General features: G+C 42.3%; 49 protein-coding genes. 24 read left to right on the top strand and 25 right to left on the bottom strand.

The genetic code is table 11. The features are described from left to right. Positions 1–33: 33 nt before the first annotated feature. Together APA_RS17385 and APA_RS17380 are read right to left on the bottom strand one after the other, a co-directional pair. Positions 34–330, bottom strand: a complete 297-nt coding sequence (locus APA_RS17385; RefSeq protein WP_201323518.1) for a HigA family addiction module antitoxin — start codon at positions 328–330, stop codon at positions 34–36. Positions 331–339: 9 nt separating this feature from the next. Further along, positions 340–621 carry a type II toxin-antitoxin system RelE/ParE family toxin gene (locus tag APA_RS17380; RefSeq protein WP_175355877.1) on the bottom strand — a complete coding sequence of 94 codons (282 nt, stop codon included), beginning with the start codon at positions 619–621 and terminating at the stop codon, positions 340–342. A gap of 286 nt (positions 622–907) precedes the next feature. On the opposite strand from APA_RS17380, the gene APA_RS17375 reads away from it, so the two are divergent. Both APA_RS17375 and APA_RS17370 read left to right on the top strand, forming a co-directional pair. Continuing rightward, positions 908–1960 carry a DUF2806 domain-containing protein gene (locus tag APA_RS17375; RefSeq protein ID WP_201323517.1) on the top strand — a complete coding sequence of 351 codons (1053 nt, stop codon included), beginning with the start codon at positions 908–910 and terminating at the stop codon, positions 1958–1960. A 202-nt stretch (positions 1961–2162) separates the two neighbouring features. Then, complete coding sequence (locus APA_RS17370) at positions 2163–4394, top strand: NADP-dependent isocitrate dehydrogenase (protein ID WP_201323516.1); 2232 nt, start codon at positions 2163–2165, stop codon at positions 4392–4394. 256 nt (positions 4395–4650) lie between these two features. Here the strand turns inward: APA_RS17370 and APA_RS17365 are convergent, their stop codons facing one another. Both APA_RS17365 and APA_RS17360 read right to left on the bottom strand, forming a co-directional pair. Next, the gene (locus tag APA_RS17365; protein WP_201323515.1) at positions 4651–6387 is read right to left on the bottom strand and encodes an ATP-binding protein; all 1737 of its coding nucleotides are present in this window, start codon (positions 6385–6387) and stop codon (positions 4651–4653) included. Positions 6388–6514: 127 nt separating this feature from the next. After that, entirely contained in the window at positions 6515–7210 is a 696-nt protein-coding gene (locus tag APA_RS17360) for an SRPBCC family protein (protein WP_201323514.1), read from the bottom strand. 18 nt (positions 7211–7228) lie between these two features. Between APA_RS17360 and APA_RS17355 the strand changes: the two genes are divergently transcribed. After that, entirely contained in the window at positions 7229–7903 is a 675-nt protein-coding gene (locus tag APA_RS17355; protein ID WP_201323513.1) for a phosphoribosylanthranilate isomerase, read from the top strand. Positions 7904–8013: 110 nt separating this feature from the next. Here the strand turns inward: APA_RS17355 and APA_RS17350 are convergent, their stop codons facing one another. Then, entirely contained in the window at positions 8014–9486 is a 1473-nt protein-coding gene (locus tag APA_RS17350) for a deoxyribodipyrimidine photo-lyase (protein ID WP_201323512.1), read from the bottom strand. Positions 9487–9851: 365 nt separating this feature from the next. On the opposite strand from APA_RS17350, the gene APA_RS17345 reads away from it, so the two are divergent. Continuing rightward, a complete protein-coding gene (locus APA_RS17345; protein WP_201323511.1) occupies positions 9852–12386 on the top strand; it encodes a glycogen/starch/alpha-glucan phosphorylase in 2535 nt (844 codons plus the stop codon). A 74-nt stretch (positions 12387–12460) separates the two neighbouring features. Next, positions 12461–13474 (top strand): 2-hydroxyacid dehydrogenase, encoded by a 1014-nt coding sequence (locus tag APA_RS17340; protein ID WP_201323510.1) that lies wholly within the window; start codon positions 12461–12463, stop codon positions 13472–13474. A gap of 61 nt (positions 13475–13535) precedes the next feature. Here the strand turns inward: APA_RS17340 and APA_RS17335 are convergent, their stop codons facing one another. The 3 genes from APA_RS17335 to ureE all read right to left on the bottom strand — a co-directional run bounded on the left by APA_RS17335 (position 13536) and on the right by ureE (position 15781). Continuing rightward, entirely contained in the window at positions 13536–14381 is an 846-nt protein-coding gene (locus tag APA_RS17335; RefSeq protein WP_201323509.1) for a diguanylate cyclase, read from the bottom strand. A 208-nt stretch (positions 14382–14589) separates the two neighbouring features. After that, the gene (locus APA_RS17330; protein ID WP_201323508.1) at positions 14590–15321 is read right to left on the bottom strand and encodes an urease accessory protein UreF; all 732 of its coding nucleotides are present in this window, start codon (positions 15319–15321) and stop codon (positions 14590–14592) included. After that, positions 15311–15781 carry an urease accessory protein UreE gene (gene ureE, locus APA_RS17325; protein ID WP_201323507.1) on the bottom strand — a complete coding sequence of 157 codons (471 nt, stop codon included), beginning with the start codon at positions 15779–15781 and terminating at the stop codon, positions 15311–15313. Before ureE ends, APA_RS17330 begins: the two co-directional genes overlap by 11 nt. A 79-nt stretch (positions 15782–15860) precedes the next feature. Between ureE and ureG the strand changes: the two genes are divergently transcribed. Beyond that, the gene (gene ureG, locus APA_RS17320; RefSeq protein ID WP_201323506.1) at positions 15861–16454 is read left to right on the top strand and encodes an urease accessory protein UreG; all 594 of its coding nucleotides are present in this window, start codon (positions 15861–15863) and stop codon (positions 16452–16454) included. 171 nt (positions 16455–16625) lie between these two features. Further along, the gene (locus APA_RS17315) at positions 16626–20804 is read left to right on the top strand and encodes a PAS domain S-box protein (protein WP_201323505.1); all 4179 of its coding nucleotides are present in this window, start codon (positions 16626–16628) and stop codon (positions 20802–20804) included. A gap of 85 nt (positions 20805–20889) precedes the next feature. Here the strand turns inward: APA_RS17315 and APA_RS17310 are convergent, their stop codons facing one another. The 8 genes from APA_RS17310 to fmdA form a co-directional block, all read right to left on the bottom strand. Then, positions 20890–21708, bottom strand: coding sequence for an MOSC domain-containing protein (locus APA_RS17310; RefSeq protein ID WP_201323504.1), 819 nt, complete (start codon positions 21706–21708; stop codon positions 20890–20892). A 113-nt stretch (positions 21709–21821) separates the two neighbouring features. Beyond that, positions 21822–22520, bottom strand: coding sequence for an urea ABC transporter ATP-binding subunit UrtE (urtE, locus tag APA_RS17305; protein WP_201323503.1), 699 nt, complete (start codon positions 22518–22520; stop codon positions 21822–21824). After that, the gene (urtD, locus tag APA_RS17300; RefSeq protein WP_201323502.1) at positions 22510–23307 is read right to left on the bottom strand and encodes an urea ABC transporter ATP-binding protein UrtD; all 798 of its coding nucleotides are present in this window, start codon (positions 23305–23307) and stop codon (positions 22510–22512) included. Before urtD ends, urtE begins: the two co-directional genes overlap by 11 nt. Positions 23308–23408: 101 nt before the next feature. After that, the gene (urtC, locus tag APA_RS17295) at positions 23409–24497 is read right to left on the bottom strand and encodes an urea ABC transporter permease subunit UrtC (RefSeq protein WP_201323501.1); all 1089 of its coding nucleotides are present in this window, start codon (positions 24495–24497) and stop codon (positions 23409–23411) included. Positions 24498–24551: 54 nt separating this feature from the next. Next, the gene (urtB, locus tag APA_RS17290; protein WP_201323500.1) at positions 24552–25514 is read right to left on the bottom strand and encodes an urea ABC transporter permease subunit UrtB; all 963 of its coding nucleotides are present in this window, start codon (positions 25512–25514) and stop codon (positions 24552–24554) included. 201 nt (positions 25515–25715) lie between these two features. After that, positions 25716–27119: an ABC transporter substrate-binding protein gene (locus APA_RS17285; RefSeq protein WP_201323499.1), complete on the bottom strand. Its 1404-nt coding sequence runs from the start codon at positions 27117–27119 to the stop codon at positions 25716–25718. A 114-nt stretch (positions 27120–27233) separates the two neighbouring features. Further along, a complete protein-coding gene (locus tag APA_RS17280) occupies positions 27234–27494 on the bottom strand; it encodes an FmdB family zinc ribbon protein (RefSeq protein ID WP_201323498.1) in 261 nt (86 codons plus the stop codon). 6 nt (positions 27495–27500) lie between these two features. After that, positions 27501–28709: a formamidase gene (gene fmdA, locus APA_RS17275; RefSeq protein ID WP_201323497.1), complete on the bottom strand. Its 1209-nt coding sequence runs from the start codon at positions 28707–28709 to the stop codon at positions 27501–27503. Positions 28710–29047: 338 nt separating this feature from the next. Between fmdA and APA_RS17270 the strand changes: the two genes are divergently transcribed. The 7 genes from APA_RS17270 to ureC all read left to right on the top strand — a co-directional run bounded on the left by APA_RS17270 (position 29048) and on the right by ureC (position 34945). Then, positions 29048–29872 (top strand): urease accessory protein UreD, encoded by an 825-nt coding sequence (locus tag APA_RS17270; RefSeq protein WP_201323496.1) that lies wholly within the window; start codon positions 29048–29050, stop codon positions 29870–29872. Positions 29873–29940: 68 nt separating this feature from the next. After that, positions 29941–30243: an urease subunit gamma gene (ureA, locus tag APA_RS17265; protein WP_201323536.1), complete on the top strand. Its 303-nt coding sequence runs from the start codon at positions 29941–29943 to the stop codon at positions 30241–30243. A gap of 20 nt (positions 30244–30263) precedes the next feature. Further along, positions 30264–30908 (top strand): Uma2 family endonuclease, encoded by a 645-nt coding sequence (locus tag APA_RS17260; protein WP_201323495.1) that lies wholly within the window; start codon positions 30264–30266, stop codon positions 30906–30908. A 59-nt stretch (positions 30909–30967) separates the two neighbouring features. Next, a complete protein-coding gene (locus APA_RS17255) occupies positions 30968–31273 on the top strand; it encodes an urease subunit beta (protein ID WP_201323494.1) in 306 nt (101 codons plus the stop codon). A 42-nt stretch (positions 31274–31315) separates the two neighbouring features. Beyond that, positions 31316–32512, top strand: coding sequence for an AAA family ATPase (locus tag APA_RS17250; RefSeq protein WP_201323493.1), 1197 nt, complete (start codon positions 31316–31318; stop codon positions 32510–32512). 1 nt (position 32513) lies between these two features. Then, positions 32514–33233 (top strand): hypothetical protein, encoded by a 720-nt coding sequence (locus APA_RS17245; RefSeq protein WP_201323492.1) that lies wholly within the window; start codon positions 32514–32516, stop codon positions 33231–33233. Then, positions 33233–34945 carry an urease subunit alpha gene (gene ureC / locus APA_RS17240; protein WP_201323491.1) on the top strand — a complete coding sequence of 571 codons (1713 nt, stop codon included), beginning with the start codon at positions 33233–33235 and terminating at the stop codon, positions 34943–34945. The genes APA_RS17245 and ureC overlap by 1 nt, the downstream gene beginning before the upstream one ends. 59 nt (positions 34946–35004) lie before the next feature. Here the strand turns inward: ureC and APA_RS17235 are convergent, their stop codons facing one another. Beyond that, positions 35005–37209, bottom strand: a complete 2205-nt coding sequence (locus APA_RS17235; RefSeq protein ID WP_201323490.1) for a hypothetical protein — start codon at positions 37207–37209, stop codon at positions 35005–35007. A 337-nt stretch (positions 37210–37546) separates the two neighbouring features. Here APA_RS17235 and APA_RS17230 point away from each other — a divergent pair, with 337 nt between their 5' ends. The 3 genes from APA_RS17230 to APA_RS17220 all read left to right on the top strand — a co-directional run bounded on the left by APA_RS17230 (position 37547) and on the right by APA_RS17220 (position 40722). Further along, positions 37547–39196, top strand: a complete 1650-nt coding sequence (locus APA_RS17230; protein ID WP_201323489.1) for a 2-isopropylmalate synthase — start codon at positions 37547–37549, stop codon at positions 39194–39196. Between the two features lie 162 nt (positions 39197–39358). Then, the gene (gene ribD / locus APA_RS17225) at positions 39359–40474 is read left to right on the top strand and encodes a bifunctional diaminohydroxyphosphoribosylaminopyrimidine deaminase/5-amino-6-(5-phosphoribosylamino)uracil reductase RibD (RefSeq protein WP_201323488.1); all 1116 of its coding nucleotides are present in this window, start codon (positions 39359–39361) and stop codon (positions 40472–40474) included. Continuing rightward, complete coding sequence (locus APA_RS17220; protein ID WP_201323487.1) at positions 40471–40722, top strand: HNH endonuclease; 252 nt, start codon at positions 40471–40473, stop codon at positions 40720–40722. Before ribD ends, APA_RS17220 begins: the two co-directional genes overlap by 4 nt. 28 nt (positions 40723–40750) lie before the next feature. Here the strand turns inward: APA_RS17220 and cax are convergent, their stop codons facing one another. Next, positions 40751–41833: a calcium/proton exchanger gene (cax, locus tag APA_RS17215; protein WP_201323486.1), complete on the bottom strand. Its 1083-nt coding sequence runs from the start codon at positions 41831–41833 to the stop codon at positions 40751–40753. 172 nt (positions 41834–42005) lie between these two features. Here cax and cobO point away from each other — a divergent pair, with 172 nt between their 5' ends. The 3 genes from cobO to APA_RS17200 all read left to right on the top strand — a co-directional run bounded on the left by cobO (position 42006) and on the right by APA_RS17200 (position 44187). Next, a complete protein-coding gene (gene cobO / locus APA_RS17210) occupies positions 42006–42614 on the top strand; it encodes a cob(I)yrinic acid a,c-diamide adenosyltransferase (protein ID WP_201323485.1) in 609 nt (202 codons plus the stop codon). Between the two features lie 87 nt (positions 42615–42701). Next, complete coding sequence (locus APA_RS17205) at positions 42702–43790, top strand: Gfo/Idh/MocA family protein (RefSeq protein WP_201323484.1); 1089 nt, start codon at positions 42702–42704, stop codon at positions 43788–43790. Positions 43791–43815: 25 nt separating this feature from the next. Continuing rightward, on the top strand, positions 43816–44187 hold the full coding sequence (locus APA_RS17200; protein WP_201323483.1) for a VanZ family protein: 372 nt from the start codon (positions 43816–43818) through the stop codon (positions 44185–44187). Here the strand turns inward: APA_RS17200 and APA_RS17195 are convergent. The 4 genes from APA_RS17195 to APA_RS17180 form a co-directional block, all read right to left on the bottom strand. Next, entirely contained in the window at positions 44184–48347 is a 4164-nt protein-coding gene (locus APA_RS17195; protein ID WP_201323482.1) for an integrase repeat-containing protein, read from the bottom strand. The two genes, APA_RS17200 and APA_RS17195, sit on opposite strands and share 4 nt — an antisense overlap. Before the next feature lie 17 nt (positions 48348–48364). After that, positions 48365–49039, bottom strand: a complete 675-nt coding sequence (locus APA_RS17190) for a hypothetical protein (protein WP_201323481.1) — start codon at positions 49037–49039, stop codon at positions 48365–48367. 305 nt (positions 49040–49344) lie between these two features. After that, on the bottom strand, positions 49345–49605 hold the full coding sequence (locus APA_RS17185) for a DUF4926 domain-containing protein (protein WP_201323480.1): 261 nt from the start codon (positions 49603–49605) through the stop codon (positions 49345–49347). After that, positions 49605–49943: a DUF6883 domain-containing protein gene (locus tag APA_RS17180; protein WP_201323479.1), complete on the bottom strand. Its 339-nt coding sequence runs from the start codon at positions 49941–49943 to the stop codon at positions 49605–49607. The genes APA_RS17185 and APA_RS17180 overlap by 1 nt, the downstream gene beginning before the upstream one ends. Before the next feature lie 249 nt (positions 49944–50192). Here APA_RS17180 and APA_RS17175 point away from each other — a divergent pair, with 249 nt between their 5' ends. Both APA_RS17175 and APA_RS17170 read left to right on the top strand, forming a co-directional pair. Beyond that, positions 50193–50546 (top strand): type II toxin-antitoxin system Phd/YefM family antitoxin, encoded by a 354-nt coding sequence (locus APA_RS17175; RefSeq protein ID WP_201323478.1) that lies wholly within the window; start codon positions 50193–50195, stop codon positions 50544–50546. Continuing rightward, positions 50533–50823 carry a hypothetical protein gene (locus APA_RS17170; RefSeq protein WP_201323477.1) on the top strand — a complete coding sequence of 97 codons (291 nt, stop codon included), beginning with the start codon at positions 50533–50535 and terminating at the stop codon, positions 50821–50823. The genes APA_RS17175 and APA_RS17170 overlap by 14 nt, the downstream gene beginning before the upstream one ends. A gap of 159 nt (positions 50824–50982) precedes the next feature. Here APA_RS17170 and APA_RS17165 read toward each other — a convergent pair whose 3' ends face one another. Further along, the gene (locus APA_RS17165) at positions 50983–51585 is read right to left on the bottom strand and encodes a superoxide dismutase (protein ID WP_201323476.1); all 603 of its coding nucleotides are present in this window, start codon (positions 51583–51585) and stop codon (positions 50983–50985) included. A gap of 222 nt (positions 51586–51807) precedes the next feature. On the opposite strand from APA_RS17165, the gene msrB reads away from it, so the two are divergent. Further along, positions 51808–52332, top strand: coding sequence for a peptide-methionine (R)-S-oxide reductase MsrB (gene msrB / locus APA_RS17160; protein WP_201323475.1), 525 nt, complete (start codon positions 51808–51810; stop codon positions 52330–52332). 281 nt (positions 52333–52613) lie between these two features. On the opposite strand, the gene APA_RS17155 is transcribed toward msrB, so the two are convergent. Together APA_RS17155 and dnaN are read right to left on the bottom strand one after the other, a co-directional pair. Continuing rightward, the gene (locus APA_RS17155) at positions 52614–54641 is read right to left on the bottom strand and encodes a DUF3769 domain-containing protein (protein WP_201323474.1); all 2028 of its coding nucleotides are present in this window, start codon (positions 54639–54641) and stop codon (positions 52614–52616) included. A 116-nt stretch (positions 54642–54757) separates the two neighbouring features. Then, entirely contained in the window at positions 54758–55912 is a 1155-nt protein-coding gene (gene dnaN, locus APA_RS17150) for a DNA polymerase III subunit beta (protein ID WP_201323473.1), read from the bottom strand. Between the two features lie 1006 nt (positions 55913–56918). Here dnaN and psb32 point away from each other — a divergent pair. Next, a complete protein-coding gene (gene psb32 / locus APA_RS17145; protein WP_236579659.1) occupies positions 56919–57623 on the top strand; it encodes a photosystem II repair protein Psb32 in 705 nt (234 codons plus the stop codon). Positions 57624–57671: the final 48 nt, after the last annotated feature.

Genomic DNA, 57671 nt, shown 5'->3' with positions numbered 1-57671 from the left:
TCGCCACTCCACAAAAATCAAATAGCGATCGCTTTAGCTAAAAACTGCGACTTCCATTTTTAACTTTGCGCCAACTTCATCTTCAGCTATATCTAAATCGTAGTCCATTTGTAATCCGAGCCAAAATCTGGGGGACATATTAAAATAGAACGCCAAGCGAATTGCCGTATCTGCGGTAATTCGACGCTTCCCATGAATGATTTCGTTAATACGTCGGGCGGGAACTCGAAGAGCTAATGCTAGCTGATTTTGACTCAAGTTCATCGGCTTGAGAAACTCTTCTAAAAGAACTTCTCCTGGATGGATTGGGTTAAGTTTATCTTCGTTCATTTTGATTCCTCAATGATAATCAACAATTTCCACATTGAAAGCGTCATCATTTTGCCATTCAAAGCAAATACGCCATTGATTGTTAATCCGAATACTGTATTGACCTTCGCGATCGCCACTTAGTCGTTCTAATCGATTTGCTGGTGGAATACGAAGTTCTTGAAGGGTGGGTGACTGATTTAGCATACGCAATTTTCGCAGGGCTACTTGTTGAATTTCTGAGGGCAATTTACGCGATCGCTGCCTCTCAAAGATTTTTTGAGTTTCTTTATCCTTAAAGCTTCGGATCACGACCAAGGAATAGTAAGGTTATATTCGTATTGTATAACGCGGCACGTTAAATGCAAAGGGTTATATCAATGTAAATTTTGTAATCAGCGATCGCCCCCTCAATCCAAAAAAAATCATGATCACCTTGAGAAGATAGATTTTGATGCGCTCATCTTCGATTTAGGAGATTTAGGATGGAATATAGGATAAATTGGCATCATTAGGCTACTACATCAATCTACACGTCAATATTTAGCTATTATATTTTACTAATGTTTAGCAGCGTAAGCGTACTTGAATTAGTTCAATGAGTATACAAACCCCGTCAGAGAACAACACCTCAAAGATAGAACGTCAATCTGATGAGGAACTAACAAAAGCTGCCGATGCTATCGGCAACTTATGGTCACATGTTGCCGCTCCAGTTCTTAAGAACGCAATTAAAGCATTTAGTCAGCTCTGTTCATCAGCAACTAAAATTCCTGTTGCCTATATGGAAGGCTTTGAATCAGAGATAAGAGCGACATCCGAGGCACGAGTAAACATTATTTCCGCGAGCGGCAGACAAATAGAAGAACAAATAAACGTAGATCCTGAATTTGCAAGAGTTGCAATTCAGAAATATGGATCAAAAATTATTCGTGAGCAAATAAATCTTGACAAAGTTTGTAAAGTGGCTGCTACACAACTTCAATCTGAAGCAACGCTCCCCATTAATAACAGTCAAACTGCTAAAGAGATACCTCCGATTGATGATGATTGGTTAAACAGTTTTGAGAAAGAGGCTTCTCAGAAGAGTACGGAGGAGATGCAACTACTCTTCGGTAGAATTCTGGCGAGTGAGATTAATCAGCCATCATCTTTCTCAATCAAGACAGTAAAGCTAATTGGACAACTTGATAGTCGTACTGCAAATTTATTCCGTCTGCTATGTTCTCTTTCAATCTCTTTAAGATTGACGGATAACAACATAATTGATGCGCGTGTTTTGTCACTCGGTGGTAATGCAGCATCTAATTCACTGCAAAATTATGGGCTGAATTTTGATCAACTTAATGTTCTTCAAGAGTATGGGCTAATCATATCTGACTTCAACTCTTACATGAATTATATTATGTGTGTTGCAGTTGGACTTAATGTGCCATTTCCTTTAAAATACCAGAATCGCTCTTGGGGACTAGTTCCTTCCGCAGAGAGAACTATGGGGCAAGAATTGCGTTTAGATGGTGTTGCTTTATCACGTTCAGGTAAAGAACTTTTAAAAATCGTAGATATTGAAACAAATGATTTGTTTACAGCAGCGATTAAGGATTTTTTCCAAAAACAGAATTTATCAATGGTTGAAATTGCAAATCAGTAACTAGTGATCGACTAGAATTCATGACTCACAGTATTAGCGATCTCCTTTAGGAGATAGATTATTGATGTGATCGCCGATAATCTTCATTGTTTTGTGCTTTGTTACAAAGCTATTTTCTAGATAAAACCGATACGAATCGGGTTAACTAAGCCATGTATTATCTAAGCTGTATATTGATCCGCAAAAAATCCGCCCAATCGCTATGAGCAATCAAACCTCAAAAATCACCTATACCTTTACCGATGAAGCTCCAGCCCTAGCCACCTATTCCCTACTGCCCATAGTCCAAGCTTTTACGAGAGCCGCCGAAATCGAGGTTGAACTCAAAGATATTTCTCTGGCAGGGCGGATTATTGCGAATTTCCCTGAGTACTTAACCGAATCACAGCGTCAACCTGATGCCCTTACCGAACTGGGAGACTTGGCAAAATCTCCTAGCGCCTACATCATCAAGCTCCCAAATATTAGCGCATCTCTGCCGCAGTTAATTTCGGCGATCGCAGAGTTACAAGCCAAGGGTTACAACATCCCCAACTATCCTGCCAATCCTCAAACTGAAGAAGAGAAGGCGATTAAGGCGAAATATTCTAAGGTGTTGGGCAGTGCCGTTAATCCTGTGTTGCGTGAAGGAAATAGCGATCGCCGTGTCGCCGCCGCCGTCAAAGAATTTGCTCAAAAGCATCCCCATTCCGTAGGCTCATGGTCAAAGGATTCTAAAACCCATGTAGCGCATATGACTGAAGGCGATTTCTACGGTAGCGAGAAATCGGTGGTAATTCCCAAAGCAGGTGTAGTCAAGATTGAATTAACCAAAGCCGATGGTTCTACTCAAATTCTCAAGGAAAAAACTACTGTACTGGAAGGCGAAGTAATTGATGCTTCGGTGATGAGTGTCAAGGCTCTGCGTGCCTTTTATGCTCAGGAAATTGCTAAGGCGAAAGAGGAAGATATTTTGCTATCTCTCCATGTCAAAGCAACCATGATGAAGATCTCTGACCCGATTCTATTTGGTCATGCGGTGACGGTCTATTACCAAGATGTATTTGAGAAATATGCTGATACCTTCAAGCAATTGGGCATCAACCCGAATAATGGTTTAGGGGATGTTTACGCTAAGATTCAATCTTTACCTGATGAACAGAAGGAAGCGATCGCCGCAGATTTGCAAGCAGTTTATGAAAAGCAGCCTCGTCTGGCGATGGTCAACTCCGATAAGAGGATTACCAATCTGCACGTTCCTAGCGATGTGATTATTGACGCATCTATGGCGGCGACCATTCGGACTTCTGGCAAGATGTGGGGTGCGGATGGCAAGGCTTACGACACCAAGGCAATGATTCCCGATCGCTCCTATGCCACCATTTATCAAGCCTGTATCGAATTCTGCCAGAAAAATGGAGCCTTTGATGTCACCACAATGGGTAATGTCGCCAATGTGGGCTTGATGGCTCAGCAAGCTGAAGAATACGGCTCCCATGATAAGACCTTTGAGATTTCTGATGATGGCGTAGTGCGCGTCATTGATGAAACAGGGGCTATCCTTATCGAGCATCAAGTCGCTAAGGGTGACATCTGGCGGATGTGTCAAGCCAAGGATTTACCAATCCAAGATTGGGTAAAACTTGCCGTCAATCGGGCTAAAGCGACTGGAAATCCTACAGTTTTTTGGCTAGATGAAAATCGCGCCCATGATGCGAATCAAATCGCCAAGGTTAAAATCTATTTGCAAGACCATGACACCGCAGGGCTAGATATTCAGATCCTGTCACCTGTAGCGGCGATGAAATTTACCTGCGAACAGATTAAAATCGGTAAAAACGTGATTTCAGTAACTGGCAACGTATTGCGGGATTATCTCACGGATTTATTCCCAATCCTTGAACTCGGCACTAGTGCCAAAATGCTCTCGATTGTTCCATTGCTAGCGGGTGGTGGACTATTTGAAACGGGTGCAGGTGGCTCGGCTCCGAAACACGTTCAGCAGTTTCTCGAAGAAGGACATTTGCGTTGGGACTCCCTCGGAGAATTTTTAGCGATCGCAGTTACGCTCGAAGACCTCGGACGCAAAACTAACAATGAGAACGCGAAGATCTTGGCGGTCGCTTTAGACCAAGCCAACAGTCTCTATCTCAATAACGATAAATCGCCTTCCCGCAAGATTGGAGGTATTGATAATCGCGGCAGTCATTTCTATATCGCGCTTTACTGGGCGCAGGCTCTAGCGGAACAAAATCAGAACTTGGAACTAAAGTCAAAATTTGCTGAGTTAGCGAAGGTCTTGGCGGATAAGGAAAGCCAAATTATTCAAGAATTGAGCGCTGTTCAAGGTCAATCCGTCGATATTGGCGGCTATTATTTCGCCGATCCAGATAAAGCCAGTCAAACGATGCGACCTAGCCAGACTCTAAATGAGGCGATTAATTCACTCCATTGATACAAGTACTATTTCCAAAATAGGAATAACGATCTAAACGTAGGTCGGAATGATGTTGGGACGTTATTTTAGGGGCGGGTTTAGTTGATAATTCTTTGCTAAAAGCAGGATTTATCAACTAAACCCGCCCCTACAGCCTACATTCTCATAGCAAATATTTTTTTGCCCAGATTACCTGCTGAATGTACGCTCTCTTTATACCAAGTGTATTTTCCGCAATTTGTTGTCAAACAAAAAATATGATTTTTGCTAAAAATTAAAGACGCTTAACTTTACTTTTTAGAACCTTTTCTTCAACCTCATTAATTTGGACTTCTCGCAACCTCGTTGCATAGGCAGGGAAAGGAAATCCAACCAGCAAAGGTGATGGAACTTCGGGCTGATGGATAAACATACTGCCAGATTTTAATAATAGCGATCGCTTCCGACAAGCACCCGTCAAGAAATTATATTCAGGGCGTTCTACTTCGGCGGAGTCCAGACGACCAACTACCCGCACCGCCGCCTGTCCAACCACACGCCGCTCCACCTCTGAAGCAGTTTGTTGTGCGCCGATTAAGATAATGCCAAGCGATCGCCCTCGTTCTGCGATTTCGACTAGCAAATCCTTAATAGGACTGCGACCTTCCTTTGGTGCGTATTTATTTAACTCATCAAGAACGATAAAGACAACGGGATATTGACCGCGCTTTTCCTTTTCCATGAATAGCTTTTGGAGCAATACACCCACCACAAACTTTTGGGCTTTGCTGCCGAGCTTGTTAATATCTGCGATCGTTAGCTGATATTCGGCATCAAGGGGATCGAGTTTATATTTTTGTAATTCTTCCGCAGGTAGATCGCCGCGAATGAGATGTCCCATTTCATCAGCAATTCCCCATAAACGCCGCGTTAGAGCCTCCGCAGTGGCCGGAGCATTCCGTCCTAGCCATTTCTGATCGGGATTCTCGACTAACTTCTCTTCAAGAAATTCAATCAAATCTCGAAATGTTTCCACTTTATCCTTGTCTTCTTCCCCATAGGTATCATCTAAGTCCAGACTAGCTCTAGGCAAAAATCCTAGCTTCTTATCATATTTGTCATTGTCCATCGCCAATCGAGCAAGACGTTCTTCGACGATACTTGCCAAAAAGCCAATGTTCCCGCGCTCTAAATCATCTCCTGCAAATAGAAATCGAAAAAGGCGATCGCGACAAAATTCGCGCATCCCCCACACATAAGCGGAAATATTATCGGAACGTTGATCGAGATGTGGCTCTATCTCTTGAGTGTTTTTCTTTGGGGCAACACAAAATCGTACATCCCGAAATGGTTCTACAGGTAGATCGAGAGCATGATATGTATTGCGATCTTCTTCCCGCATTTTATTGTTTGCTTTATCTAGGAAAAACAAATCTTCACCTTTGACATTAAAAATCAACGCCTTAGTATTCGCTCTTTTAGAACCCAAAGCCGCCGAATTGAAAATGGAATGAAGTAAAAATAAAGCAAAAGAAGTCTTCGTTGCCACTCCCGAAATCCCCGAAATATTGACATGAGCGCCCTTCGTCCCATCGATAAATTCATAATTCAAATAGGCAGGACTCCCATTTCGCATAATTCCTGCGGAGATGCGCTGCTCCATGCCATCGAAATTCAACGCAAATCTCAGGTTCTCATCTTCGGCTAAATAAACAGCATCGCTCGGTTGTGGCGGTAAATATTCTTCAGGCTCAATGCGCGTGACTTGGATATGCGCGGCATAGGATACATTGACGGGCATACTGCCATTGGTAACGAGAAATGTATCTGTATCAAATTGCGTTCCCTCATGGATGGTTCGCACATGATCAACAACCCCATAAAAGTTGACAATCCCTTTTTTATCAGGGCGATCGGTTTTCACTTGCACGACATCATCGAGACGAAGGACTTTGCCGTCACTCACCGCCACCCAAAACTCAAGTGGGGTAGCATCTTTGGTTCCTAATATGTATCCAATCGGCTCGATCATGTCGTTAATTATTAAGTTTGAGAATTTGGGGGCAAGAGAGAACTTGCTATAATTCTCTCTTGTTTGAAATCACCGTATGGGCAATTCATGAATTGTCCATACGGTGAAGCGGAAGCACTGTTGTTTTTTAGTTTCTATTTGCAACTTCTCGTTTAATCGCCTGTAATGTATCACCTAAAGCTTCTTTGAAAATTCCATAGAACGCATCAGTAGGAGTACCACTCTTAGGCTGGGCATTGACAGTGTAAGTAATCAGAATTTGATTGGCAGGACGACGTGGTACTGAGGAGACAGGTTCAATTTTCCAGTAGCCTTCCATTTGGGCAAGATCGCCATCAATAAGTCGAAAATCGATTTGTTTGCGATCAGTTTCTTGAATAGCAAGCTTGGTGCGCGAAACAATCGAAACTAAGAAGACTTGACGCGAATCCACTTGCTCAATCACTTTACGATTGCCACGATTTTCGATGATCTTGCTGGAAGTCATGTTGGGAATAAACTTATAGAGATTGGCATAGTCAGTCAAAACTCGCCAAACTTCATCAGGTGAGGCAGTGAGTAGTACTCGCGCTACATATTTACCGCTGCTACCTGTGACCACTGTTTGCCCTTTGCGTAATGAATCACGCTGCACTGAGGGCAGACGATCAACTGGCCCATCAAAGAGTGCAGCACGGGCGGGAAGGGTTGGAGTACAGCAAGCGATCGCGATCGCCATAAACATTGCCGAGCCTGCGGAAATTTTTGTCACGATTTTCTTGCCTAATTTCTGATCTAGTTGTTGATGAGACTGCATAAACTTTGGATAGGATGAGTCTGTCATGGAATTAATTTATTGTGTATGTATATCAAAATTTGTGGCATTACGAAACTCGATCAAGCCCAAGCGATCGCGCAAATGGGTGTCGATGCGCTTGGTTTTATCTGTGTATCCTCTTCACCACGATATATCAGTGCAACTGCGATCGGGCAAATCACCTCTAGTCTACTCTCTGCCCAGCCTGAGATTGCCAGATTATCAGAGCTAGATTTGATTGGGGTATTTCTTAATTCCAGTATCAGTGAAATTAGTGAAACAGTTGCGCTAGCTGGACTAAACGCGGTGCAACTACATTGTGATGAATCTCCAGAATTTTGTGATCAACTGCGATCGCATCTAAGTGCTACTCACCCGAAAATAAAGCTAATTAAAGCGCTACGAGTTAAAGATCAATCAGGTTTAGAGAAAGCAAATCTTTTTAGCAATGTTGTAGATGCGATTTTACTTGATGCCTATGATCCTCATATGGCGGGAGGAACTGGTAAAACTCTGGATTGGCAAATGTTGCGCGATTTTCGTCCAGCTTGTGACTGGTGGTTAGCGGGAGGCTTATCACCTGAAAATGTTGCCGATGCGATCGCGCTAGTATGCCCAAATGGTTTAGATATATCGAGTGGTGTCGAACGTTCCGCAGGTGACAAGGATCTGGCTAAAGTTAAAAAATTTGTTCAGGGATGTATTTGCGATCGCATCTAAAAATAAAAAACCAATTTTTTGTGGCGTGGCTTCGCCGCGCCACAAAAAATTGGTTTTTTATTAAATCGCATGTGTCGCTCGCTATGCGGGCGACACATGCTTATCGGTTTTTAAATAATTTTGCAAGCTTGATAAATCTGCTTAAACTTTTGCTGCTGAATACTGTGATCGACAATCGGCAAAGGATAATCGCGTTTTTTGCACTGGGGCGGCGAAATATTGCCACTTAAAAGCTCGGCAGTCGTTAAGCCTTGCAACTCAGGCAACCAACGCAAAATATATTCACCTTCAGGATCGTATTTACGAGCTTGTGATGCAGGATTGAATATCCGTAGGGGCTTAGTATCCATACCACTAGAGGCACTCCATTGCCAACCTCCGTTATTTGCCGCAAGATCGCCATCCAGTAATTTCTGCATAAAATAGCGTTCACCCCATTGCCAATTAATAATTAAGTCCTTCGTTAAGAAACTTGCCACAATCATTCGACAACGGTTATGCATCCAGCCTGTTTGATTAAGCTGCCGCATTGCTGCATCGACAATCGGATAGCCTGTGCGCCCTTCACACCAAGCCACAAATTTCTCATCATCATCATCCCAAGGGAAATTTCGCATCTGCGGACGATATGCACCCGTTTCTAGTTCTGGGAAGTAAAACAACACATGTTGATAAAATTCGCGCCATGCTAATTCTTGTTTCCATGTGGTAATCCCTGTGGCTTCTTCTTCGCTACGGACAAGCTGCTCAGCCGCGATCGCCTTTTCCCAAACCCTTCTAATCCCCACAGTCCCAAAGCGCAAATGTGGACTTAATGTCGATGTACCCGCATGGGCAGGAAAATCACGTTCGGTTTGATAGCGCAAGATCCCATGACCATCGCAAAAGGTTTCTAATAATTGCAGAGCCACTGCTTCACCAGATTTCGGTAACTTTATGTCGTTAATAAATTTGAGTTCGCGTAAGCTTGGCAAAGGGATTATAGGCAGATTTTCATAACTAGCTAAACCCATTAATTTTTGAGGTGCATCAAATGGTTTTGGCTTGGGCTTGCTTTGCCAATTGCGCCAAAAAGGAGTGTAAACCTTGTAAGGCTCACCAGATTGGGTAGCGATCGCATCGGGAGCAATCAAACCAATATCAATAAAACTCTGAACGTTAATTCCTAATTCTTGCAGGGCGGCAGTTGCAGCGCGATCGCGTTTAATTGCAAAAGGCTCGACATCTTGATTAAAAAAGACATGACTAGCATTAACCGTCTTAGCTAATTCACAAATCGCAACAACAGGCTGACCAAGCATAAACAACAAATCACTACCCAACTGCCGATAGTTAGCTTGCAACTCCCGCAAACAACCCAGCATAAAGTCAACCTTGCTACCCTCGGTCACGCCATCATCAAGAATGTCAGGGTCAAAAATAAATAGCCCTAGCACAATCCCCCGATCCCCAACTTGGGCGATCGCCTTACTCAAAGCAGGGTTGTCATCAATTCGTAAATCGCGCCGATGCCAGACTAAAGCGATCGGTTGTCCCGATGATATTTCAGGGTTTCCCCCAGAGTTACTGGCTATTTGAGGCATAACTATTGACGGTTGTATACTAAAATCACATATATATTCTATACGGGTTAAAAACTCAGGAATATTTCTCTTGTTAGAAAAAAGTAAGGATCTTTCAACCAGTGCCTAGCGTCGCGAATTTCGGCAATGGCTCCAAGCTAAATCTTAAATTATCCACAAACAGAGTAGCTGCACTTCGTAACTCTATACTTTTTGTGGGTAATGTCAGGAAATCATAAATATTGCACTCCCCAAACATAAATTTTCAGTTAAATAAATGCCCAACATCCCATAGTTTATGCTTGGATAAGGAGAGTAGACTCACCCTCCGCCTTAGGGTCAGCAGAACGGCAATTAAGACAAAGTAACCATTCAGGAATAATTCTATGCAAACAAATGTTGCTAATCAAACCAGCAATATTACGGTAGAAGACGATCGCACAGGTTTAAGTATTGAAACCCTCAAGCGGGCCTTTGCCGATAACCTGTTCTACATACAAGGCAAACTCGGTTCTCAGGCAAACTTCACCGACTACTACATGGCGTTGTCTTACACAACACGCGATCGCCTCTTACAACGTTGGCTGCAAACCCTCAAGGTCTACCATGAGCAAGAGATCAAAACCGTTTATTACCTTTCCGCCGAATTTTTGATGGGGCGACACCTTGGTAATAGCTTGATCAATCTTGATCTATACGAAGCGATCGCCCAAGCCGTTAAAGAATCTGGACTAGACCTGACCGAATTGCTAGAGCAAGAACCAGATCCAGGGCTAGGTAATGGCGGTCTCGGACGTTTAGCCGCCTGTTTCCTTGACTCCCTTGCCACCCTAGAAATTCCTGCAATGGGCTATGGCATTCGCTACGAATTTGGCATTTTTAATCAAGCAATTCAACAAGGCTGGCAGGTCGAGATCCCTGACAAATGGCTGAAATGTGGCAACCCTTGGGAAGTCGTGCGTTATGAGTCCACCGTCCAAGTCAAATTTGGCGGACACACCGAAATCTATAACGATGATCGCGGTCGTCCTCATACCCGTTGGATTCCTAGCTTCACCGTTGAAGGTATTCCCCACGATACCCCAGTGCCTGGATATCAAACCAACACGGTTAACACGCTTCGTCTCTGGAAAGCCGAGGCAGGTGAAGACTTTAACTTCCAAGCCTTTAACTCTGGCGACTATGACGGTGCTGTTGCTACCAAGATTAAATCGGAAACCATTTCTAAAGTTCTTTACCCCAACGACAACACCCCTCAAGGTCGTCAGTTGCGTCTAGAGCAGCAATTCTTTTTCGTATCCTGCTCGCTCCAAGACATCATTCGTCGTCATCTCAAAAAATATAATCGTTTAGATAATCTGCCTGAACATGCGGCTGTCCAGCTAAACGACACCCACCCTGCAATTAGTATTGCCGAAATGATGCGTCTGCTTGTAGATGAGCATGAACTGTTTTGGGATGAAGCATGGCGGATTACTCAGCGCACTTTTGCCTACACTAACCATACGCTCATGCCTGAGGCGCTAGAAAAATGGGGCGTTCCCCTATTTGAAAGCCTATTGCCTCGTCATTTGGAAATTATTTACGAAATCAACCATCGGTTCTTGCAAGACGTTCAGACTTGGTTTCCTGACGACGATGAGTTGCTATTGCGCCTATCGATTATCGAAGAGGGCGGCGGCAAAAAAGTACGGATGGCAAACCTCGCTACAGTTGGTAGTCATGCGGTCAATGGTGTCGCAGCATTGCATACCGAACTGCTCAAAGCTGATGTGTTGAGAGATTTCTATAAGCTTTGGCCCGAGAAGTTTAACAACAAAACCAATGGAGTCACACCGCGCCGTTGGGTATTGCTTGCCAATCCTACGTTGTCAGCCTTGATCACTGACAAAATTGGTGATACATGGCTGAAGCATCTTGATGAACTTCGTAAACTTGAAGCTTTTGTTGATGACAAAGATTTTCGCGATCGCTGGAGACAGATTAAACAAGCCAACAAACAAGCGCTTGCCGACTACATCATGGCTCACAATTGTGTAGAAGTTGATGCCAACTCGATCTTCGACATTCAAGTAAAGCGCATTCATGAGTACAAGCGTCAACATCTTGACCTGTTGCACATCATCGGGCTTTATCTGCGGATCAAGCAAAATCCAAGTATCAACATTACTCCCCGCACCTTTATCTTTGGTGGTAAGGCAGCCCCTGGTTATTTCATGGCGAAGTTGATCATTAAAGCGATTAACGCGGTAGCCGATGTGGTCAATCGTGATCCTGATGTGCAAGGACGCATCAAAGTTGTCTTCCTTGCTAACTTTAGTGCATCTCTCGGTCAATTGATTTATCCTGCTGCTGACTTGTCAGAGCAAGTCTCGACCGCAGGTAAAGAAGCTTCGGGTACTGGCAACATGAAGTTCACCATGAATGGAGCTTTGACGATTGGTACTCTAGACGGTGCGAATATCGAAATCCGTGAAGAAGTTGGTAATGATAATTTCTTCCTTTTCGGATTGACAGCAGCGGAAGTCGAACAGAAGAAGTCTGAAGGTTACAATCCTCAAACTTATTACCAAAGCAATGAAGAACTTCGCAATATTCTTGATCGCTTAGGTATGGGATATTTCTCTCCTGGGGAGAAGGACTTGTTTAAGCCTTTAGTGGATTCGCTGATGTATCATGATGACTATATGTTGTTAGCAGATTATCAAGACTATTCAGATTGTCAAGCTAAAGTCAGTGCTGCTTATCAAGATGTTGAGAAATGGACAACTATGAGCATTCTCAACGTGGCAAGATCTGGCAAGTTCTCTTCCGATCGCACAATCAAAGAATATTGTGATGAGATTTGGAATGTGAAGCCAGTGAAAGTGGAGTTGGAGCCCTATGATCCTGCAAGGGCTACGCTCAATGTTGGCGGCTAATATCTAAATCAAAAATAATAAAGGCTCGCAAAGCGAGCCTTTATTATTTGTAGTAAAATTTCTACAAGTTATTTATGAAAATCGCCTTTTTCAATACCAAGCCCTATGATCGTCAATCGTTTAATGTTTCTAACGATCAACATCAGCACGAAATAGTTTTTTTTGAATGCCATCTTAGCCATGAAACTGTTTCTCTCGCCATGGGTTTTCCTTCTATCTGCATTTTCATTAATGACTACCTTGATGCAGAAATGTTGGAGAAGTTAGCCCAAGGTGGCACAAAATTAATTGCTCTAAGATCGGCTGGGTTTAATCACGTGGACTTAGCTGCTGCTACTCATTTAGGAATAGCGATTGTGCGAGTTCCAGCTTATTCTCCTTACGCAGTTGCCGAACATGCGATCGCCTTAATTTTATCGCTCAACCGTAAAGTCCATCGCGCCTATAACCGCGTTAGAGAAGGCAACTTCTCCATTGAAGGATTACTCGGGTTTGATCTACATGGTGCAACGGTTGGGGTAATTGGCACAGGTCGAATTGGCGCGATTTTTGCTCGGATTATGCGTGGATTTGGTTGTAAATTAATCGGCTATGATGCTTACCAAAATCCTGCTTGTTTGGAAATGGGATTAGAATATGTCTCAATGCCTGAACTCTTCGGCAAGTCAAATATCATTTCACTCCATTGTCCACTTACGCCCGATACGCATTATTTGATTAATGCTGAAGCGATCGCCCAAATGCAAACTGGGATGATGTTAATTAACACAAGTCGCGGTGCATTAATTGATACTCAGGCGGCGATCGATGGTCTGAAATCAGGTGCGATCGGCTATCTCGGTATAGATGTATATGAGCAAGAAGCAGATTTGTTTTTTGAAGACTTGTCCAATGAAGTTATTCAAGATGATACGTTTCAGCGATTACTAACGTTCCCAAATGTGATTGTTACAGGACATCAGGCTTTCTTTACTAGCCAAGCTTTAGCCAATATCGCTGATACTACGCTCTCAAATATTACAGAATTTGAGCAGGGTGAAAATTGTGTAAATGAGGTGAAGATCGAAAATGCGATCGCCACGAAATAACACCAACTAAAACCCAATATTAGTGGTGCGCGGCGAAGCCGCGCACCACTAATATTGGGTTTTAGTTACTGCTATATACAGCCCGATCGCGACCTTGATTTTTGGCTAGATATAAACCCTTGTCAGCAGATTCAATGAGACTTCTTGGATGTACGTTCTTCTCAGGCATAGTTGTGGATATGCCAATACTGAGAGAGACACAATCTTTGACAAAAGAAGCTTCGTGCGGGATATGGAGATTAGCAATAGTAATGCAAATTTCTTCAGCGATAAAAGTGGCTCCTTCTCTTAGAGTATTTGGCAAAATCACCGCAAACTCCTCACCACCATAACGAGCTACTAGATCGGCAGGACGACGAATACAAGACTCGATTGACTTTGCTACTGCCCGCAAACAATCATCGCCCATAGGATGTCCATAGCGATCGTTATAGCGCTTGAAAAAATCTACGTCACAGAGCAACAAAGAAAGTGGCAAATGTTCTCTAGCCAAGCGTTGCCATTCTCTTTCTAACCTTTGATCAAAGGCTCGACGATTAGCAATCTGGGTCAATCCGTCGATAGTTACTTCACGAGCAAGCGATAAAGCTCGGTCATAAAGCAAAGCTTCGATCGTATCACTGTGAGATGTGGTCGTGTCAAGAATGATCTCCAGATCCTCTTTTTCCCCTGAAAGTCTATCTAAAAGCAATCTCAGCGCAGTCTCTGTCTGTTGGCGATCAAGAATTTCAGTTTGCAGACGATGATTAACTTGCGACAGTTGTTCTCCTTGAGTAATTTTTGTGTCTAAGTACTCTCTTAAGATGATATTTTGCGATCGCAATGATTCTATTTCTTGTTCCAAACGCTCAACTTTAGCCAAGAAAAGCTGTTCATTAGTAACTAGTTGGGTGTTTTCAGTTTCCATACTTTTCTGATCTGTTGGCTTTAGCAATTTTAGAACAGCTTTAAGAAATTGCCAAATTTACAAACACAATATGTCAATTAACCACTTAAATTTTATTAAAAATGTTGCAAAACAACAGTTTTAATAAAATTGCGATCAGTTCAAACCCATATTTGGGTAAGAACCACGCTTTGCGTGGTTCTTACCCAAATATGGGTTTGATTATATTTTAGCTGCGAAATAATCGCGAATATTGAGTTTCGTGGTTAGCACAAGCTAAACTCGTTCCCCAACCACACCATTCCAATTCATTGTCTAAACGTTTTAAAGCTAATTGAGAACTACAAAGAATATCAGTATTGAGCTTGAAGATAACTTGCTGTCCAGTAGTTTGTCCAAATGGAACAGACCTCACAGCAGCACTGACTAAATTGGATAGCCAACTATAAATATAGCCAACTGTTGTATTACTAACATCAATTCCTAAGCTTGCAGCCACAATTCCAAAGGCGATCGCATAGTTGCAACCTTTCCCTTGAGCGTTCTCTTTGGCGGTTGGTAAAAGATCGCTGATTGATTTACGGATAGCTAATTGCTCGTTTTGACTAGCTGGAAGTTGCCACCATAACTTCATTAAGGACTGTCCCATTTGCCAACTGGCGAGACGGACTTCTTCAGACTCTCTAGTTGCCGATAGCCAGTTATTCCAATAGTTTAACGCGGTGATATCGTTAGATATCATTGCTTGATGAGAGCGAAGTGCGATCGCTGCTTCGTTAGTAATAAATCCGAAGCTCATCTCTCTTTTTAACCAATTGCAGAGATCAGACTCAGTTTGAATAGTACCATTACTACAAAGATACTCAATTCCTTCGGAATAGCTATAAGCGCCAACGGGCAGAGCAGGACTGGTGAGTTGTAGCAATCGCAATAATTGCCAAGAATCGGGATTAATGATCATGGTGATGATGGTAAGCCCCAGACTCAGGTTGAAAAGGTTGAGTTTCGTGATTTACGGTAAGTCCCATTTGCAAAACCATATCTTCTAGAACTGAATCAGGAGTTAATCTCAGATAGGTTTCGGTAATTTCCAAAGAAATATGGCGATTACCTAAATGATAGGCGGCTCTCAAAAATTCAAGAGGATGTTTAGCGGTGACGGTGACTACTGGCTCAGGCTTAGCGACAACGATTGCGATCGCCCAATCGTGCTCATCCGCAAGAATATCACCTTCTCTGAGAACGGTTCCTCTCTGAAGCTGTAAATTAATCTCTTCTCCTTCAACAGTCGTAAATCGGTGACGGCTGCGAGTTCTATCTTCAGCAATGAGCGCAAGTGTTAAGAGAGAGTTCTGATCGACTAATTTTTTTACTTCTGTCGATAAACCAGTTTTCGATAAACGTTTTGTAACAATGTGCATTAGCTAAAATTACAGTAAAGTAGAGACGACGCTTTGCGTCATCTCTACTTTACATCATATATAAGCAGGATAAATCCCAATGTCACCATTTCGAGTCGGAGTTGCTGGTCCTGTTGGTTCTGGAAAAACTGCCCTAGTTGATTCTCTTTGCAAATCCATGCGATCGCATTTCCAAATTGCGGTTGTCACCAATGATATTTATACCCAAGAGGATGCTCAGTTTTTAGTGCGCAGTGAAGCTCTTTCACGCGATCGCATTGTCGGTGTAGAAACAGGAGGCTGTCCGCATACGGCAATTCGCGAAGATGCATCGATGAACTTAGCAGCGATCGAGCAGTTAGAACTTCGCTTCACCGATTTAGATTTATTATTTGTAGAAAGCGGCGGCGATAATCTTGCTTCTACCTTTAGCCCAGAATTGGTTGATTTAACCCTATACGTAATTGATGTGGCTGCTGGCGACAAAATCCCCCGCAAGGGGGGACCAGGAATTACTAAATCTGATTTATTGGTAATTAATAAAATCGATCTTGCTCCCTATGTTGGGGCTGATCTGGGTGTAATGGATCACGATGCTCGAAAAATGCGTGGTGACAAACCGTTTGTTTTTAGTAATCTTAAAACTCAAGAAGGTTTAGATAAAATCACAGAATTTATTGTGAAGAGAATGTAGGTTTGACGAGTCTCAGGAAAGTTATTCCAATAAGTAGTGCGCGGATTCTCCGTGCACTACTTTTTCTACTCACTAAGAAGAGAGGATATAGCGTTATAGTAGGGGTAAATATTGCGACAGCTATACAATCAGTTGAGAAAGACAATTATTGAAGCGTAACCATTTGTGGGTATGGAAAAACATCCTTCTTTAACATCTGAGCAAATTTCTCTAGAAGATTGGCAAAATACGCCAATCAAAGTCAGGTGTTTGGTGAATTCACTACTCACAAGTACATCTGTATCAGATCCCGAAATTCTCCTAAGCCAATCTCTAGAGGCTAATCAAGAGATCGAACTAAAACTACGCAATCTCACCGACGCAATGCCAGGGGCTGTTTACCAATTTCGACTTAGCCCAGAAGGATCTTTCAGCATGATCTTCATGAGTGAAGGTGTTCGAGAATTGGGGGGCATTTCTCCAGAACAAGTTATTAATGATATCCAAGTCATGTGGGACTTAATCTTGCCTGAAGATTTGGGGCTTTTACATCAATCAATTACCCTCTCTGCCCAGACTCTAAAACCTTGGCATCTTGAATTTCGTATTCAAACTGCTAGTAAAAAAATCAAGTGGATTTTGGGACAATCTCTTCCCCATCAGCAAGAAAATGGGGCAATTATCTGGAACGGTCTTTTGACGGACATTAGCGATCGCAAACGTATCGAAGCAGACCGTCAGCAAGCAGAGGAAGGCTTACGGCAAAGCGAGGATCGTTTTAGAAAAATGGCTGCAAATGTACCTGGAGCAATTTTTCGATACCTACTCCGACCCGACGGCTCCGATTCAGTTTTGTACATGAGTCCTGGGTGTTACGGGCTTTGGGAGGTTGAGGCTGAAGCCGTGGTACAGGATGCCACGATCTTGTGGCAGATGATCCATCCTGAAGATCAAACTCCAATGTACGAATCAGTCATGCAATCAGCGCAAACCCTTCAGCCTTGGTCTTGGGCATGGCGAATTACGACCCCATCAGGTCAGCAAAAGTGGCTAGAAGCGTCTGGTCGTCCTGAAAAGCAAGCCAATGGCGAAATTATTTGGGATACCTTAATCTTAGATGTGAGCGATCGCAAATTGGTAGAGGAGAAAATTAGGGAACAACAAACCCAACTTGATCTAGTTGTAGAGGCATCTCAAATTGGCTTCTATATCTCCGATTTGCGTACCGAAACATCCATTACTTCTTCAGCGTATAAGACCCAACTTGGATATGTACCTGATGCCATAGAAGCATCTCCTGATGATTGGAGCGAGCGTCTGCATCCAGATGATCGAGAAAGGGCGATTTCTGCTTCGCGCTCATTTAAGAACAAAGAATCTTCGTATAGCATCGATTTTCGCTTACGCCATCGAGACGGTAGCTATCGATGGATTTATAGTAATGCTCAACTAATTTGTGATGAAGTGGGTACTCCGATCAAAATTGTGGGTATTCATCTCGATATTACTGATCGTAAACAAGCTGAAGCCGCATTACAGAAAAGTGAGCAGCGATTTCGCAGCTTATTTGAGTCAACCCCTAAAATTTCAGTTCAGGGCTATAACAAACAGCGCCAAGTAATTTACTGGAACGATGCTAGCGAGGACCTTTATGGCTATACCAAAACTGAGGCAATAGGTCAGCAACTTGAAGATCTGGTTATTCCTCCAGAGATGCGAGAAGGTGTAATTGGTGCAATTCAAAATTGGCTTACAGAAGGGCAGATTATCCCCGCAGATGAGTTGAGCTTAATGCGTAAAGATGGCTCTAGAGTTACAGTCTTTTCTAGTCATATCATGCTGACTAATTCTGAAGGTGAGCAGGAAATGTATTGCGTGGATATTGATTTAAGCGATCGCAAAAAAGTTGAAGAAGAACTGCATTATCAAAAAGAAGTATTACAAGTCGTCTTCGATCACCTCCCCCTCATGATTGGACTTTATTCCACTAGTGGCGAAGTTCTGATGATGAATCAAGAGCTAGAGCAGATCGTCGGTTGGGCAGAAGAAGAGTACAAAACGGTTGATGTTCTGAAAGCTTGCTATCCAAACTTAGAGGACTACGAGCGGGTAATCAACCATATTGTGACTGCCAACTCAACATGGAAAGACTTCAAGACCCAAGTGCGGGATGGTCGTATTCTCGATACCAGTTGGGCGCAAGTTCGTCTGTCTGATGGGAGAAGTATTGGCATTGGGCAAGATATCACTGATCGCCAAAAAGCTGAAGGAGATTTGCGTCGGGCTGTTGCGACAAACCAAGCCTTGATCGATGCGATCCCCGATCTGATTATACGGATTAGCCGAGAAGGTATTTATTTAGATGCTATTTCTTCAGACAATATGAAGTTATTGTTTCCGCCAGAAAAAATCATCGGCAACAGCATCTTTGATTTTCTTCCGACAGAATTCGCACAAGAGCGAATGTATTATATCGAACAAGCTTTTCAGACTGGGAAATTGCAGCTTTATGAATACCAAATTTTGATCGATGGCGAAATACATTATCAGGAGGCTCGGATTGTCGTCAGTAGCGACAATGAGGCTACGGTCCTTATTCGCGATATTAGCGATCGCAAACAAACAGAATTATCTTTGCGAGAGAGCGAAGCACGTTATCGGGTATTAGCTGAGAACATTAACGATCTTGTCTGTTTGCATCATCCTGATGGGCGCTATCTCTATGTCAGTCCATCCTGTGAAGCTCTTTTGGGTTATCGCTATGATGAAATGCTCGGACAAGATCCATATATTTACTTTCATCCAGACGATCTCGATCGCATCCGACAAGAAGCTCATGCAGCAGCGATCACAGGAAAATCAACACCAATCACCTATCGGATGCGTCAGAAGTCTGGTAACTATATCTGGTTTGAAACCCTAACCAATCCGATTATGGATGCGACAGGTCAAGTTATTCAACTTCAAACTACCTCCCGTGACGTGAGCGATCGCATCCAAGTTCAAAATCAATTAGAGTATGACGCTCTCCACGACACGCTCACAGGATTGCCCAATCGAAACCTATTAATAGAACGTTTGGAATTATCCATTCACCGAGCCGAACGCCTCAATGATTATCATTTTGCAGTTTTATTTCTCGACCTCGATCGCTTCAAAGTGATCAATGATAGCTTGGGGCATTTAGCAGGTGATAAATTACTGATTGCCATTTCTCGAAAATTGCAAGCCACTCTTCGAGAAATCGATCTGGTAGCTCGTTTGGGTGGTGACGAGTTTGTGATTCTACTCGACGAAATCAAAGATATTCAGGAAGCCATTCACGCTACACAAAGGATTTTTGCAGAGTTGCAAACACCTCTAACCATTGAAGGACGCGAAGTATACACGACCGCTAGTATTGGAATTGTGTTAGGGACAAAAGACTATGCTCAAGCATCTCACCTATTGAGAGATGCGGATATTGCAATGTATCGAGCAAAAACTAGGGGCAAAGCAAGGTATGAAATTTTTGATGCGGAAATGCACAGGCAAGCACTGAGTCGGATGCATTTAGAAAACGATTTACGTCGAGCAATTGATTGCCAAGAATTTGTGCTGCACTATCAACCAATTGTGTCTCTGGACAGTGGATACCTCGTTGGGTTTGAAGCCTTGATGCGTTGGCAACATCCTAGCCAGGGGTTGAAATATCCAGGAGACTTTATCGCAGTAGCCGAAGAGATTGGACTGATTACGCCCCTAAGCTCTTGGGCGCTGCGGACAGCCTGTCAGCAATTAGCAAAGTGGCAAACTACTTTCCCAAGTCTTTCTGACCTCAAAGTAAGTGTAAATCTGTCGGTGCAAGATTTACGGCGATCTGATCTAATCTCAGAAGTCGATCTGGTGCTTGATCAAACTCAATTAGATGCTCGTTGCCTGACCATAGAAATTACCGAAAGCATGTTAATTGAAGATATTGAGTCTACGATTAAACTATTTAGCCAGTTGAAAGAACGAGGAATCCAAGTTAGTCTTGACGATTTTGGTACTGGATACTCATCGTTAAACTATCTCCATCGCTTACCAATGAATAACTTAAAAGTTGATCGCTCTTTTGTTAATCAAATGGAAGAAGGCAAAAAAAACTATCAAATTGTAGAAACGATCGCCACACTCAGTAAACAATTAGAACTTGATGCGATCGCCGAAGGGATTGAAACCTCGCATCAACTAGAAAAATTAAAAGAACTAGGATATCGATTTGGTCAAGGTTATCTATTCTCAAAACCACTTAGTCAAGAAGCAACAGAGGCACTATTAAGAAATACTAATTTATGTTTATTGGTTCACAGTGTTTTGGACTCAAACCCAAGCCAAGAAAATCCGTAAAAGTGTTGCTTTGCAACACTTTTACGGATTTTTTATGGTTCGATTGATCGGTAATTGATGTAGGCGGAACATTTTGACTTTTACATTACTCCAGCCAAATTGAATCTCCACAACGAATTACTCCTTCCTGAAGTACTGAGGTGCGAATACCTGCGATCGTTTTGTTGTGTTTAGTTGTAGTCCGCAAAATATTTAAATCAGTAGGAAGATCTGACTGAGCAATGGTTGTCACCACACATCGAGGACATGCAGTATCAATACTCAGGCAGACTTCATCGCCGATGAACATCTTGCTACCAACCCAACCATCTTCAATAAATGTGGCTTCTGGATCTGTTGGCTCAATTAGGATATTCGGACGAAACCGACAGGGTTCAAAAGCACCTTCTGGATATATTTTCTTTAGTTGAGCTAATGTCGCAGTTGTAATCGCGTGAATAGGGCAGGAATCAAAAAAGGTTCCTGATGGCATAAATAATTGCGTAATAACTTCCCGATTGAGGGCTCCTTCAATATCTGGCCAGTACTGATCTAAACTAGGTGCTTCAGGAGCAGAAGTGAGCAACTGAACATCTCTTCCCACTGCTTGTGAAAGAGTCGTATTTATATCAATATTGTCACTGGTAGCTGTGCTTCCGTCAGGCAAGGCAAATTTAACGGCAGGCATTGACGATTGGGATTTAGGAGATGATACAAACTCTGCCTGAAACCCTAGCAATTTTGCCCATTTTTTGGGGTTTTTGGCACTGGCAATTCTCTCAGTTTCACGATCCCACAGGGCGTAAGCGCGATCGCCTAAAAGACCATTGGATACAACATCCACTTGATCAAGTTTCTCTCCTAGCATCGACTTGACTGGATAACGCCAGAGTGAGGCAACTACACCAACTAAAATTCGTGTCATAGCTTTTCCGATTAGTAATTGACCTGTATTACAGCGCTTTGCGCTCAAATCAGAACCACAAGAAACTTTTTAAAAGTTTCTTGTGGTTCGTTTGATCGGAAATTGCTGTAACCTTAAATCGCAAGGTACTTATGAACTAAATCATCGCTTAAATCAGATGTTGCGCCATCTGCCACTACCGCACCCTTCTCCATGATGAAGAACTTTTGAGCTAGCTGACGGGCAAAATCCACCTTCTGTTCGACGACAATTAAGGTGATCCCCTTTTCACGGTTAATCCGTTTGAGAGTGTCCTCAATTTCCTGCACAATCGAAGGCTGAATTCCTTCTGTAGGTTCATCTAGGAGCATCATTTTCGGATTACTCATCAATCCGCGTGCGATCGCCAATTGTTGTTGCTGTCCTCCACTCAATAATCCACCTTGACGGCTGAGATGCTGTTTCAGCATCGGGAAAAACTCAAAAATCTCATCAGGGATTTTACGGTACTGCTTATGTCCAGCCGACATACCTAGTTTGAGATTATCCAAAACCGATAAATAAGGAATGATTTCTCGACCTTGGGGAATGTAAGAGATTCCATACCTTGCCCGTTTGTAAGTTGGAACCTTAGTAATTTCATCAGCATCAAAAACGATATTGCCCGAAAGAACCTTGTTCAAACCAATAACGCTACGAAGTAATGTCGTTTTTCCAACACCATTACGCCCTAACAAACAAGCAATATCACCTTGATTAATCGCCATATTCACTCCGAACAAAACAGGTGTTTGTCCATAGGAAACAGTAACATCAGTTAACTCAAGCAGCATCGATTTGTTCTCGTCCAAGATACACCTCAATTACTTTAGGATTAGATTGAACCTCGTTGACCGAACCTTCCGTCAATTTTTCGCCTTGGTGGAGTACCACAATTCGTTGCGCAATTTGTTTGACAAACTCCATATCATGTTCGATTACAACAACTGAATGATTCTGAGAAATTGTTTTGATAATTTCCCCTGTCAAATGGGTTTCGTCAGGAGTCATGCCAGCCGTTGGTTCATCTAATAAGACCAAGGTCGGATCTTGAGCAATTACCATGCCAATCTCTACCCACTGTTTCTGTCCATGAGACAGAGATGAGACTTTAGAATAGCCTTTTTCTAAAAGACCAACGCGATCGAGTACAGAAATAATCTTGTCTCTTTTACCAGCCGTAAGTTTAGACTTGATCGAAGCAAAAACACCATGGCTTCCTTTGAGCGCTAGTAAAATATTATCGAACACCGACAAATCGTTATAAACATTAGGATTTTGGAACTTACGACCAATCCCCATCCGCGCAACTTTGAAAGGACTTTGATTAGTTATATCTTTGCCATGATAGTAGACATGTCCTGAAGCTACAGGAGATTTGCCAACGATCGCATCAAGCAAAGTACTCTTGCCAGCTCCATTTGGCCCGATAATCGTAACGATCTCATTTTCGCCTACTTCTAGATCAACACCTTTTAAGGCTTTGAACCCAGAAAAGACTACCTTAAGATCTTTAACAGACAAAACAGATTCTCTACCATTAGCAACGTTGCTAGTCTCAACTTCCGAAATTGTTTCCATGAGTTATACCTTTTTTAAGATTAAGAAATGTGTGATTTTATTGAACTCTAGATTCCTAGAAGTTTTAATTATAAAAAGTTAACTTCGAGGAATTCGACAAATCATTCGGTTCTTTCCAATTGATTAGACTTTTTAGAAAGAAACTTCTTTGGCAATAGGCTCATCAGTCCATCAGGTAGAAACAAGACAACTAAGACCAAAATTACTCCAACAATTAACTGCCAATCTTGAGTAACTCGATCAACTGAATTTTGAATCTGTCCAAGTAAAATAGCAGCAATGATTGGACCAAAAAGTGTCCCTCTACCGCCTACAGCGACCCAAATTACGATCTGAGTACCAAAAGCAACACCCAGATAAACTGGTGAAATAAAGTTGTTTAGAGGAACAAACAAACCGCCCGCAATTCCAGCAATTCCAGCCGATAGTGTCCAAATAAAGATCTTGAAATTAGCAACGTCATAGCCGAGGTAGGAGATGCGTTGCTCATTTTCTTTGATAGAGCGCAGAATCAATCCAAAGTTAGATTGAGTTAGCCACCAACTTCCAGCCATCACTAATGCAGCAAAAGTGAGGATTATAAAATATATTCCCATTGGAGGAACGGTTGCACCAAATAGGATTAGTTTTGAAACATCAGTGATCCCATTAGTCCCTCCCGTATAAGCTTGTTGACTAACAAAGAAAGTAGTTAAAGCTGAAGAGATGGCAAGGGTGATAACTGTAATGTAAACACCGCTAACTTTAGAACGAAAAATGAAGGAGCCAATTAAATAGGCAAATCCAGCTGGTAATACTACCATTGCAATTACGGCAACTGGAAAATACTGCAATGGGGCAATAAACCAAGGTAATTCTTTCAAACCGTTCCAAACCATGAAGTCAGGAAGTGTGCCGCCATAGTTATTTGCGGTTGCAGACAAATTCAGCTTTAGATAATATGCCATCGCATACCCGCCCAAAGTAAAAAATACGCCATGGGCAAAGCTAAGAATGCCAGTGAATCCCCAAACCAGATCTAGAGAAACACCCAAAGTGCCAAACAAAAGCAACTTTGCCATCAGGTTGGTCTGGAATGTGCCAGCAACAAAAGGAAAAATTGCAAATATAGCCAACAGGACTAAACTAATAGCCAGCCATCGCTTCGGAACATAGTTAGCCTGTCTAATGCGACCTACTACTTCTGCCATAATAAAACCTCCACTAAATTCGCTCTTATTGACAAAAAGATCGATGTAAACATCTTAACTACGCTTCTGAACTGTAAATAGCCCTTCGGGACGGTAGCGAATCAAAACGATTACGGCTGCCAATACAATTACTCTTGCCGTTGGATCGTTGATTAGGTATGCGATCGCAGCATTCGATTCGCCAATCAAAACTGCACCTGCTAAAACGCCGATTAGCTTATCCACGCCGCCTGTAACAACAGTCATCCAAGCATCTACTAGATAATCTTGTCCCATTGGGGGCGCAACACTTTTTAGTGAAGAAATAACAGTACCTGCAACTCCTGCTAAGCCACATCCATAGGCAAAGGTAAGCATATCTACGAGACTAGTATTCACACCCAAGCACTTTGCCATGTCACGGTTTTGGGTGACTGCACGCACTTCTCTTCCGAGCTTTGTTCCGTAAAGTAGAAAAGCTGTTATTCCTAGAAGCAATAGTGCCATAAAGATGATAAACAAGCGGTAGTAAGATATCTCGATCGCTTGTCCGCCAATTTGAAACGGAGTCCAGTTTCCTCTGATGTAGGGCGGTGCTTTCACATACTTTAGTTGAGCCGTGAAAATAAGCTTAACAACGCCTTGAATCACAATACTTAGTCCCCAAGTCGCCAAAAGGGTCTCAACAGCTCGCCCATATAGCCGTCGAACGATGGTTAGTTCGACAATCGCGCCGATAAAGGCTGTAAATAAAAACGAAAATGGGATTGTCAATAACAAATCCATTTTGAAATTACTTTGCAATACAAACGAAGTATATGCGCCGAGCATGATAAATTCACCATGCGCTAGGTTAATTATTCGCATAACTCCGAACGTTATCGAAAGACCTAAACCTGTCAACAAAAGAATACCGATAATACCAACACCATTTAGAAGCTGATTGGTAATTGCGATCGGGTCGAATGACTTTGCTGCCGGAGTTGCCTGTGCTAAGTGTATTAACGAAGATAATGCATTAATTGGCAAGACGTTCATGGCTTTCTTAGTTCAATCATTCAGTGTTTGGTTAGTTCTGGCTTAAACCCACTTCCTACGATCTATAGCAAAACTGCTTATAGCTTTGTAAGAGTTGTGAGAGGCACACTTTGCGGGTGCGCCTCTCACAACTCTTTTTTGGATTGCTATAACTAGTTAGTGGGAGGTTGCTAAATACAATTTGACTAGATGGAAATCAATTTAAGATTCTTTCAGGTACTCAATTGGAAGATCCTTCTTCGTCTCAACATTGGAGTTGCTGCGATCGTCTGGAGTTTTGTGAACGCATGTGCGACCCTTGTACAAAGCTTGGCTCCAAGGAATCGGTTTCACGGCTGCCTTGGTCGCAAATACGATTTCAGCCTGACCATCTGCCTTCCATTTCCCAATTCTGGAATATAGATAGGTGTGGTAGTTGTCTGGATCAGACTTCACAGTTCCTTGAGGAGCCTTGAATACTTGACCTCTAGTTGCTTCACGTAGATTAGCAGTGTTAAATGGTTTCTTTTCCTTGGCGCATTTTTCCATCGCCTGAGCCATGAAGAATGTTTGCAGGTAAGCTGCCTCCATAACTCCGTTGGTAACGCGATCCTTACCAAATTTCGCTTTGAACTGCTCAACGAAGGCCTTGTTTTCAGGAGTTTCAACGGACTGGAAGTAGTTAAAGCTACTATAGTGACCTTCAGCAAACTCAGGTCCCATTGCTTGAATTTCTTCTTCTGTAGTCGGATATGCCATGATCGGAATATCCTTAGAAGTGATCCCAGCGTCCTTAAGTTGCTTGTAAAAAGCAGGAATACTGTCTCCAACTAGATTGCTGAGGATGAAGTTAGGCTTGGCTTGCTTGATCTTGTTGATGATGGTAATAAACTCAGTTGTACCGAGCGCAGCGTATTCGTCGCCAACAACTTCACCGCCCCCATTGACCAATTCTGCCTTCGCGATCCGATTGCTTTCTTTAGGATAGATGTAGTCAGAACCGATGAAGAAGCCTTTCTTACCAAAGTTTTTGATACAGTAAGGGATCGAGTCGGTGATCTGTTGGTTTGGCGCAGCGCCAGTGTAGAAGACATTCGAGCTACATTCATTTCCTTCATAGTAGACAGGATAGTAGAGTAGACTATCTTTTTCTTCAAAAACTGGAAGAACTGATTTGCGACTAGCTGATGTATAACAACCAAGAACGCATACAACCTTGTCTTCATCAATCAAACGCTTCGACATTTGGTTGTATAAATCCCAGTTGGAGTCAGGATTGACGACAACTTTTTCAATCATTTGACCATCAATGCCCTTCTTGCCAGCCCAAGGACCTGTACCTTCATTGATTTGGTCGATCGCAAGGAAAGTTGCATCCTGCAACGACTTTTCAACGATCGCGATCGTACCCGTAGTCGAATACATTACGCCAACTTTGATTCCTTTCTTGCCATCTGCGGCAGGAGAGGCTGCTGTAGTAGTTGTACCACCAGTTGTAGTTGGGGTGGTGGTTGTAGGGGTACAAGCTGCAACAATACTGCTAGCAGCAGCTAGAGAACCGTACTGGATAAATCTGCGACGGGTTATCCCATTCAAAGCATCATTCGATCGGTTGATCTTCTTCATTAGATGAAACACTCCTAAACTATTTTAAAACTCACACCAAGAGATATGTAATTTTGACATCAAGATGGATTCTCTTAACGAGTAAAGACAAGATGTCAATTCCTAATACCCAATCTAGTGTCCAACCATCCAAGGACGGCTTCCAGAATGATACTGAACTCTAGGAGTTTTAGGTTCCAGATCTCGCTTAACAAGCTCTGGCTCCGAACTCACTTTTTTCATTCGTACCGTCCTAGAAAGGGTCATTGGAGGGGAAAAGATGCGCTTACCGCGTTTATCGCATTCTGGACAATGGGCTGGGTCGCTAGACTCAGCCATCGGTCTCCATATCTCGAAAACGTCACAGTCTTCACATCGAAACTCATAAAGTGGCATATTTGATTAAACCGGAAGAATGTTTTTATCAAAAATTGCAGTTGGAATTGCCAGAGTACAGCAGGCATTTGGAATGTCCACAATACCACTAACTCTTCCTTCTACAGGCGCACAGCTTAGCAATAGATAAGCTTGCTCACCTGTGTATCCAAACTTCATGAGATAGGCGATTGCATTTAAGCAAGCTTGACGGTAGGCAATATGTACATCCATGAAATATTGCTTACCAGTAAACTCATCTACAGAAATGCCTTCAAATACCAAGAACTCTGAGTAATGCGGCTCTACGGGGCCTGGCTTGAAGATTGGATTCACCATAGCATACTTGTCTACGCCGCCTTTGATGATGTCTACATGGAGATCAAGGAATCCAGACATCTCAATTGCGCCGCAGAAAGAGATTTCACCATCGCCTTGAGAGAAGTGAATATCTCCCATTGAAAGCTTGCCACCTTCAACATATACAGGGAAATAAATGCGAGTTCCTCTTGACAGATTTTTAATATCGCAGTTACCGCCATGCTCACGAGGTGGGATGGTACGGGCAGCTTCCGCAGCAACACGCTCATATTCAGACTGAGGTAAAGTCCCTAGAACCGCATTATGCGGGTTTGGCAGAGCAGCCAATACAGGCACTCCATCCATATTGATACCCGCTCCGTAAGTGCGGCGATCTGGCTGAGTAGCCATTAGTTCAGCCTCACGCTTATTCCATTTAGCTAATAGCTCATGAGATGGCGCACAGCCGATCAAACCTGGGTGAGTAATTCCAGCAAACTTAACACCAGGAATATGACGCGAAGATGTGTAAATCCCTTGCAAATCCCAAATTGCTTTAGCAGGATTAGGATAGTGATCGGTTAAAAAGCCACCACCGTTCTTTTGATCGAAAATGCCTGTGAAGCCCCACTCATCGCCTTGAAGAGCGCCAATATCAACAATATCGACAACAAGGATATCACCAGGTTCTGCACCATTTACCCAAATCGGGCCGCTTAGTACATGAACAATCGATAGATCTACATCGCGAATGTCGTCAGCGCTGTCGTTATTCTTAATCTGACCATCTGTCCAATCTTTACATTCGATCCGAAAAGTATCGCCTGGATTGACAGAGGCTATAGCTGGGATATCTGGATGCCACCGATTATGACCAGGTAGTTCTTGCTCACTCATGGGCTTAGTGAGATCAACTTTAAACAGCGTCTTTGGCATAAAATCTTTACTAGCAACTGTAAAAGAATATAAAAGCAATAAGAAAGTTGATTACTACAGAAAATCATGTACATCAATAACGTACACAACTTAAAACTTGATTAAATTTCAACTTCTTAATCACATACTGCGTTACTTTTTCTTTGTGATCTGTCACGTCTTATACCAAATTAGATGCGATTTCTTTTACCTGAATTATTCATAGGCAAGAATAAAGTCAAAAGAAAAAGCAGTTAAAATCCTGCACAATGGTAGAGCTTTGTTACTAGGAATTGATATACTTTGTGCTTTCAATTCTTAGTAGTAAAGTAATAAATAAATTAATATCAGAGTATTCTATGAGTACAGCTTGGGCAGGAGAATTAGAATTAGAGTTTGCAAGGAAGAATTTAACAACTCAGCTGTCTCGAAGTTATACTGTTGCCCCTTGGAAAATTCAGCGATCGCTTTATCCAGAAGGCGAAGAAATTTGTCATTGTATCATTTTGCATACCGCAGGTGGTTTAGTTGGCGGCGATCGCTTATCTGCAAAAATCCATCTCCAACCTCATACTCAAGCGCTACTCACTACAGCGACCGCCAGTAAAATCTACCGCAGCAATGGCGAAGAATCACAGCAAAACATACATATTCGTATTGATGAAGGCGCGAGTTTAGAATGGTTTCCACAGGAAACGATCTCCTTTGCTGAATCGCAATATCGCCAAACCACAAGAATTGAACTTGGACTAGATGCAACTTGTACCATGTGGGAAATCGTGAGGTTTGGTCGTACTGCGAGGGGTGAAAAATTTATTGATGGCAATTGGCGATCTCATACAGAGGTTTGGCGAGATGAGATGCCTCTATGGATTGATCGACAGCATTTAAGTGGTCAGATCGAAATATTACAAAGTCCTAATGGTATGAATGGATATGCGATCGCTGCTAGTTTTATTTTTGTTGGTGCAACCGTTGATACAGAACTAGTTACCAATATTCGGGCTACATGGGAGAAGGGAAACTATCAGGGGCTGTCGGGAGTAACGCGATCGCTTGCAGGTTTAGTCTGTCGATATTGTGGTGACTCTTCGAGTGATGCGCGTAAATGGTTTCAGGAAATTTGGCAGCTTTTGCGTGTATTCTATAAAAATAGACCGATATGTGTACCGCGAGTTTGGTAAGAGTGTTTAGAGGGGCTTCGCACCAATAAACACACAAGTAAATGTATACCGCGAATTTGGGAACTTCTATGCAGCTTACGCCTCAAGAAAAAGATAAATTGTTGATTTTTACGGCGGCTCTTCTAGCCGAGCGGCGTAAAGCCAAGGGTTTAAAATTAAATTATCCCGAAGCGATCGCATTTATTACGTCCGAGATTATGGAAGGAGCAAGAGAAGGGCGGAATGTCGCTGAGTTAATGTCTTACGGCGCGACTTTGCTCACTCGCGACGATGTGATGGAAGGTATCTCGGAAATGATCCATGATGTGCAAGTAGAAGCGACTTTTCCTGATGGAACCAAGCTTGTTACCGTTCATCAACCAATTCGCTAATTTAGCTATGGAGGTTTGAGATGATTGCGATCGCTGAAACAAAAAACAAACAAAAATTGGTGGATGGGAAGCCTAAACTCACCTTTGACCAATTTTTAGAAGTTTATCCAGAACATGGACACTTTGAATTGATTGATGGCGAGATAGTTGAGATTTGTGAAATAGCATTTACACGCAACCATGATGATGTTGGCGAATATATTGATAGGCGTTTTTACAAAGAGGTGGAACGCTTGTCGCTTAACTATGCAATCAAAAGATCAATTCCCATCAGGACTATTGATCAAGAAGGAAATGAACGCCGACATATACCTGATTTAAGTGTAATTGATGCAACTGTTTGGCGCTCTAATCGTCCTGACTACAGAGGTTTACGCGAAAAAATTCAGTTAGCTGTTGAAGTTGTTTCTAGTAATTGGGAGGATGATTATATTGACAAATTTGAGGAATACGAACGCATGGGTATTCCTGAATATTGGATTGTTGATTATCTTGCAACTGGCAGTCGTGAGTTTCTTGGCAATCCTAAAATCCCCACTGTATTTGTAAATTTACTAAATGAAAATGGCAAATATCAAACCTCTAAATTTACAGGAGATGACAAAATCATTTCTCGAGCTTTTCCAGAATTAGACCTAACTGCTGCTGAGATTCTAAACATCTAATGTCATTGCATGGCGCTTCGCGCCGTACAATGACGCTTTTTAATAATGGAGAGAAAATAATGATCCCTGGTGAAATAATTGCTCAAGATGGAGATATCGAACTGAATGCTGGACGCGAAAGTATTACCTTGAAAGTTGGTAATTCAGGAGATCGCCCAATCCAAGTTGGTTCCCATTATCATTTTTATGAGACTAATCGCGCTTTGATATTTGATCGCGATCGCGCTAAAGGTACACATCTCGATATTCCTGCGGGAACTTCCATCCGCTTTGAGCCTGGGGATGAGAAAGAAGTAAATCTGGTTCCCTATGTGGGTACTCGCGAGATTTATGGATTTAATGCTTTAGTCGAAGGCAAGATCTAATCTATACTAAACTAAGTCAAAATACCTTACAATTTAACAACAATGGCTCCTATTCTCGAAAGCGCCCATATTAAAAACTTTAAAAGCTTAGGTGATATTAATCTAAGTTTTAGTAATTTAACCATAATTGCGGGAGCTAACTCTAGCGGTAAGTCTTGCTGCTTAGAATCGTTGAATTTGTTAAAGATTTTAATAAAAGCTGGTAAAACGCCTCCCTCTCGACAATTAGAAGATGATATCAGGATAGGAGAAGAAACTTCTGGTGTTACCTTACAAGTATCCATGAAGGACAGTAAAAAAAAGGATAGTAAGAAGATTGATTATTCCATAAATCTGTCAGCACAAGATAATATCGAGGGGAATTCAATTGTCTTATCTGAAAATCTCAAAGTAGGTAGAACCAAAGTCATTGCTATATCTAAAGGTAAAGGTTTAGTTCGTGATGAAATTAATAACAATAATAAAGATCAACTTTATCGTTCTACGCCTGATACTGTAGCTCTTTCATCTACTGGAAATTTTGGAGATAAACCAATTACTCTAAAGGTATCAGATTTTATAAAGCGTTGGGAATTTTATGATTTAGATCCTGACCTTATTAGAGGCTTTGCAGCTATGTCTTCCAGATATGAAGGCAGTACTGAGACCCTAACAAGTCTTGGAAACGAAGGACATCAACTTCAAAGTTTGCTACAACAATGGGCATTAGAAGATAATAATCAGACATTTCAGAAAGTTACTGATGAAGTTCGCAGATGTTTAAATGTAGAACTAATTATTGCAGATCATAAAGGGAAACGAGTTGTCAAGGTAAAGGAAAATAATGTTTTGGAGATCCCTTTTGAAAATCTGTCTGATGGAACTGTAAGGATGATTGGATATTGTTCATTGTTATATTCCGAAGATATACCTACTCTTATTGGAATTGAAGAACCTGAACGTAATTTACATCCTAAAATCCTCATAGATCTTGCTTCTATACTGAAAAGGCTATCTCAAAAGACCCAAGTAATCATCACGACTCACAGTTCTCAACTACTTGACTGCTTTACCATGAAGGATATAGCAAGTGATGTTTCAATTATTCTATTCAAGAAGAATCCTGAGTCTGGCACTGAGGCACTTGGTTTAGATACATTAAACAAAAAAAATGATGGACTTCAAGATTGGATGCAAGATTTTGGTATTGGTAGTGCTGTATATCACAGTAATCTTATTCAAGAGGTGTTAGAAAACTGATATGCGAAAAATTCGTATCTGGACTCCTGAATCTGACACGGACAGCCGCACAGTAGAATGTCTTGCCCACAAAATAATTAACTTTTGCGGAGCAGATATTGCGATTCTAACATCAAGTAAAAGTGCTTATAACCAAGCAGCAAGTAAACCCGATGGGTTAGAAAAGGCAGTGAATATTTATTTGAAGCAGGATGATTTTGTGGTTTTTCTACTGGACTTTGATGGTATACAAAGTCACGCCGAAAGAATAAAGCAACCTAATTCTCACATCAATAAAATTACTGAGGTTACTAATAAACTACCAGACAAAACGAAACTGTTGTATATGTGTCAGGAACTTGAAGCATGGTTATTGATTGATTGTCTGGGAATCTGTTGTTATTTCAAACAAGATAAAAATGAAATTATTAGACAGGATAATGAATGGATAAAATTTGCTAACAAATATCAGAAGGGTGAAACTGATTCCATCGTTGAAGTTGAACAAGGAGGAAAGAATGCTAAAGAATACCTCGTAAAGTTTTCTCGCAAAATCATTGAAAAAATCAATCCGAAGCTTAAGCCAAAGGATATAGATAAAAAAGAGTATGTAGAAAATATTGCTAATCTTGTAGCTGAGTTTATTCACATAAATCAGGCAACACTTAAGCGAAATAATTCGTTGAATGAATTTGCTACTCTACTTAGTACAATTTCTCCAATAAATAATGAGGAAACCTGATGAGTTATAGAATGTCTCGCCGTGCCTATGCGGAAACCTATGGACCTACTGTTGGCGACAAAGTCCGTTTAGCCGATACAGAATTATTTATTGAAGTGGAACGCGACTATACTACCTATGGTGATGAAGTCAAATTTGGTGGTGGCAAAGTAATTCGCGATGGCATGGGACAATCACCTATTACTAATGCAAATGGCGCTGTGGATGTTGCGATTACTAACACTTTGATTCTTGATTGGTGGGGCGTGGTTAAAGCCGATGTGGGTATTAAAGACGGCAAAATTGTGGCGATCGGTAAGGCGGGAAATCCTTACATTCAAGATAATGTAAATATCATTATCGGTGCGGGAACAGAAATCATTGCAGGAGAAGGTCGCATTCTTACCGCAGGCGGCATTGATACGCATATTCATTTTATTTGTCCGCAGCAAATCGAAGTAGCGATCGCATCTGGCATCACGACTATGATCGGTGGTGGTACTGGGCCAGCCGTTGGTTCTAATGCTACGACTTGTACTCCAGGCCCATGGAATATGTATCGCATGTTGCAAGCCGCCGATGCTTTTCCGATGAACTTAGGTTTTTTGGGCAAAGGTAATAGTGGTAAGCCTGAAGGATTAGTCGAACAAGTAGAAGCTGGGGCGATCGGGTTGAAGCTTCATGAAGACTGGGGAACGACACCAGCGACAATTGATACTTGCTTGGGTGTCGCCGATGAATACGATGTGCAGGTTGCCATTCATACGGACACGCTCAACGAAGCAGGATTTGTGGAAGACACGATCGCTGCATTCAAGAATCGCGTCATCCATACCTATCATACTGAAGGTGCTGGCGGCGGTCATGCTCCTGATATCATCAAAATCTGCGGTGAAGCAAATGTACTTCCCTCATCCACAAATCCCACTCGTCCCTATACCTTAAATACTCTAGATGAACATCTCGATATGCTGATGGTCTGTCACCATCTAGATCCGAGTATTCCTGAAGATATTGCTTTTGCTGAGTCCCGTATCCGTCGCGAGACGATCGCAGCCGAAGATATTCTCCATGATCTTGGTGCGTTTAGCATGATTTCCTCAGACTCTCAAGCAATGGGTAGAGTCGGTGAAGTGATCATCAGAACTTGGCAAACTGCTCATAAAATGAAGGTGCAGCGTGGCGTTCTTACCAGTAGCACAGATCATAGAGCCGACAATTTTCGAGCTCAAAGATATATCGCTAAATACACGATTAATCCTGCAATTACTCACGGTATTTCCGAATATGTCGGTTCCATTGAAGTTGGCAAAATTGCCGATTTAGTGCTTTGGCATCCTGCATTTTTTGGAGTCAAACCTGAAATGGTGCTCAAAGGTGGTTTCATTGCATGGGCACAGATGGGCGACGCGAATGCGAGTATCCCTACGCCACAGCCTGTTTATATGCGTCCGATGTTTGGAAGCTATGGTGGCGCGATCGCAAAAACATCTTTCACTTTCCTATCGCAAATTGCGATCGAACGTGGCATTCCTAGCCAGTTGAGATTAAATAAACAGGTGCTTGCAGTTAAAGGGACAAGAAATATCAGTAAGCTCGATATGAAACTGAATGATGCTTTGCCGCATATGGAAGTTGATTCTGAGACTTATGAAGTAAGGGCTGATGGTGAGTTGTTAACCTGTGAACCAGCTTCAGTATTGCCAATGGCTCAGCGATATTTCTTGTTTTAAATAGGACTAGAAAACCAAAAGAGAGTTGCGGCACGAAGCGCCGCAACTCTCTTTTGGTTTTAACGGAAGTTCCACACTTCGTAACGTCCATTACGAAGTGTGAGAATTTGTCCGTCAATACTGCTTGGCAATACATCGATCCAGACTCTACCACCGCTCATATCACTAAATAGGAGAGAGCCGTCGCTAGAAAAAGCGATCGCTAAAGGATAATGACGATCGCCTAAATCAACTTTTTCGCGATCGAGCAATAGTAAATATTCAGGCTTCCCAGTACCATCGAGACTTACCGAGGACAGAGTCCATTGCTGCTGCACTAGTACACCAAACTCCTCGATGCTGAGCGAAACTTCACCATTGCGTTGCAACTCGCGATACATGGTACGAACTATGCGTTCAATCGTTATTGATGAGAGAGTTTGCCATTCGATAGGAGTTCCATTAGGTGGGTTAAACGCACCACCGCTGGTGACGAGAGGTGGAAGAATACTTTTATTTAGCAAAGGGGCAAGCGCAACCTCACCTGACGCAAGAATTCTGAGACTGCCATTATCACTAACCCAGAGAGAATGGGCAGTTAAAGTTGCCGTTTGCGATTTGCCATTGGGTTCGTATAGGACTACTCCCAGACTGCTATTGAGAGAAAGCCCTAAAATCCTCCATAATAAAATTGATGAGCGATCGCTAAGTTCGCTAAATGGAGCATTACTCCACTTATCACCGTCTTTAATCAAATTGATACTAACTTCATACCAACCTTGACCTGATTCGAGCTTTGGTGGCGGCAAAAACCATTCAGTACCAGCATCTCCTTTGCCAATATAGGTAACTGTTCCGATTAATTGTCTTGGATCGAGGGTAACTGGCGCAAGATCGAGACGTTGCAATAATTGATTGGATTCTTTAGGATCGACCTTCTGCTCCCGCAACCAATGCTCGGCACGGCGTAACCCATTACGTTGTAGAACAACCAGCCCACCCCATAGCTTAATTTCCTTGGCTCCAGTAAAAGTCAACATAGTCATCACCCGCTGCCAAATGTGGGGATGATATTTCGCTAACATTTCGGCAATCTTATCGCCCTTATAAGCGGAATCATTGGCGATTGCCAAAGCCTCATTCCATCTTCCATCAATAATATTAATTAGTGCTTTTTCTCCTAAACTAGAATTAGGATTCTGGGCTTGGTCTGAGGTGATTTTGGCGTGCAATGTAATCAAGTCATATTGTTCTTGCAAAAATGGCGAGAGTTGTTTCCCTTTAGATCTCAACTCATCCACCATCAGATTAAATTTGCCCAATGCAGGTGACCATAGACCAACACTTGCCATTACTAATGCGTCTTGATAAGCCTTGGGTTGCCCCTTCGCTTCATTTAATGTTACCTGTCGCAATTGCACTTTGCGCATGGAACGAACGATCGCTTCTTCAGGTTGAAAAATTAGTAAGGAAGGATCATATGCTTGAGTTTGATTAACTACCAATTGCACAGAACTAGAATTACTTGATAAAGCATTACGCCATATAGGAAGCTCTCCTACAGGACTAGTCCATGCATCTAGTTCTACTAATTGCGATCGCTTATCATTGGAAAAGTAATAAATTTGTCCATAGGCAATGCCATCGACATTACCCGTTGTGCTAAACCAAACCCCATCGTATTGAGAGGGAGGATTTTTTAATAGTGATAATTTTTTGAGTGGAAGTCGATTGCGATCTGGTCGCATTCGCTCAGGAATAGCTTCAGTAGCATACTTAAACTTTGGCGATCGCACAAAATATTCGTCAATTCCTGAAACCGTGGTTGTGCTGACTAACAGGTATTTCTCGACACCGCGATCCCAAATGGTCTGATAGAAGCGAATTTCACGAATATTCTGGGTTTCTGTTTCCAAAACCGTATAAATGGTTTCACCCGTTTTGAGATTGTAACTTTCGCCTAGCTTCAGGTAGCTACGCCCTAACTCAGCTTGGATTTGAGGGATGCTTTTGGGAATATTCCATAAGGAATTAGAGTAAAAAGCAGGGGCATCAGAAGACGCTAGCCAACTGATCGCCAAGGGATTGGCTAAATAAATTAGCCCCAGTCCCACCAATCCCCCTACTAATGGAATACTTACAACTACAAAAAAGTTTGACCATGTAAAGCAATCGCGGTGATCGATTTCTGGAGACTCTAACACAGTAGTATTAACGCCTTGCAACTCACGATCTGCCTTAACAAGATCGCCAAAAGGTTTTGAGGATTCAGGTAAAGATTTCATGCGCGGCATCGTAAATCTCAGACGGATGCAATAGCCTAGCATATGTATGAGTTTACCGCGCCTACGTAGCAGTAAACTCTCACAATTGGCTTACCATTTTTAAAGAAAGAGGCTAAGATTGCAATAGTTGAATTTCTGTTGCGATCGCTACAACCTATAACAGTTTTCAAATGAGCAAATACTCATTTGAAAACTGAAAGTCAATCTCGTCAAGGTTTTTAAGTTTTAATTTTACCTACGGTAAAATTAAAATCGATGTAGCGAATTAGCCACCAGAAAATTTAGCCAAAGCCAAATAGTTACGATCTCACAATAAACATTCATGAATTAACGCATTATGTCTACATCAGTAACACCTCAAGAGTCTCAAGTTGCTCAAGACCGCATTATCTTTTTTGATACCACCTTACGCGATGGCGAACAGTCCCCAGGCGCAACTCTGAACGTGGAGCAAAAATTGCTAATCGCGCAGCAACTGGCTCGACTTGGTGTAGACATCATTGAGGCGGGTTTCCCTTTTGCCAGCAAAGGCGATTTTCATGCAGTCCAAGAAATTGCTAAGCTCGTTGGCACAGAGAATGGCCCCACGATCTGCGGTTTGGCAAGGGCTACTAGAGGCGATATTGAAGCGGCTGCCGAAGCGGTCAAGCCTGCGGCTAAGGGGAGAATTCATACATTTCTTGCGACCTCTGATATTCACTTGGAATATAAGCTTCGGAAAACTCGCGCTGAAGTTTTGGCGATCGTGCCAGAAATGGTTGCCTATGCCAAATCAAAAGTTGCCGATGTCGAGTTTTCACCTGAGGATGCAGGACGCTCTGATCCTGAGTTTCTTTATCAAGTATTAGAGGCTGCGATCGCGGCTGGTGCGAGCACTGTCAATATTCCCGATACGGTCGGTTATTTGACTCCTTCTGAGTTTGGAGCCTTGATCAAAGGCATTAAAGAAAATGTGCCAAATATCGATCGCGCCATTATTTCGGTACATGGTCACAATGATCTTGGCTTAGCCGTGGCAAATTTCCTTGAGGCTGCCAAAAATGGGGCGCGTCAAATGGAATGCACGATTAACGGCATCGGTGAACGCGCAGGTAATGCCGCCCTCGAAGAATTGGTGATGGCTTTGCATGTGCGCCGCTCCTATTTCAATAGCTTCCTCGGTCGTCCTGCGGAATCGATTGCGCCACTCTGCAACATTGACACAAAGCAGATTTACAAAACTTCGCGCCTTGTGTCCAACCTCACAGGGATGTTGGTGCAGCCCAATAAAGCGATTGTAGGTGCTAATGCCTTTGCCCATGAGTCAGGTATCCATCAGGACGGCGTATTGAAAAATCGCCTCACCTACGAAATCATGGATGCTCAATCCATTGGCTTAACCGACAATTTGATCGTGCTTGGTAAGCTCTCAGGACGCAATGCCTTGAGTTCTCGCCTCAAAGAGCTTGGCTTTGAGCTTTCAGAACAAGAACTTAATGCTGCCTTTGTTCGTTTTAAGGAACTTGCTGATAAAAAGCGAGAAATTAGCGATCGCGACTTAGAGGCGATCGTTAACGACGAAATTCGTCATGCACCCGAAGCTTTCAAACTCGATCATGTCCAAGTAAGCTGTGGCGATCGCGCTATCCCCACGGCGACAATCACTATCGTCATGCCCGATGGTGCAGAAATTACTGATGCTTCGGTGGGTACTGGGCCAGTTGATGCGATTTACAAAGCGATTAATCGTATTGTGAATGTCCCAAATCAATTGATCGAGTACTCAGTGCAATCGGTTACCGCAGGTATCGATGCCCTCGGCGAAGTAACCATTCGTCTCAAGCATCCTGACGTGGGGACGCTCTCTGGACATTCTGCAAACACCGACATTATTGTTGCTTCGGCGCGAGCCTATCTCAGCGCTTTGAATAAGCTCTACTTCGCTCTTCAGTCGCCGACTACGAAAATTAGCGATCGCGAAAAGCTCAAAAAAGAAGCTGCTTTGTAAAGCTAACTCCATAAACTAAAGGCAATTCATAAATTGCCTCTAGTTACTGCTCTTTTCAAAACCAACTCGTGCAAAGAAATTTTTAAAAGTGACGCTTTACGTCACTTTTAAAAATTTCTTTGGTTTTTATGTCAGCGCAAAGCGTTGTAAATCATATTCTAAATGATAGAAAAGGTAGATAAAGAATTAGCAACACAGCAAGATCTCTGGATGCAACGCTGTATTGATTTGGCTCAAAAAGCGAGAGGGCAAACTGCGCCAAATCCAATGGTGGGAAGCGTAATTGTGAAAGATGGACATGTCTTGGGTGAAGGCTTTCATCCCAAAGCTGGTGAACCCCATGCAGAGATATTCGCAATTCGAGCAGCACAGCAAACTGGTGAAGATCTGCGAGATGCAACCCTATATGTCAATCTAGAACCTTGCAATCATCACGGACGCACGCCTCCTTGCTCTGAAGCAATTATCAAGGCGGGAATTGGTGAGGTAGTTATTGGTGCGATCGACTCTAATCCACAAGTATCAGGGACTGGTCGCGATCTCTTGCTTGCGGCGGGAGTGAAAGTGACTACAGGTGTTTTGGAACAGCAATGTTTAGAACTAAATGAAGCATTCTTCCATCGCATGAGAACGAATTTGCCCTTTGGCATTTTTAAATATGCGATGACTCTTGATGGCAAGATTGCGACGACTTCTGGGCATAGCTATTGGATTACTGGAGCAGAAGCACGGCATTTAGTGCATGACTTGCGCGTGGGTTGTGATGCAATTATTACAGGTGGTAACACAGTTAGGCTCGATAATCCCCACTTAAATACTCATGGGTTGAGTGTGCATTCTCCCTTAAGGGTCGTAATTACTCAAAGTTTCGATCTTCCTGAAGTTGCCAATTTATGGAAAGTAACAGATACCGAAAAAACTTTGGTAATCACTTTGCCTAATGCCAATTATCAGCTAAAGCAAAAACTACGCGATCGCAAAGTTGAAGTTCTCGAACTAGATGACATATCGCCTGAAGCCGTGATGCTGGAGTTGGGGCTGCGTGGCTGCAATACAGTTTTATGGGAATGTGGAGGGCGCTTAGGAGCCGCCGCAATTAAGGCTAAGATGGTACAAAAAGTTTATGCTTTTATTGCGCCTAAGTTAATTGGCGGATTTACGGCTCCGAGTCCTATTGACGATTTAGGATTAGCATTGATGACTGATGCTATAAATCTTTCGCGATCGCAGTTTCAACAAATTGGTACAGACTTCTCAATTACTGGCTATCTACAATGACCGACAAAACACCGCGTATTAAAATTCCAACTGATGTTAGAGAAAAGATTTTTGAGCGGAATAATTATCAATGTCAAAGCTGTCAGAAGATTGATCTTACTGCTAAGAGCTTGCATATTGATCACATTATTCCCCTAGCGCAAGGTGGCGCTAATGATATGAGTAATCTCCAAACCCTTTGTGCTAAATGTAATCGAGAGAAAAGTGCCAAAATCGATCCACGCTTTCGGAGATTGTATAGCGATTAGCAAAAGCGGCGCAATGCGCCGCTTTTGCTTAGACTGGTTGAAAATAGAATGCAAAGCCTAGAATCGCGTACGTTGCTACTAGCAAAGAGCCTTCTAGCCAATTTGATCGCCCATCGGAACTAATCGAATTCGCAATCAGCACCGCCACAGCAACCGCCACTAACTCAAAAGGATTAAAGTTTAAATCCATTGGTTGCCCCATAAACCAACCAATAATGACTAGCGCAGGTGCAACAAATAAAGCAATTTGCATACTTGAACCTACGGCAACTGAGACTGATAGTTCCATTTTGTTCTTCATCGCTACCGTAATCGCCGTTGTATGTTCAGCAGCATTACCAATGATCGGCAATAGGATTACCCCAGTAAATAGTTCTGTTAGACCGAGTTGAGCAGTTGCTTCCTCTAAAGTTCCTACTAGAAGCTCAGATTCTAAAGCAACTAATAATGTCACTCCCAGCAGCACCGAAATCCATAACTTAAGATTGATTTCCTGAGGATGTCCTTCTTTCTCCTCGGCATCATCTGCTTCAGATTTGCCCACATCATAGAGATAGGCATGGGTTTTCATTGAAAATAGAAGAGTTAGACAATAGACAATAATCAGCACGATCGCCACAGCGATCGATAGCTTTTGCAAGACTTCTTCACTGATTCCAGCACTCGTAAAATTTGCCGCCGTTGGCAACAAAATCGCCACTACCGCCAAATTCATGACTGAAGCATTTAATCGCGCCATAGTTGGCTGAAATTCCTGCTCTTTATATCGCAGTCCGCCTAAAAGCATAGACATGCCCATCACCAGCAACAGGTTGCCAATGATTGAGCCAGTGATGCTAGCTTTGACGACACTGGTAAACCCTGCATTTAGAGCCACGATCGCAATGATTAGCTCCGTCGCATTACCAAAGGTCGCATTTAACAAGCCGCCCCATGAAGGCCCCAAAACCACTGAGATTTCTTCGGTTGCTGTGCTGAGCCAACCCGCTAAGGGCAAAATCGCGATCGCTGAAGTCACAAATATCAGCGTAGAATTCCATCCTTGCAAGTGACCGATGACTGATATCGGGACAAATACAAGCAAACCAAAGGAGAAGATTTTCTTAAACATATGCAGCCGTTGTAGCATCAAAGCTAAATATACCAACAAAACCCAAAAAAGTTAGAGGAGGTCGCTTCACGACCTCCTCTAACTTTTTTGGGTTTTGTTTTTTCTAAGCATTATGACGGTTTAAAATATCCTAACAAAGCATTGCTTTATTGCCATTCATCAGGAAATCTCCATGACTGAACTTACCGCCGAACAACATCGCACTAAAATGCAGCGCCGCCAAGAAGTGCAACATCAGCGAGTCGCAGAGCGTAACCTCGAAAAAGGGCTGATCATCATTAATACTGGTGATGGCAAGGGCAAAACTACGGCGGCGCTGGGGATGGTCTTGCGATCGCTAGGACATGGATATAAAGTCGCGATCGTCCAGTTCATCAAAGGTGCATGGGAGCCAGCGGAAAAAAAAGTATTTGAAATGTGGCAAAATCAACTTGTTTTCCAAGCTTTGGGCGAAGGCTTCACATGGGAAACCCAAGACCGCGATCGCGATATTGCGAAAACCAAAGAAGCATGGGAAGTGGGACTTGGCTATATCAAAAATCCTGAATACAAGCTCGTCCTCCTTGATGAGGTGAATATTGCTCTCAAGCTAGGCTATCTCGATGTCGAAACTGTGATTGCAGGGCTTAAAGAGAAACCTGCTGATTCCCATGTGATCCTTACTGGTCGCGGCGCTCCTGCTGAACTGATCGAAGTTGCTGACTTAGTAACGAGAATGGAACTTGTCAAACATCCCTTTAGAGAGCAAGGTGTCAAGGCTCAAGCAGGGATTGAGTTTTAGGAAGAGCGGAAAAGTGCTTAGTGTAGGGGCAATTCATGAATTGCCCCTACGCTAGAAAAAGTTCAAGTAATTCAAGCAGTAAGAAACATGTCAAAAATTGGTGTTGGTATTATCGGAACGGGCTTTGGACAAATTATCCATATTCCTGCTCTACAAATTCATCCTGATACAGAAGTTGTGGCGGTGTACCATCGAGATCGCCTTAAAGCACAACAAATTGCTGATAAATTTAATATTCCCCATGCTTGCGATCGCCTTGAGGATTTACTCGCACTTCCCGCAGTCCAAGCTGTGACAATTTCCACACCGCCAAGCTTTCATTATGAACAGGCAAAAGCAGCGATCGATGCTGGCAAGCATATTTTGCTAGAAAAGCCTGTGACCATGAATTTCCAGGAAGCGATCGCGCTGTATCAACTTGCCCAACAGCATCAAGTCATCACCGCTACTGATTTTGAATTTCGTTATGTCCCGCAATGGCGATATTTCAAACATCTACTAGATAACAACCATGTGGGTAAGAAACGACTAATTCAGATCGATTGGCTAGTGCAAGGACGCGCCGATCCTAAGCGGGTGTGGAATTGGTATAGCCAAAAAGAATTTGGAGGAGGTGCATTAGGTGCGATCGGTTCCCATGTCTTTGATTATGTACGCTGGCTATTTGGTGATATTAAAAGTCTCTCTGGTCAACTCAGTACAGGCATTACGGAACGTCCTGATGCGAATGGCATTATGCGTCCTGTTGATGCTGATGACACCTGCAATATTCTTTTAGAACTCGCCGATGGAACTCCATGTAATATTTCCTTGAGTACAGTCACCTATCGCGGTCGGGGACATTGGCTCACGGTTTATGGTGAAAATGGAACCCTTGTATTGGGTAGCTCTAATCAATCGGATTATGTACATGGTTTTAGTTTGCGACAAGGCAAAATTGATCGCACCGAAATGGAAATTGTGCCGATCCCATCTGAATACGAACTCTCGAGAACCTATACCGATGGTCGTCTTGCGCCTGTACTAGCTATATGCGATCGCTGGGTAAAGTCTATTCAATCAGGTCAACCTATGACTCCGAGCCTCTATGAAGGTGCATGGTCACAGTTGCTCATGGATTTAACCCAAGAGTCACACCAGAAAAGAAAATGGATGGATGTGCCTTTATCTATCTAAATTACCTTGAGTTAAAATCTTTCCCATGAAATCTAACAAGTTAGTTTGGAAAATTCTGGTTGTAATTTACCTGATCGTATTTACATTAATCATTGTGCTTGCCTATAACCATGCTCTGCCAGAATATCTGACTAAAAATGATAAAGCTGGTCATGTGTTTCTCTATGGGCTAGCGACTTTCTTGGGACAGATGGCTGGTAATTGGCGCACAGTCAGATTTTGGGCTTGGACATTACCTTTATTTCCATTGTTATTTGTTATCTTTACTGTCGTCGAAGAGTTAGCCCAATCGCTTTCGCCTAATCGGACCTTTGATATCGGTGATTTGGTTGCAAGTTCTTTTGGCATCATGATTGGATATTTTTTAGCAGAAAGGTTAAAGCCAAAATCCATCTAGAGTATTGAAATTAGGGGCTTGGTGGCATTGATGTAAATGAAGCGATCGCTCTCTTGCTCTTTGACAACAGTGAATCCTAAACTCGTCATCAAATCCAGTAATTCTTGCTTTTTATCTGTCCATCGGCTGATGGTTTCGGCAATCAATAAGCTGCCGCCGCCTTTGAGGGTGCGATGGGCTTCTTGGAGATAGTCGGCATAGTTTAGACCCATGAGGGATAGGGAAAAGATGGCGACATCGAGGGTTGCATCAGGGAGAGTGGTATGGGCGATGTCACAGGCTTGTACTTTTGCGTTGATGGCGATGTGGTCGAAGGAATGGACTTGATGATTGGGAAGTAATTCGGCTAGTTTGGCTTCTCCGCAACCGAAGTCACCGATCTGGAGATTGGTGTAGTTTTGGAGTTTTTCGGCGATTTTTTCGTAGGGGATTTCCTGCCATGTTTCACGGGCGGCGCGATAGAGTGTGTGGTATTGATACCATTCTTCGGGATTTGCTTTGAGCCGATCGCTTGTGGTGTGGCTGTAGGAATTATTGAAGCGGTTGTTCATCGCTGAGAAGTCACCGAAGCGGCGTTGTAAAATTTTAGCGATCGCTTCGGGTAAGGGGACGCGCAATTCTTCGCGGTTGATTTCGTAGATGTCGCCACTTTCGACGCGATCGATCCATGTTTGCAGAGCTTCTCCTGCTTTTTGGAGGACGACTTTTTCCGATGCGAGTTCGCCCTTGGGAATTACGCCATCGATCGCCGTGTCAGCGAGGGATTTTTTCCATTGGATGCGACTCCATCGGTATTGGCGATCCCATGACCAGATTTCGCCTTGATGGTCGAGGATGACTTGGGGAATGATTACTTCTACTTTAGCGAATGATGATTTTTGGCGATAGATGCGCCCGACTAGTTGCTCGTATTCGGCATGAGTCCAAGGGAGGCTGGCGATAATCAGGCGATCGCATACATATTGCAGTCCATCTACGCCTGTGCCGATGGGAGCCGTGCCGATGAGTATGTCGATTTCTCTGGCGATGAATTTCTGTTTGGCGAAATCACGTTCTTTGGTGTCTTCTACGCCTGTGAATAAGCCCACCTTGTAACCTGCGGCGGCGATCGCTTTGCGGAGTGGTTCGACCATGCCATCGACATAGTGGGTATAGATCAGAGTTCCTGTTTTGAGATGGGCGATGATGGTGTCGATTTTGGCTGAGAGGAGGATTTGCTCGACGGCGAGGGGGCTGGTTTTGATGTCGGCGATGAGTTGGGGGCGCAGGTGTTCACCTGAGATTTCGGGAAAGCTTTCGGCGATCGCAATCTTGTAATTGGGACGATAGCGGATGCCATATAGCATCAGTTTTTCGTGCATTGCGAGGGCGTTGGCGATCGTGCTGAAGGTTTTCAATTCGTCAAATTTTTCGCCCCTTGTCATTTCTAGCAGTGCTTTGGCTTCGTAGAGGGTGTTGATGACGGGTGTGGCGCTCATGCCTAAGACGCAGAGTTCAGGGTTTTGTTGTTTAGCTGCATCAAGTAAACCATTGAGAATTTGTCGGCGTTTACTTTCTTTTTTGGGATCGCGTTGTTTGACGTTTTGGATTTCATCGATGACGACAAAATCGATCTGGTGATTGGCGAGGATGTTGCCGACAAGTCCGGCGGAGTAGGGTTGTTGGAATTTCTCGAAGTTGAGAATGAGATAGTTATGTTGGTTGCGATCTACGGTGATTTTTCCGCGTTCTTTTTGGTAAATGATGCTGTCGGGATAGACTTCCTTGATAACACCAGCCCAAGCATCAACGGTGCTATTAAAAGCAATAATGATCGTGAATTTAGCATTAATAATTCGACTGGAAAAAATCGCTGATACTGTTTTGCCTGCGCCGACTCCAGACCAGTTGCCAATCCTTCTTTCGGTAAGGATGCGATAGGCTGTAAGGCGTTGCATCGGGTTGGGTAGGTGCGGGAAACTATACCCATTTGGTATGGCTAATTTCATTGCACCATCATATTGACTGAAAAAGCGCTTTTGAATTGTCTGAAAGTATGTGCCGCCTGTTTCGTTGCGAAATCCTTCTATATCAAAAGTAAGTTGTTCGTTAAGGTAATCTTGCCAAATTCCGCTTATACGGTTACTGATTAAAAATTCTATGGTTTCATAATCTGAAGTAATTCCTGCTTCTACAAGCAAATCAACTGCTTTTAAGGAATCAAAGGACTTTAGTTGAGGTAACTCCGCATCGATCTTTTCAATTTCATTAGGGACTAAATCAGTTTCTATTTCTTCGCTGGTGATTAAATCGTCATCTTCTAACAAATCTGCAAATTCTAGTTCATTTGATTCAATACTTCCATTATTTCTTGCATTCTCTAGCTGAGCAATTAGGTTGTTACATTCAGTCTCTAGATCGTCTGTAGAGCATAAATCTTTAATGCCTTTCAGTATCTCAGCATTCTTTTTGTTATGACTAATAGAAGCAATCATGCCATTTTGTCTCATGATTGCATATAATTCAGAAGACTCTAAGCTAGATAAAACAGGTTGTAAGCTGTACAAAAAGCTCAAAATCGCATTGGGTCGCCATAAATTGACAATTCCTAACCAATCTGAAAATCCTAACCACCCCTTGCCCTTATATACTCCTGCTGGATTAGCAGGAATATTATCAGGTTTTTCTCCACTTTTTAGCCAGTTTGACCATTCTTTTCCACTTCTTATTTGAAGTTGATGCACAAAAGCACGAGCTTCTTCATACAAAAGAAAATCACGATTTTGAGGTGCAATTGTACCTGTACCAAGCCAGTCTCCAAAACTATTCCACCCTTTATCTTTATAGGTTTTTGAAGGATTAGAAGGAATATTATCAGGCTTTTTATCGCTTTTTGACCAGATGTTCCATTCTTTCCAATTTTTTAAATTGAGTTGATGTACAAAAGCACGGGCTTCTTCAAACGGGAGAAAAATACGATTTTGGTTTGCAATCGAATCTGTGCCAAGCCAATCTCCCCAGCCTAACCATCCCTTATCCTTGTATGAACTGGGAGGATTAGCAGGAATATCATCAGGTTTTGCTTCTGTTTTAGCCCAATCTACCCACTCATCTTTATTTTTTAACTGAAGTTGATGTACGAAATCACGAGCTTCTTCAAATGAATGAAAAACACGATTATATGAAGCAATCGTGCCAGTGCCAAGCCAGTCTCCCCAACCAGTCCAGCCTTTATCCTTATAAACATGAGACGGTTGAGCAGGGATGTCTTCAGGTTTGTTTTCATCTTTTAACCAATTCCTCCATTGAGTCTCACCCTTAATCTGGAGACTGTGTACAAAAGCGCGAGCTTCTTCATATGGAAGATAAACGCGATCTTGATTGGCGATCTTTCCAGTACCGAGCCAATCACCCAAGCCAGCCCAACCTTTATCTTTGTATGTGCGTGAAGGATTAGCAGGAATATCATCAGGTTTTACATCACTTTTAGACCAATCTACCCACGCATCTTTGTTTTTTAACTGAAGTTGATGTACAAAAGCACGAGCCTCTTCAAACGGACGAAAAGTACGATTATATGAAGCAACCGTGCCAGTACCAAGCCAGTCGCCCCATCCTTTCCATTCTTCACTTTTCCTATAAACCAGTGCAGGATTAGCAGGAATATTATCAGGCTTATCTTTGGTTTTAGACCAATCTGCCCATTCACTTTGCCCTTTTAAACCAAGGTCATGAACAAATTTAAGTGCTTCTTCATATGGAAGATAAGTGCGATTTTGGTTGGCGATCTTTCCATTGCCAAGCCAGTCTCCCATACCTTGCCAACCAGTGTCTTTATAGACATTAGAAGGATAAGCAGGAATGGCATCAGGTTTGTCTTTAGTCTTAGCCCACTCTGCCCATTCATTTCCATTTTTGAACTGAAGTTGATGAACATAAGTACGTGCTTCCTCATACGGAAGATAAGTGCGATTTTGATTGGCAACATAATCAGTACCAAGCCATTCACCCCAACTACTCCAACCTTTATCTTTGTAAACATGAGCAGGTTGTGCGGGAATATCATGAGGCTTTGCTTCTGTTTTTGCCCAGTTTCTCCATTCACTTTGATTTTTCAATTGAAGTTGACGGGCATAAGCACGCGCTTCTTCAAATGAACGATAATTTATTGCTTTTCCCATGTAAAACCCTTTGCAAATTATTTGAGATCTAAATCATCTGTTCCAGCAATCCAAGCTTGACTAAAAATATTTTTCCAATCGCGATTAGGACTAAAAAGCTCTATTGTTTTAGCTGAAAGCAAAAGATAGTAGCGAATAGTAATTTCTTTAAAAATTATGATTGCATCATCAAGATCTTGATAAGTCCCCATTGGGTTCAATGTTGTAATTTCTTCGCGATGAGCAAGTCTCTTGTCGATATAAGTCTTATGCAGATTGTTAATATCTTCAAGTTTATTCAAATATTTTTCCAATTTATCTACAGGAAAAATATTTACAGACTCGCCTGCAAGATTGTCATAATCTTTATTCGCGACATTTTGCATCTCCTCTGAATAAAGTTCAAGGTATCGTTTGCGAGTTAGTAAATGATAATTTTCTTTCATATCCGATAGAAGGGATTTAAGTGATGCAACCTTACTATGTTTACCACGTTTATCTAATTGTCTTCTGATGCCCATTAAGGTTGTATGAACGTAGTTTCTATCAATCCACTCATAGAAATGGTTGCCTGTATTAATTGCTGGATTGTTAATTACTATCTGTCTAGTCTCAGCGTAAATATTGGACGACCATAAAAGTTTTGACACTTCAGGTATGATGTGATCTTCAAGCCATACAGTCCATTCTTCAATTTTTGGATCTACTGTCATTGCATTAATATTTCTTATTTGCATTCCTTCAGTTTTTATATTATAAACTCAATTTCTCGTAGATTTTGTTGACTCGATCGCTGTTTGGTTTGAGGGAATAGGCGATCGAGTTTTGTGGGTGATGAGGGCGATCTCTGGTTGATTTGAGGGAATAGGCGATCGGGTTTTGGGTGATGAGGGGCGATCGCTGTTTGATGTGGGAAATAGGCGATCGGGTGTTAGTTGGTGAGGGGGCGATCGCTGTTTGATTTGGGGGAATGGGCGATCGGGCTTTATGGGTGTTGAGAGGCGATCACGGCAAAATTTTAAGCTGCCACAAGTTCATACTGCAAAGTAAGAAATTCATTAGCTTTCAAATAGGCGATCGCAAACTCACACCCATCAGAATCTGCAAACTCCACCAGATAGTCAATTCCCTGATTATCCTGATGAATATCCACAATCGTACCCACCAAACCCACTGGCAAAGCTGAATTAAAATCATATTCTGCTTCCATCAGTGAAAGCCTATCTATAGAAATTGGTTTTAGAATAGCGATCGTATCAAGTAACTGTGGAGTTTTCATTATTTTTCTCTCTTCAAAAAAGCACTAATCAAACGCGGATAACCAGCCTCAATACTAACTTCCCAAATAGTTCTCAGTTCAGTACCTCCTGTATTAGGGATTTCCCAATCTACTTTATATTCCTTACCAAATTTCGTATTACTCTCCTGTACAACTTCACCTTCAACTGCCGCAATTTGAATTAATTCAACCAAGTGATCGGCATTTTGAGACGTGATACCCAACCTAGATTGAAATACTCTCGCCTTATCTTTACCCTTATCATGGTTGAAGTTTAAGCAATATCCTAAAATCTTTTGCATAGAAATTTCTGGATGATCACCGTTTGGTAATTTCATAGGCAGGAATAAATAGTAAATTGATTTTAGTATATCTAATCTCAAGCGATCGCGATTTGATGCAGAGAAATAGGCGATCGCTGTTTGATTTTGGGGAATAGGCGATCGCATTTATGGGTGTTGAGTTGCGATCTCAATTTGATGTTGAGATTTAGGAGATCGCATATTTGTGAACAATCGAAGAAATTGCGATCGCTAAGAAAGATCAGTTATCATTAAATTAGATCCGAATTAAGTGCTTTGACAATTATGATCGAGCTAAAAAACATCCACTCTCTGAGCGACTTCAAGCGCAACGCCAAAGAATTTATCGAACGCATTAAATCAACACAATCGCCTATGGTTCTAACCGTTAACGGCAAAGCTGAAGTTGTTGTCCAAGATGCTCATGCCTTTCAAGCAATATGCGATCGGGCTGAGCAAGCCGAAGCCGAACTTCGCGCACTGAAACTCGCAACGCTACAACAAGACATTAACCTCGGAATTGCACAACTCAAAAATGGTGACTACACAGAATACGATTCGGACACATTGCCAAATCTATTAGAAAACATTAAAAATCGTGGTCAAAAATGCTTAGCTCATAAAAATGAATCGATTTAAGATATCCCGACAAGCAGATCGTGACCTTCCTGTAATTGGTTTGGCAAGTAGCCCAGATGCTTTAAATCTATATATCGAAATTGGAGACAAATACAGTCAAGGCCGCAATTTAATTTTATTTACTTCTGAACTGCAACTCAAACTAGGACAAAAAAATGAAGCGCTCTCTTCTCTGACCCGTGCTGCGGAATTAGGCACAGAAATTGATTACGAAGTAATAGTCAATTATGTCAATCAAAAAATCGCCGAAATCAATGGTGATTCTCAAAGCGAATGATGATGAATAGTTTGGATAGAAGACTTTGTTTGAGCGATCGCACTGTAGCTGTGGTGATGTGCGATCGCGATATTTAGAATTACATCTTAAAGAAAAGAGAAGCCACGCATTGCGAGACTTCTCTTTTACAATTAATAGAGTGCTATGCACTTTTCAGAACTAGGCAGCCGCGAAGTTAGCAGCGACAAAATCCCAGTTGATTAGTTTTTCGACAAAGTTAGCCATGAAGTTAGGACGGCTATTTTGGAAGTCCAAATAGTAAGCATGTTCCCAAACATCCATCGTCAACAAAGGAACTTGTCCTTCATGAACTAAAGGATTTTCAGCATTAGGAGTTTTGGTGATTTTCAGCTTACCACCTTCAGCAACCAACCATGCCCAGCCGCTACCAAATTGGGTTGCACCAGCATTTTTGAATTCAGTCTTAAAGTTGTCCAAGCTACCAAAGCTCTCATTGATAGCATCCAACAAAGCACCAGTAGGAGCGCCACCACCAGCAGGCTTAATGCCATTCCAGTAGAAAGTGTGGTTCCAAACTTGAGCAGCATTATTGAAGATTCCAGCCTTGCCTTCTTTGTAGCTAATCTTGATGATTTCTTCTAAGGATTTGTCAGCAAGATCGGTATCTTTAATCAAGTTGTTGAGGTTGTCAACATACGCTTTATGGTGCTTACCATAGTGAAATGATAGGGTCTCAGCAGACATACCCGAAGCTGCGAGAGCATCTTGGGCGTAGGGTAAAGATGGGAGTTCAAATGCCATTGTTGTTTAACCTGTTAAAGTTTGAAGTGATTTCTCAGCTTTAAGTATTGTTACAATTATAAACTAGATTGTAAATCGTAGTAACTGTTACAACTCTAACTTTATATCTTGGAGATCCACATCCCAAAATTCCACATCCGTACAGCCATCGACTTTCGTAACTTTAATCAAAGTAAGGAAAAAGTCCAATGTGATTAGCAATACCAAGCTATAAAATCAACTATGAAAAAAAGAGATTTGTTACTAACTGGAGCAGCCATCATCGGCAGCACTTGGATATCCCAATTTTGGCGACAATCTCAAGATTCCACCCCCACAGACTCAGCGATCGCAGTAGACTCAACTAAAGCAACTAAGAGATATAAAATCATGAAAACCGAAGAAGAATGGAAACAAACTCTTACTCCAGAACAGTTTCATGTTTTACGAAAACATGGCACTGAGAGAGCGTTTACTAGTCCTCTTGACAAGGAATATAACAAAGGGGCTTATAACTGTGCTGGTTGTGACTTGCCGCTATTTACATCTGACACTAAATTCAATAGCCGCACTGGTTGGCCGAGCTTTTTTGCACCAATTGAAGGGGCGATCGCAACTACAACTGACACTTCATTATTTATGAAGCGCGTTGAAGTACATTGCAGCCGATGTGGTGGACATTTGGGACATGTCTTTGATGACGGGCCAAAACCAACAGGACAACGCTACTGCATGAATGGAGTTTCTCTCAAATTCGTTCCTGTTTAGCCCAAAGAGGCAATGCTTTGCACCACCTCTTTAAGCGTAACTATAGCGTTTTGAAAATGAGTACGTACTCATTTTCAAAACAAAAAACAATCAGAGTAAGGGTTTGAAGTTTTCATTTTGCCTACTGCAAAATGAATAACCCCGCCGCAAGCGGACGGGGTATCAAATTCTTTTTTACTAGAATTACTCACACCGCAGAGCGGTGGGGTATTTACCCTCTTAGTTTAAATAAAAAACACTATAAAACCAAAAAGGCTGTGCTTTGCACAGCCTTTTTGGTTTTAGTTACGCTGTTCTATTCCATTTTGAATATTCGTCACATTAGAAGGTGGACGAGTCCAGTTAAAGTCACTAATCCGTATTAGAAATTCCCCTAATCCTTGATTAGGATTATACCGAACAACTACAGAATATGTCCGCCTTGCATATTCCAAAGAATATACGGAATCAAATAAAGTGCCCGTATCCAAGTTCCAACTTTGCTGAATGCCAAGACGAATTGGCCCGTAGATTTGTTGAACTATTCCTGCGGTAAAAACTCGAACATCAGAAACCTGATCAAAAAAGAATGGGGATTTGCCGCTAGCAAATGCTTGGGTATAGCTCAAGCTTAAGCTCGTATAATCGAGGAAGTCTTTAGCAAACTGCCCCACTTCCGCCGATAATCCCGCAGTTCCATAGAGAACAGACTGATTTACTCCATTGGAATAGAAAGAATTTACACCTTGCGCTGTCAAAAAAGCATCTAGTCTTGGCACGATTGGTTTGGGAGAGAAGCGCAATCCTGTTTCCTTTTCGGCTGGCGCTGGCTCACCTCTCAGCAGAGGAAAGGCTCGACTAACAACAGCAGCACCTTGGACACGGATCAACGATCCAATCGTACTCGGTTGTAAATCAGAGCGTAGCGCCCCAACCAACTGAGCAGAAATTTGATAACTAAATGAAATATTGGAATCACCAAGAACGTAGTTTGGAGATAACAAAGTTGTGCCCAAAATGTTATTTACATCCTGAAAACCCAGCGAACCATTGAATACTCGATCGCGAAAAGCATACTGTGAAAGCAACGTATGGTCACCAAATACAGGAAGCTGATAGCTGGCATTAAATCGCAACAAAGAATCAATCTTAGAGAAATCTAAACCAGAGAAACTGGCTCTTGCTGATAAGCTTGACCCATCATCAAAGGCTCCATTTAAGGTAGCAACAACCCCAATAATATCAACACCCGAAAATCCACCCTGACTGGAAAAAGCACGCTGTAGAAGTAATTGCGGTGACAGTTGGAAATTCAAGTTGGGTTGAGTAATCACATCAAAGCTTTGTTGATAAAAAACACCATCGCGATCACGGCGGTCAAAACCAACCAAGGCAGGAGCAAACCGCTGAAAGCGATCGAGCGTAATACTATTGACTGGCAATGGTAGCGAAAATCCCTGATCAAAAACAATGCGTGGAGATTCCAGATCCAGACGATTTTGAGTTGGGGAAATCGGAGTTAAGGTGGCTTTACTGGTCGTAAGTTCCAGTTCAGGAGGGCTAAAGGGATCGTTCGTAACCCGCAAATTTTCGGCAGTCCAAGTATCTCCGTCAATTATTAAACGCTCGGCAATAAACCCAAGGCGGCGCACTTGTCCTTCAGCAGTATTCCCAGAGCCTATAGGAGATATGGTGATCGAGTTAGTAGCCAATTCTGAAGGCGATCGCGATACTTCAGAGCTTTGCAAAGTGCCAAGGTCAACAGCACCTGATGCATTCAGGAGATCGCCTTTAACAGTACTGTAATTATAAGTAAGCTTTGTACCGCGGATTTTTTGATCGCCGCGTGTAAAAAATACATTACCTTCGGCAACAACTTCCTGCGTTTTGGTATTTAATTGGACGCGATCGGCTTTAAGTTCTGATTTTTTGTAATTAATTACCACATTACCTTCAGCGACAAACACCTGAGTATTAATGTCATATTCTTGACGATCGCTAACCACATTTAACTTTTCACCAACACGAGGCGGTAAGGGTAGGCGTGGCTTATCTTTAGGCTTTGGCTTCGGTAAACTATTTGGCTTGATCGGGCCAGCTTGGGAGATCAGAGTTGCTCTGACTTGCTGGGCGATCGCATCTGGATCAGGCAAGGTATCGAAAAAAAGCTTTAAATGAGATTGCACTTCTATTGGCAATTCAGTAGGCAATCTAGAAATACGACCATTAAACGCTGACGAAGACGACAACGTTTGGCTAGAGCTAGCCTGTCTCACCTCAGCATAGGTGCTAGGTGGCAGTTGAGTTGAAGGCAGTGGTAAGAAATCCATACTTCAACTAAGTTTACAGGATTTTTATCTGAGATACAGCTATCGCTACTGAATAAAATAAAAACGACGCACTGTGTCGTTTTTATTTGTCGTTTTTATTTTATGGCAAGGCTTGTCTAGTTACGGATTTGCACGGGCATCAGCAAATAAGTCATTTTGGTTGCCCCAATTGGCACAAGCACCGCAGGGCTGGTCGGATTGTTCATCTGAATTTGAATTTCATTGCTCGGCAGAGCCTTTAATCCATCCAGTAAATATTTGACGTTAAAGGCAATTTCCACATCTTCACCCGAAACTTGAGCAGGTAGAGATTCACGTCCTGCGGCAACATCTGGTGCTTCAACCGAGAGAGAAATTTCTTGTCCTGTAGAGTCAATTGTGATTTTGACGATGTTATTTTTTTGGTCAGCCAAGACGGCGATACGCTCTAGGGCTGATAAAAATAATTTGCGCTCAACTGTAACTTGGCGATCAAAGCGACTTGGGATTAGTTGGCGATAATTGGGGTAAGTACCATCTAACAAACGGGAAATCAAGATTTGGTTAGCACTTTGGAAAATCATATTGGCGCGGTCAAACTTAACCGCGATCGCGCCCTCTGTTTGTTGATTGAGCATTCGTTCTAGTTCGCGTAAGGCTCTAGCAGGAATGGTCACCTCCAGATTAGTAGTCACGGTATCCCCGGTCACAGGAGGCTCATCGGCATCCAAAAATCCTGTCTGCACCACGGATAAGCGATGTCCATCGGTAGCAGCAAACTCTAAGCGATCGGCAGTAGCCGTCAGGTGCACACCCGTAAGAATCCGCTTGGTCTCATCAGCCGAAGTCGCAAACAAGGTTGATGACAAACCACTCAGCATCGACTCAACTGGCAAATAGGTAGTTTCACCATCTTCGCCAATTTGAGGCAATTCAGGAAACTCTTCTACAGGCAAACCATGCATTTGATAACGCCCTGAGCCACAGACAATCGATACCATGGTGTTGTCCTTGTCCACCGCGATCGTGATGTCTTCATCGGGCAGACGAGACACAATGTCGTTCAGTAACTTTGCAGGCAGAGTAATTGATCCCGCCTCTACGACTTGAGCAGGAAACGAGACCTGAATACCCAGATTGAGATCAAAGGCAGTCATACCAAGGCTTTGATTGGAGCCGTCAGCGTCTAGACGAATATTTGCCAAGATCGGGTGAGTGGGACGAGATGCGACCGCACGACCGACAAGGGCAAGATTAGCAGCGAGTTGGTTTTGGGGACAGACTAGTCGCATAGTTTGACAGGGATTTTCTAAACTGAGTGGTGAGATCGACGAGGCAAGACTAAATTTTGAATAAATTAGATTCTAAAAAATGCAGGTAAGGCTTGTGGAGGAAATTCTAGAAGATTTCAAAATTTGAGGATTTAAGATTTCTAAAAAAAAGCAAATGTATTTAAAATCACTTTGCAGATATTTTTTGAGGGCAGACTTTAAACAAAAATTTATTTTAGAAAATTTTGATAAAAAGCTTTTTACTTTTGATTTTTTGATTTGTGGAAGCCAATCATACCATCGTTGGAATTTTTTACAATATCAAAATCCAAATTTAAATTCTCATGTTTTTTTCATTTGCTCTAATTATTACTATTTAAAGAATATAAAATCTTTAATAGTAGTAATAGGGGCTGTGGAAAATGTGGAAAACCCTAAGAAAACTATATCCAACAGTACTTACAGCGATTTTTGCCTGTGGAAAACCCTGTGGATAAACTGGCTGGTTTTCCACAGGGTATAAATACCTAGTAAAAGTTTTCCACATTTATTCAAAAGTTTTCCCCAGATAACTACAGCTTTTCCACAGAAAGGCTGTAGTTATCCACAGGTTTTCCACAGGTAAAAAACAAACGTCTAGATTTATCAACAGATCTATATCCAGAATGTTCACAGAAAATTCTTTTAGAATTTATTGGTAAAATCTTAATAATACTTAAACAAACAGAATTTATTAAGAGGTATAGTGCTTTTCCAAATTTTATAATTTTGGGAATTTGAACATGATTAGCGATCTCGATCGCTAATCATGTTCAAAAAAATCTGATATATTACTGAAAATAATTTGTTGTCCCCAAGAACGATCTCCAAATTTTCTCTACGATTCCTTACGGATTGATATAGTGAAATCAAGATGCTAGGATGTGCGGCGCGAAGCACTGCACATCCTAGCTCTAAAATCCTGCCATCTTTAGCACTAACAAGTGAAATTACTTGATTTAAGTTTTAAATAATAGGTTTGAAAATTGTGATTAAAAATTTATTTTACCGCCTATGTTTTGGCGCGATCGCCTTACTAATTAGCTTTAATTTATTGACTGGTAATGTTCTGGCTTTGCAAGTATCCGATATTCCAGACTTAGCCGAAATTAAGACGCTTACCGATCAGACTTGGGTGATTGATGATTCTGAGGTATTAAGTACTTCGACCAAAAGTGCGATCGTTAGCAAAGCTGAAAAATTAGCAGAATTAACGGGAATTGAAGTTCATGTTGTGGCAATTCGCCGTATTGATCTAGGTCAACCTGCCTCGGAATTTACGGCGGAATTATTTGATAAATGGTTCCCTTCTGAAGCAGAGAAGGCTAATCAAGTATTACTATTTATGGCGACAGAAGACCACCGTACCGCTATTCAGACTGGCGCAAAGGTAAAAGAAGTCTTGCCTAATAGCATAGCCAATAGTATTGCTGATGAGACAATGCTCTATCCTGCACGTAAGGCAAACTATAACCAAGCTGTAAATGAGGGAATTGCTCGTCTAGAAGCAGTTTTGAAGGGTAATCCTGACCCAGGTGCGCCTCTATTAGCAGTGGAAGAGACTGAGACGAGTAACTATGCTACCAGAGAGGAAACTGAGTCAAGTTCATCGAATGTGGTGGTGATTATTTTGCTGATTTTGGCAACAGCGTTGCCAATGGCGACCTATTACTGGTTGCAAAGTCAACCTTAAAACCCAAAAAGAAAGAGCCGACGCTTTGTGTCGGCTCTTTCTTTTTGG

The sequence above is a fragment of the Pseudanabaena sp. lw0831 genome (genome assembly GCF_016584665.1).
Lineage (GTDB): Bacteria > Cyanobacteriota > Cyanobacteriia > Pseudanabaenales > Pseudanabaenaceae > Pseudanabaena.
This window is presented reverse-complemented; position numbering and strand designations above follow the sequence as displayed.

What these genes read in the sequence shown, in the direction of transcription:
- cobO (WP_201323485.1), top strand. Translation starts at nt 42,006, where the DNA reads ATGACTGAACTTACCGCCGAACAACATCGCACTAAAATGCAGCGCCGC.
- APA_RS17155 (WP_201323474.1), bottom strand. Translation starts at nt 54,641, where the DNA reads ATGGATTTCTTACCACTGCCTTCAACTCAACTGCCACCTAGCACCTAT.
- msrB (WP_201323475.1), top strand. Translation starts at nt 51,808, where the DNA reads ATGAAAAAAAGAGATTTGTTACTAACTGGAGCAGCCATCATCGGCAGC.
- APA_RS17385 (WP_201323518.1), bottom strand. Translation starts at nt 330, where the DNA reads ATGAACGAAGATAAACTTAACCCAATCCATCCAGGAGAAGTTCTTTTA.
- urtE (WP_201323503.1), bottom strand. Translation starts at nt 22,520, where the DNA reads ATGCTGCTTGAGTTAACTGATGTTACTGTTTCCTATGGACAAACACCT.
- APA_RS17345 (WP_201323511.1), top strand. Translation starts at nt 9,852, where the DNA reads ATGCAAACAAATGTTGCTAATCAAACCAGCAATATTACGGTAGAAGAC.
- APA_RS17310 (WP_201323504.1), bottom strand. Translation starts at nt 21,708, where the DNA reads ATGACACGAATTTTAGTTGGTGTAGTTGCCTCACTCTGGCGTTATCCA.
- urtB (WP_201323500.1), bottom strand. Translation starts at nt 25,514, where the DNA reads ATGAACGTCTTGCCAATTAATGCATTATCTTCGTTAATACACTTAGCA.
- cax (WP_201323486.1), bottom strand. Translation starts at nt 41,833, where the DNA reads ATGTTTAAGAAAATCTTCTCCTTTGGTTTGCTTGTATTTGTCCCGATA.
- APA_RS17175 (WP_201323478.1), top strand. Translation starts at nt 50,193, where the DNA reads ATGATCGAGCTAAAAAACATCCACTCTCTGAGCGACTTCAAGCGCAAC.
- APA_RS17280 (WP_201323498.1), bottom strand. Translation starts at nt 27,494, where the DNA reads ATGCCACTTTATGAGTTTCGATGTGAAGACTGTGACGTTTTCGAGATA.
- APA_RS17185 (WP_201323480.1), bottom strand. Translation starts at nt 49,605, where the DNA reads ATGAAAACTCCACAGTTACTTGATACGATCGCTATTCTAAAACCAATT.
- APA_RS17285 (WP_201323499.1), bottom strand. Translation starts at nt 27,119, where the DNA reads ATGAAGAAGATCAACCGATCGAATGATGCTTTGAATGGGATAACCCGT.
- APA_RS17350 (WP_201323512.1), bottom strand. Translation starts at nt 9,486, where the DNA reads ATGCCTCAAATAGCCAGTAACTCTGGGGGAAACCCTGAAATATCATCG.
- ureA (WP_201323536.1), top strand. Translation starts at nt 29,941, where the DNA reads ATGCAGCTTACGCCTCAAGAAAAAGATAAATTGTTGATTTTTACGGCG.
- dnaN (WP_201323473.1), bottom strand. Translation starts at nt 55,912, where the DNA reads ATGCGACTAGTCTGTCCCCAAAACCAACTCGCTGCTAATCTTGCCCTT.
- APA_RS17270 (WP_201323496.1), top strand. Translation starts at nt 29,048, where the DNA reads ATGAGTACAGCTTGGGCAGGAGAATTAGAATTAGAGTTTGCAAGGAAG.
- ureC (WP_201323491.1), top strand. Translation starts at nt 33,233, where the DNA reads ATGAGTTATAGAATGTCTCGCCGTGCCTATGCGGAAACCTATGGACCT.
- APA_RS17335 (WP_201323509.1), bottom strand. Translation starts at nt 14,381, where the DNA reads ATGGAAACTGAAAACACCCAACTAGTTACTAATGAACAGCTTTTCTTG.
- APA_RS17235 (WP_201323490.1), bottom strand. Translation starts at nt 37,209, where the DNA reads ATGAAATCTTTACCTGAATCCTCAAAACCTTTTGGCGATCTTGTTAAG.
- APA_RS17375 (WP_201323517.1), top strand. Translation starts at nt 908, where the DNA reads ATGAGTATACAAACCCCGTCAGAGAACAACACCTCAAAGATAGAACGT.
- APA_RS17360 (WP_201323514.1), bottom strand. Translation starts at nt 7,210, where the DNA reads ATGACAGACTCATCCTATCCAAAGTTTATGCAGTCTCATCAACAACTA.
- fmdA (WP_201323497.1), bottom strand. Translation starts at nt 28,709, where the DNA reads ATGCCAAAGACGCTGTTTAAAGTTGATCTCACTAAGCCCATGAGTGAG.
- APA_RS17205 (WP_201323484.1), top strand. Translation starts at nt 42,702, where the DNA reads ATGTCAAAAATTGGTGTTGGTATTATCGGAACGGGCTTTGGACAAATT.
- urtC (WP_201323501.1), bottom strand. Translation starts at nt 24,497, where the DNA reads ATGGCAGAAGTAGTAGGTCGCATTAGACAGGCTAACTATGTTCCGAAG.
- ureE (WP_201323507.1), bottom strand. Translation starts at nt 15,781, where the DNA reads ATGCACATTGTTACAAAACGTTTATCGAAAACTGGTTTATCGACAGAA.
- APA_RS17195 (WP_201323482.1), bottom strand. Translation starts at nt 48,347, where the DNA reads ATGGGAAAAGCAATAAATTATCGTTCATTTGAAGAAGCGCGTGCTTAT.
- APA_RS17370 (WP_201323516.1), top strand. Translation starts at nt 2,163, where the DNA reads ATGAGCAATCAAACCTCAAAAATCACCTATACCTTTACCGATGAAGCT.
- urtD (WP_201323502.1), bottom strand. Translation starts at nt 23,307, where the DNA reads ATGGAAACAATTTCGGAAGTTGAGACTAGCAACGTTGCTAATGGTAGA.
- APA_RS17180 (WP_201323479.1), bottom strand. Translation starts at nt 49,943, where the DNA reads ATGAAATTACCAAACGGTGATCATCCAGAAATTTCTATGCAAAAGATT.
- APA_RS17245 (WP_201323492.1), top strand. Translation starts at nt 32,514, where the DNA reads ATGCGAAAAATTCGTATCTGGACTCCTGAATCTGACACGGACAGCCGC.
- APA_RS17260 (WP_201323495.1), top strand. Translation starts at nt 30,264, where the DNA reads ATGATTGCGATCGCTGAAACAAAAAACAAACAAAAATTGGTGGATGGG.
- APA_RS17250 (WP_201323493.1), top strand. Translation starts at nt 31,316, where the DNA reads ATGGCTCCTATTCTCGAAAGCGCCCATATTAAAAACTTTAAAAGCTTA.
- ribD (WP_201323488.1), top strand. Translation starts at nt 39,359, where the DNA reads ATGATAGAAAAGGTAGATAAAGAATTAGCAACACAGCAAGATCTCTGG.
- APA_RS17340 (WP_201323510.1), top strand. Translation starts at nt 12,461, where the DNA reads ATGAAAATCGCCTTTTTCAATACCAAGCCCTATGATCGTCAATCGTTT.
- APA_RS17170 (WP_201323477.1), top strand. Translation starts at nt 50,533, where the DNA reads ATGAATCGATTTAAGATATCCCGACAAGCAGATCGTGACCTTCCTGTA.
- APA_RS17230 (WP_201323489.1), top strand. Translation starts at nt 37,547, where the DNA reads ATGTCTACATCAGTAACACCTCAAGAGTCTCAAGTTGCTCAAGACCGC.
- APA_RS17365 (WP_201323515.1), bottom strand. Translation starts at nt 6,387, where the DNA reads ATGATCGAGCCGATTGGATACATATTAGGAACCAAAGATGCTACCCCA.
- APA_RS17165 (WP_201323476.1), bottom strand. Translation starts at nt 51,585, where the DNA reads ATGGCATTTGAACTCCCATCTTTACCCTACGCCCAAGATGCTCTCGCA.
- APA_RS17315 (WP_201323505.1), top strand. Translation starts at nt 16,626, where the DNA reads ATGGAAAAACATCCTTCTTTAACATCTGAGCAAATTTCTCTAGAAGAT.
- APA_RS17255 (WP_201323494.1), top strand. Translation starts at nt 30,968, where the DNA reads ATGATCCCTGGTGAAATAATTGCTCAAGATGGAGATATCGAACTGAAT.
- APA_RS17200 (WP_201323483.1), top strand. Translation starts at nt 43,816, where the DNA reads ATGAAATCTAACAAGTTAGTTTGGAAAATTCTGGTTGTAATTTACCTG.
- APA_RS17220 (WP_201323487.1), top strand. Translation starts at nt 40,471, where the DNA reads ATGACCGACAAAACACCGCGTATTAAAATTCCAACTGATGTTAGAGAA.
- APA_RS17330 (WP_201323508.1), bottom strand. Translation starts at nt 15,321, where the DNA reads ATGATCATTAATCCCGATTCTTGGCAATTATTGCGATTGCTACAACTC.
- APA_RS17355 (WP_201323513.1), top strand. Translation starts at nt 7,229, where the DNA reads ATGTATATCAAAATTTGTGGCATTACGAAACTCGATCAAGCCCAAGCG.
- ureG (WP_201323506.1), top strand. Translation starts at nt 15,861, where the DNA reads ATGTCACCATTTCGAGTCGGAGTTGCTGGTCCTGTTGGTTCTGGAAAA.
- APA_RS17190 (WP_201323481.1), bottom strand. Translation starts at nt 49,039, where the DNA reads ATGACAGTAGATCCAAAAATTGAAGAATGGACTGTATGGCTTGAAGAT.